Annotated in this window: 53 protein-coding genes and 1 tRNA gene (1 of these 54 running past the window's edge); 28 read left to right on the top strand and 26 right to left on the bottom strand. The window is 68.9% G+C overall.

All coding sequences use genetic code 11. The features are described 5' to 3' along the window. Positions 1-610 precede the first annotated feature (610 nt). Complete coding sequence (locus tag NS331_RS11950) at positions 611-916, bottom strand: hypothetical protein (RefSeq protein ID WP_058642218.1); 306 nt, start codon at positions 914-916, stop codon at positions 611-613. Between the two features lie 176 nt (positions 917-1092). Here NS331_RS11950 and secA point away from each other — a divergent pair, with 176 nt between their 5' ends. The 4 genes from secA (at position 1093) to NS331_RS11970 (ending at position 6585) form a co-directional block, all read left to right on the top strand. Further along, positions 1093-3864 (top strand): preprotein translocase subunit SecA, encoded by a 2772-nt coding sequence (gene secA / locus NS331_RS11955; RefSeq protein WP_058642219.1) that lies wholly within the window; start codon positions 1093-1095, stop codon positions 3862-3864. Between the two features lie 99 nt (positions 3865-3963). Beyond that, entirely contained in the window at positions 3964-5190 is a 1227-nt protein-coding gene (gene argJ, locus NS331_RS11960) for a bifunctional glutamate N-acetyltransferase/amino-acid acetyltransferase ArgJ (RefSeq protein WP_058642220.1), read from the top strand. 34 nt (positions 5191-5224) lie between these two features. After that, positions 5225-6100 (top strand): ATP-binding protein, encoded by an 876-nt coding sequence (locus tag NS331_RS11965; protein WP_058642221.1) that lies wholly within the window; start codon positions 5225-5227, stop codon positions 6098-6100. 5 nt (positions 6101-6105) lie between these two features. Beyond that, the gene (locus NS331_RS11970) at positions 6106-6585 is read left to right on the top strand and encodes an NUDIX domain-containing protein (RefSeq protein ID WP_082702421.1); all 480 of its coding nucleotides are present in this window, start codon (positions 6106-6108) and stop codon (positions 6583-6585) included. A gap of 72 nt (positions 6586-6657) precedes the next feature. Here the strand turns inward: NS331_RS11970 and NS331_RS11975 are convergent, their stop codons facing one another. The 11 genes from NS331_RS11975 to NS331_RS12025 form a co-directional block, all read right to left on the bottom strand. After that, positions 6658-6885, bottom strand: a complete 228-nt coding sequence (locus NS331_RS11975) for a DNA gyrase inhibitor YacG (RefSeq protein WP_058642222.1) — start codon at positions 6883-6885, stop codon at positions 6658-6660. Between the two features lie 10 nt (positions 6886-6895). Next, positions 6896-7651, bottom strand: coding sequence for a cell division protein ZapD (gene zapD, locus NS331_RS11980; protein WP_058642223.1), 756 nt, complete (start codon positions 7649-7651; stop codon positions 6896-6898). 70 nt (positions 7652-7721) lie between these two features. Beyond that, on the bottom strand, positions 7722-8726 hold the full coding sequence (locus tag NS331_RS11985; RefSeq protein ID WP_058642224.1) for an alginate O-acetyltransferase AlgX-related protein: 1005 nt from the start codon (positions 8724-8726) through the stop codon (positions 7722-7724). Further along, a complete protein-coding gene (locus NS331_RS11990; protein ID WP_058642225.1) occupies positions 8723-9757 on the bottom strand; it encodes a hypothetical protein in 1035 nt (344 codons plus the stop codon). The genes NS331_RS11985 and NS331_RS11990 overlap by 4 nt, the downstream gene beginning before the upstream one ends. 10 nt (positions 9758-9767) lie before the next feature. Then, positions 9768-11258 carry an MBOAT family O-acyltransferase gene (locus NS331_RS11995; protein ID WP_058642226.1) on the bottom strand — a complete coding sequence of 497 codons (1491 nt, stop codon included), beginning with the start codon at positions 11256-11258 and terminating at the stop codon, positions 9768-9770. Positions 11259-11369: 111 nt separating this feature from the next. Further along, on the bottom strand, positions 11370-11975 hold the full coding sequence (gene coaE, locus NS331_RS12000; RefSeq protein ID WP_058642227.1) for a dephospho-CoA kinase: 606 nt from the start codon (positions 11973-11975) through the stop codon (positions 11370-11372). Between the two features lie 17 nt (positions 11976-11992). Further along, the gene (locus NS331_RS12005) at positions 11993-12946 is read right to left on the bottom strand and encodes a prepilin peptidase (protein ID WP_058642228.1); all 954 of its coding nucleotides are present in this window, start codon (positions 12944-12946) and stop codon (positions 11993-11995) included. Beyond that, positions 12946-14184: a type II secretion system F family protein gene (locus NS331_RS12010; RefSeq protein WP_058642229.1), complete on the bottom strand. Its 1239-nt coding sequence runs from the start codon at positions 14182-14184 to the stop codon at positions 12946-12948. Before NS331_RS12010 ends, NS331_RS12005 begins: the two co-directional genes overlap by 1 nt. 28 nt (positions 14185-14212) lie before the next feature. Then, positions 14213-15952, bottom strand: a complete 1740-nt coding sequence (pilB, locus tag NS331_RS12015) for a type IV-A pilus assembly ATPase PilB (RefSeq protein ID WP_058642230.1) — start codon at positions 15950-15952, stop codon at positions 14213-14215. Positions 15953-16144: 192 nt separating this feature from the next. Next, positions 16145-16221: transfer RNA gene (locus NS331_RS12020), tRNA-Pro, on the bottom strand. A gap of 24 nt (positions 16222-16245) precedes the next feature. Further along, positions 16246-17175 (bottom strand): polyprenyl synthetase family protein, encoded by a 930-nt coding sequence (locus NS331_RS12025; protein WP_082702422.1) that lies wholly within the window; start codon positions 17173-17175, stop codon positions 16246-16248. A 249-nt stretch (positions 17176-17424) separates the two neighbouring features. Here NS331_RS12025 and rplU point away from each other — a divergent pair, with 249 nt between their 5' ends. The 4 genes from rplU to proB all read left to right on the top strand — a co-directional run bounded on the left by rplU (position 17425) and on the right by proB (position 20365). Continuing rightward, positions 17425-17736 carry a 50S ribosomal protein L21 gene (rplU, locus tag NS331_RS12030; RefSeq protein ID WP_058642232.1) on the top strand — a complete coding sequence of 104 codons (312 nt, stop codon included), beginning with the start codon at positions 17425-17427 and terminating at the stop codon, positions 17734-17736. Between the two features lie 18 nt (positions 17737-17754). Beyond that, the gene (gene rpmA, locus NS331_RS12035) at positions 17755-18012 is read left to right on the top strand and encodes a 50S ribosomal protein L27 (RefSeq protein ID WP_058642233.1); all 258 of its coding nucleotides are present in this window, start codon (positions 17755-17757) and stop codon (positions 18010-18012) included. A 94-nt stretch (positions 18013-18106) separates the two neighbouring features. After that, entirely contained in the window at positions 18107-19174 is a 1068-nt protein-coding gene (gene cgtA, locus NS331_RS12040) for an Obg family GTPase CgtA (protein ID WP_058642234.1), read from the top strand. Between the two features lie 57 nt (positions 19175-19231). Beyond that, positions 19232-20365 (top strand): glutamate 5-kinase, encoded by a 1134-nt coding sequence (gene proB, locus NS331_RS12045; RefSeq protein WP_058642235.1) that lies wholly within the window; start codon positions 19232-19234, stop codon positions 20363-20365. A gap of 84 nt (positions 20366-20449) precedes the next feature. Here proB and NS331_RS12050 read toward each other — a convergent pair whose 3' ends face one another. Both NS331_RS12050 and NS331_RS12055 read right to left on the bottom strand, forming a co-directional pair. Beyond that, positions 20450-21001 (bottom strand): CNP1-like family protein, encoded by a 552-nt coding sequence (locus NS331_RS12050; RefSeq protein WP_082702423.1) that lies wholly within the window; start codon positions 20999-21001, stop codon positions 20450-20452. Further along, on the bottom strand, positions 20943-21632 hold the full coding sequence (locus NS331_RS12055) for an RNA pyrophosphohydrolase (protein ID WP_058642236.1): 690 nt from the start codon (positions 21630-21632) through the stop codon (positions 20943-20945). Before NS331_RS12055 ends, NS331_RS12050 begins: the two co-directional genes overlap by 59 nt. A 141-nt stretch (positions 21633-21773) precedes the next feature. On the opposite strand from NS331_RS12055, the gene NS331_RS12060 reads away from it, so the two are divergent. Both NS331_RS12060 and NS331_RS12065 read left to right on the top strand, forming a co-directional pair. Further along, positions 21774-23516 (top strand): proline--tRNA ligase, encoded by a 1743-nt coding sequence (locus tag NS331_RS12060; protein WP_058642237.1) that lies wholly within the window; start codon positions 21774-21776, stop codon positions 23514-23516. 92 nt (positions 23517-23608) lie between these two features. Next, entirely contained in the window at positions 23609-24271 is a 663-nt protein-coding gene (locus tag NS331_RS12065; RefSeq protein ID WP_058642279.1) for a lytic transglycosylase domain-containing protein, read from the top strand. Positions 24272-24302: 31 nt separating this feature from the next. Here NS331_RS12065 and paeA read toward each other — a convergent pair whose 3' ends face one another. The 6 genes from paeA to hemA form a co-directional block, all read right to left on the bottom strand. Further along, positions 24303-25628 (bottom strand): polyamine export protein PaeA, encoded by a 1326-nt coding sequence (gene paeA / locus NS331_RS12070; RefSeq protein WP_058642238.1) that lies wholly within the window; start codon positions 25626-25628, stop codon positions 24303-24305. Positions 25629-25788: 160 nt separating this feature from the next. Further along, the gene (locus NS331_RS12075) at positions 25789-26787 is read right to left on the bottom strand and encodes an AAA family ATPase (RefSeq protein WP_058642239.1); all 999 of its coding nucleotides are present in this window, start codon (positions 26785-26787) and stop codon (positions 25789-25791) included. A 379-nt stretch (positions 26788-27166) separates the two neighbouring features. Continuing rightward, complete coding sequence (gene grxD / locus NS331_RS12080; RefSeq protein ID WP_058642240.1) at positions 27167-27490, bottom strand: Grx4 family monothiol glutaredoxin; 324 nt, start codon at positions 27488-27490, stop codon at positions 27167-27169. Positions 27491-27530: 40 nt separating this feature from the next. Beyond that, positions 27531-28379, bottom strand: coding sequence for a peptide chain release factor N(5)-glutamine methyltransferase (prmC, locus tag NS331_RS12085; RefSeq protein WP_058642241.1), 849 nt, complete (start codon positions 28377-28379; stop codon positions 27531-27533). 89 nt (positions 28380-28468) lie between these two features. Further along, entirely contained in the window at positions 28469-29554 is a 1086-nt protein-coding gene (gene prfA, locus NS331_RS12090) for a peptide chain release factor 1 (protein ID WP_058642242.1), read from the bottom strand. 98 nt (positions 29555-29652) lie between these two features. Beyond that, a complete protein-coding gene (gene hemA / locus NS331_RS12095) occupies positions 29653-30939 on the bottom strand; it encodes a glutamyl-tRNA reductase (protein WP_058642243.1) in 1287 nt (428 codons plus the stop codon). Positions 30940-31030: 91 nt separating this feature from the next. Here hemA and NS331_RS12100 point away from each other — a divergent pair, with 91 nt between their 5' ends. Then, positions 31031-31306 (top strand): hypothetical protein, encoded by a 276-nt coding sequence (locus NS331_RS12100; protein WP_058642244.1) that lies wholly within the window; start codon positions 31031-31033, stop codon positions 31304-31306. 90 nt (positions 31307-31396) lie between these two features. Beyond that, complete coding sequence (locus NS331_RS26150) at positions 31397-31579, top strand: alkyl sulfatase C-terminal domain-containing protein (RefSeq protein WP_153012830.1); 183 nt, start codon at positions 31397-31399, stop codon at positions 31577-31579. 50 nt (positions 31580-31629) lie between these two features. Here NS331_RS26150 and NS331_RS12105 read toward each other — a convergent pair whose 3' ends face one another. The 6 genes from NS331_RS12105 to ugpB form a co-directional block, all read right to left on the bottom strand. Continuing rightward, positions 31630-34116 (bottom strand): DUF3772 domain-containing protein, encoded by a 2487-nt coding sequence (locus NS331_RS12105; RefSeq protein ID WP_058642280.1) that lies wholly within the window; start codon positions 34114-34116, stop codon positions 31630-31632. Positions 34117-34233: 117 nt separating this feature from the next. Then, a complete protein-coding gene (ugpQ, locus tag NS331_RS12110) occupies positions 34234-34980 on the bottom strand; it encodes a glycerophosphodiester phosphodiesterase (RefSeq protein ID WP_058642245.1) in 747 nt (248 codons plus the stop codon). A 43-nt stretch (positions 34981-35023) separates the two neighbouring features. Then, on the bottom strand, positions 35024-36031 hold the full coding sequence (locus NS331_RS12115) for a sn-glycerol-3-phosphate import ATP-binding protein UgpC (RefSeq protein ID WP_058642246.1): 1008 nt from the start codon (positions 36029-36031) through the stop codon (positions 35024-35026). A gap of 135 nt (positions 36032-36166) precedes the next feature. Beyond that, the gene (gene ugpE, locus NS331_RS12120) at positions 36167-37018 is read right to left on the bottom strand and encodes a sn-glycerol-3-phosphate ABC transporter permease UgpE (RefSeq protein WP_058642247.1); all 852 of its coding nucleotides are present in this window, start codon (positions 37016-37018) and stop codon (positions 36167-36169) included. 1 nt (position 37019) lies between these two features. Continuing rightward, positions 37020-37901: a sn-glycerol-3-phosphate ABC transporter permease UgpA gene (gene ugpA, locus NS331_RS12125; protein ID WP_058642248.1), complete on the bottom strand. Its 882-nt coding sequence runs from the start codon at positions 37899-37901 to the stop codon at positions 37020-37022. Between the two features lie 145 nt (positions 37902-38046). Next, entirely contained in the window at positions 38047-39357 is a 1311-nt protein-coding gene (gene ugpB / locus NS331_RS12130; RefSeq protein ID WP_058642249.1) for a sn-glycerol-3-phosphate ABC transporter substrate-binding protein UgpB, read from the bottom strand. A gap of 207 nt (positions 39358-39564) precedes the next feature. Between ugpB and serA the strand changes: the two genes are divergently transcribed. The 16 genes from serA to nudB form a co-directional block, all read left to right on the top strand. After that, positions 39565-40797: a phosphoglycerate dehydrogenase gene (serA, locus tag NS331_RS12135; protein ID WP_058642281.1), complete on the top strand. Its 1233-nt coding sequence runs from the start codon at positions 39565-39567 to the stop codon at positions 40795-40797. A 143-nt stretch (positions 40798-40940) separates the two neighbouring features. Continuing rightward, positions 40941-41342 carry a DUF488 domain-containing protein gene (locus NS331_RS12140; protein WP_058642250.1) on the top strand — a complete coding sequence of 134 codons (402 nt, stop codon included), beginning with the start codon at positions 40941-40943 and terminating at the stop codon, positions 41340-41342. 40 nt (positions 41343-41382) lie between these two features. Then, entirely contained in the window at positions 41383-41775 is a 393-nt protein-coding gene (locus NS331_RS12145; protein WP_058642282.1) for a VOC family protein, read from the top strand. 198 nt (positions 41776-41973) lie between these two features. Further along, positions 41974-42354 (top strand): fluorescence recovery protein, encoded by a 381-nt coding sequence (gene frp / locus NS331_RS12150; protein ID WP_153012831.1) that lies wholly within the window; start codon positions 41974-41976, stop codon positions 42352-42354. A 73-nt stretch (positions 42355-42427) separates the two neighbouring features. After that, a complete protein-coding gene (locus NS331_RS12155) occupies positions 42428-46306 on the top strand; it encodes a DUF3683 domain-containing protein (protein WP_058642252.1) in 3879 nt (1292 codons plus the stop codon). After that, complete coding sequence (locus NS331_RS12160; protein ID WP_058642253.1) at positions 46303-46737, top strand: HIT family protein; 435 nt, start codon at positions 46303-46305, stop codon at positions 46735-46737. Before NS331_RS12155 ends, NS331_RS12160 begins: the two co-directional genes overlap by 4 nt. 22 nt (positions 46738-46759) lie before the next feature. Continuing rightward, positions 46760-47173 (top strand): gamma-butyrobetaine hydroxylase family protein, encoded by a 414-nt coding sequence (locus tag NS331_RS12165; protein ID WP_058642254.1) that lies wholly within the window; start codon positions 46760-46762, stop codon positions 47171-47173. Between the two features lie 90 nt (positions 47174-47263). Beyond that, complete coding sequence (ubiE, locus tag NS331_RS12170) at positions 47264-47995, top strand: bifunctional demethylmenaquinone methyltransferase/2-methoxy-6-polyprenyl-1,4-benzoquinol methylase UbiE (protein WP_017761574.1); 732 nt, start codon at positions 47264-47266, stop codon at positions 47993-47995. A 126-nt stretch (positions 47996-48121) separates the two neighbouring features. Further along, positions 48122-49135, top strand: a complete 1014-nt coding sequence (locus NS331_RS12175; RefSeq protein WP_058642255.1) for a Tim44 domain-containing protein — start codon at positions 48122-48124, stop codon at positions 49133-49135. A 69-nt stretch (positions 49136-49204) separates the two neighbouring features. Then, positions 49205-49759 (top strand): ubiquinone biosynthesis accessory factor UbiJ, encoded by a 555-nt coding sequence (locus tag NS331_RS12180; protein WP_058642256.1) that lies wholly within the window; start codon positions 49205-49207, stop codon positions 49757-49759. Then, positions 49756-51321 (top strand): ubiquinone biosynthesis regulatory protein kinase UbiB, encoded by a 1566-nt coding sequence (gene ubiB, locus NS331_RS12185; RefSeq protein WP_058642257.1) that lies wholly within the window; start codon positions 49756-49758, stop codon positions 51319-51321. Before NS331_RS12180 ends, ubiB begins: the two co-directional genes overlap by 4 nt. Positions 51322-51383: 62 nt before the next feature. Next, positions 51384-52826 carry a high affinity choline transporter 1 gene (locus tag NS331_RS12190; protein ID WP_058642258.1) on the top strand — a complete coding sequence of 481 codons (1443 nt, stop codon included), beginning with the start codon at positions 51384-51386 and terminating at the stop codon, positions 52824-52826. A 123-nt stretch (positions 52827-52949) separates the two neighbouring features. Next, positions 52950-53279: an FmdB family zinc ribbon protein gene (locus NS331_RS12195; RefSeq protein ID WP_058642259.1), complete on the top strand. Its 330-nt coding sequence runs from the start codon at positions 52950-52952 to the stop codon at positions 53277-53279. Positions 53280-53304: 25 nt separating this feature from the next. Further along, positions 53305-53928: a DUF502 domain-containing protein gene (locus NS331_RS12200; protein ID WP_058642260.1), complete on the top strand. Its 624-nt coding sequence runs from the start codon at positions 53305-53307 to the stop codon at positions 53926-53928. A gap of 46 nt (positions 53929-53974) precedes the next feature. Then, positions 53975-55783, top strand: a complete 1809-nt coding sequence (gene aspS, locus NS331_RS12205; RefSeq protein ID WP_058642261.1) for an aspartate--tRNA ligase — start codon at positions 53975-53977, stop codon at positions 55781-55783. 67 nt (positions 55784-55850) lie between these two features. Beyond that, positions 55851-56306, top strand: the 5' portion of a protein-coding gene (nudB, locus tag NS331_RS12210; RefSeq protein WP_058642262.1) for a dihydroneopterin triphosphate diphosphatase. It continues 21 nt past the right edge of the window; only the first 456 of its 477 coding nucleotides appear in the window; its start codon is at positions 55851-55853; its stop codon lies off the right edge, out of view.

Consider the following 56306-nt stretch of genomic DNA (forward strand, 5'->3'; position numbering starts at 1 on the left):
GGGGCTTTTTGTTTTGGCGCGCAAGGAAATGAAGGTGCACCAGATGCAAATGCAGCATCCGCCGCCAAGATGAGAGCAGGAATTCGCCTCTAGAACGGTAGCCACGAATTGCTTGCACAAGCGACATGCTCCCACCACAGATATGGCACTCGCGACAGCTGCGCCAATGCGACGTTCCTTAAAGCGCTCGTCGCAACGGGCGTGCCGCAGAACAACGCGCGGCGAGCTGCCCCGCAGCAGGCAGTCCATTCATGCCCCCAACAAGGACTGGGCGCCCGGCCTTGCTTCAGCAAGTTGAACATCTGAGCGCCTTGGGCGCGTGGCATTCAAACGCTGGTGCGTCGGCCATCTGCTGTGCCAAGCGGCGCCATGCGCGCGTCGGCACATCTTCGACGCTCCTAACATGCCGCCGTGGCTCGGCATCACGACTCCTAGGCAGCCAGTCGCTTGATAAACGTCCAGCGTCAGCGCAGCCATCTCCCCGCCGACGTTGGGCGTACGGGACGGAGAACCGACCGCAAAGCCGTCCGTTGATCCGATCAGCTATCGCTTGCTGCGCGCACTTCTGTGATCGCCGCTCAAAGATGTCCACGACAGCCCAGGGCCGGACTCAACCGCCCGTGGAAATCTTGATCCGGATGGCCGTCGTTTCCCATCCCTTCGACCGGAGATGCGCCTGCAGCATCGGCACCATCTGCCGCAGCTTGGCCGCCACCGCATTGCCCCGCACCAGCAGGCACCAGCTGCCATCCTCGACGGGACCGGCTTGAAGTGCACCGAACATGGCTGGGGGAACCAGCGGCTGAATGGCCTTCAGCCGCGACTGGCTGTCGCGCACGCGGCCCATCAGCCCCGCCAGCGCAGGTGAATCTTCGCTGGCTTGCAGCACGGTGATGGCGTGGGAACGTCGGGTCATGGACAAGCTCTAAAATGCCCTGTTTGCCGGCTTTCAGCCGGCAAGGCATGTCGGGGAAGGTGCGGTGGGTCTTCTGCTTGGAAGGTCCGCCGGAGCCCCCAACTCAACCACTATCTTAGGCTTTCCGACCCGCCGTTTCTCGAGTCCGCTCGAAGCGCGCGCCGATCCAGCATCCAATGGCCACGAACTTCCTCACCCGCCTATTCGGCAGCCGCAACGACCGCCTCCTGAAGCAGTATCGAAAGAACGCCGAACGCGTCAACGCGCTGGAGCCGCAGTTCGAGAAGCTCGACGACGAGGCGCTGCGCGGCAAGACGCAGGAGTTCCGGGAGCGCCTGGCCAAGGGCGAATCGCTCGACGATCTGCTGCCCGAAGCCTTCGCCACGGTGCGCGAAGCCTCCAAGCGCGTGATGAAGATGCGGCACTTCGACGTGCAGCTCATCGGTGGCATGGCCCTGCACCAGGGCAAGATCGCCGAGATGCGCACCGGCGAGGGCAAGACGCTCACGGCCACGCTGCCGGTGTACCTGAATGCGCTGACGGGCAACGGCGTGCACGTGGTCACGGTGAACGATTACCTGGCCACGCGCGACGCGACCTGGATGGGCCGCCTCTACAACTTCCTCGGCCTGACGGTGGGCATCAACCTGCCCAATATGCCGAAGGAAGAGAAGCAGACGGCGTATGGCGCCGACATCACCTACGGCACCAACAACGAGTACGGTTTCGACTACCTGCGCGACAACATGGTGTACGAGCCGGCCGATCGCGTGCAGCGCAAGCTGAACTTCGCGATCGTCGACGAGGTGGACTCGATCCTGATCGACGAGGCCCGCACGCCGCTGATCATCAGCGGCCAGGCCGAGGACCACACGCAGATGTACCTGGCGATCAACCAGGTCGCACCGCTGCTGACCCGCCAGGAAGGCGAGGAAGATCCGCGCACCGGCGAGGGCATCACCAAGCCGGGCGACTTCACGGTGGACGAGAAGGCGCACCAGATCTTCCTGACCGAAGACGGCCACGAGAAGGCCGAGCAGCTGCTGAGCCAGGCCGGCCTGCTGCCGGACGGCGCGTCGCTTTACGACCCGGCCAACATCACGCTGATGCACCACCTGAACGCCGCGTTGCGGGCGCGGCACCTGTACCACCGCGACCAGCACTATGTGGTGCAGGACGGCGAGGTGGTCATCGTCGACGAATTCACCGGCCGCCTGATGAGCGGCCGCCGCTGGAGCGATGGCCTGCACCAGGCCGTGGAAGCCAAGGAAGGTGTGGAGATTCAGGCCGAGAACCAGACGCTGGCCTCGATCACCTTCCAGAACTACTTCCGCCTGTATGGCAAGCTCGCCGGCATGACGGGCACGGCCGACACCGAGGCCTACGAGTTCCAGGAGATCTATGGGCTCGAGACGGTCATCATCCCGCCCAACCGGCCGAGCAAGCGCGACGACCAGCTCGACCGCGTCTACAAGACCACGCGCGAGAAGTACGAGGCGGCCATTGCCGACATCCGCGAATGCCACGAGCGCGGCCAGCCGGTGCTGGTGGGCACCTCGTCGATCGAGAACTCGGAAATCATCTCCGGGCTGCTGACCCAGGCGGGCCTGGAGCACCAGGTGCTCAACGCCAAGCAGCACGCGCGGGAGGCGGACATCATCGCCCAGGCCGGCCGGCCCAAGATGATCACCATCGCCACCAACATGGCGGGCCGCGGCACCGACATCGTGCTGGGCGGCAACGTGGAGAAGCTGATCGAGGCCGTGGAGGCCGACGAGTCGCTGGATGCCGCGGCCAAACAGGCGCGCATCGACGAGCTGCGCGAAGGCTGGAAGAAGGAGCACGAGTTCGTGCGCACGCTGGGCGGTCTGCGCATCATCGCGACCGAGCGCCACGAGTCCCGCCGCATCGACAACCAGCTGCGTGGCCGTTCGGGCCGTCAGGGCGACCCCGGCTCCTCGCGCTTCTACCTGAGCCTGGACGACCAGCTGATGCGCATCTTCGCGGGCGACCGCGTGCGCGCAATCATGGACCGCCTGAAGATGCCCGATGGCGAGGCCATCGAGGCCGGCATCGTCACTCGCAGCATCGAGAGCGCGCAGCGCAAGGTCGAGGCGCGCAACTTCGACGTGCGCAAGCAATTGCTCGAATACGACGACGTCTCCAACGACCAGCGCAAGGTCATCTACCAGCAGCGCAACGAGATCCTGGACGCGGGCGACCTGTCGGCCCAGATCGACGCGCTGCGCGAAGGCTGCTTCACCGACCTGGTGCGCCAGTACGTGCCGGCGGAGTCGGTGGAAGAGCAGTGGGACCTGCCCGGCCTGCAGCGCGTGCTGGCCGCGGACTGGGGCCTGGAACTGCCGCTGGTGCAGGAGGTCGAGGCCGCCGAAGCCATGACCGACGAGGACATCGTCGAGCGCGTGGTCAAGGCCGCCAACGAGGCCTACGAGGCCAAGGTGGCCCTGGTCGGCCGCGAGCAGTTCACGCAGTTCGAGCGCATGGTGCTGCTGCAGGCCATGGACAGCAACTGGCGCGAGCACCTTTCCTCGCTCGACTACCTGCGCCAGGGCATCCACCTGCGCGGCTATGCGCAGAAGCAGCCCAAGCAGGAATACAAGCGCGAGGCCTTCGAGCTGTTCGGCCAGCTGCTGGACACCGTCAAGAACGAAGTCACCCGCCAGCTGATGCTGGTGCGCATCCAGTCGGCCGAGCAGATCGAGCAGGCGGCCGACGACATGGAAAGCCGTGCCGAGGCCATCTCCAACATCACCTACACCGCGCCGACCGAGACGGGCGAGCCGGAGGTGCGCAGCACCGCCGCGGCCAGCCAGACCGCGGCCGCCGCCGTGGCTGCCGCAGTGGCCGCCGGTCGCGTGGGCCGCAACGATCCCTGCCCCTGCGGCAGCGGCAAGAAGTACAAGCAGTGCCACGGCAAGCTGAGCTGATCGCCAACTGAGCCCTCGCCTGGATCGCCCGGCCCGCCGTCATCGGCGTGGCATGGGGCGGTCCGCACAATTCGCGTCCGATCCCTTCAGGAACCTTCCATGCCCGTGAACCTGACCGCCCCCGATCCTGCCCAACTGCATCCGGTGCCCGGCGTGCGCATCGGCGTCACCGAAGCCGGCGTGCGCAAGGCCAACCGCAAGGACCTGACCGTGTTCCTGCTCGACGAGGGCAGCGCCGTCGGCGGCGTGTTCACGCAGAACCGCTTCTGCGCCGCTCCCGTGCAGGTCTGCCGCGAGCACCTGGCCGCGGGTTTCGGCGTGCGCGCGCTGGTGATCAACACCGGCAACGCCAACGCGGGCACGGGCGACGACGGCCTGGTGCGCGCCCGCTCCACCTGCATCGCCCTGGCCCGCCTGCTGAACGTGGCGCCAGAGCAGATCCTGCCCTTCTCCACCGGCGTGATCATGGAGACGCTGCCCAACGACCGCATCGCCGCCGGCCTGCCCGCTGCGCTCGACGACGCGTCCGAGGCGCACTGGGGCCGCGCCGCCGAAGGCATCATGACCACCGACACCGTGCCCAAGGCCTTCAGCCGCCAGGTGACGCTGGGCGGTGCAACGGTGACCGTCACCGGCATCAGCAAAGGCGCCGGCATGATCCGGCCCAACATGGCGACCATGCTCGGCTTCCTGGCGACCGATGCGCGCATCGCGCCGGCCCTGCTGCAGCCGCTGGCCCGCACGCTGGCCGAGGGCTCCTTCAACCGCGTCACCATCGACGGCGACACCTCCACCAACGACTCCTTCGTCGTCATCGCCACCGGCAAGACCGGCCCGGCCATCGATACGCTGGACAGCGCGGACGGCCAGGCTCTGCTGGCCGCCATGCAGGCGGTGGCGCGCGACCTGGCGCAGGCCATCGTGCGCGACGGCGAGGGGGCGACCAAGTTCATCACCGTGCAGGTGGAAGGCGGCCGCAACGCCGCCGAATGCCGGCAGGCGGCCTATGCCGTGGCCCACTCGCCGCTGGTCAAGACGGCCTTCTTCGCCAGCGACCCCAATCTCGGCCGCATCCTCGCGGCCGTGGGCTATGCCGGCATCGCCGACCTGGATCAGACCCTGATCGAACTGCACCTGGACGACGTGCACGTCGTCACCCGTGGCGGCCGCCATCCCGACTACCGCGAGGAAGACGGCCAGCGCGTGATGAAGAAGAGCGAGATCGTGGTGCGCATCGGCCTGGGCCGCGGCGAGGCCAGCGACACCGTCTGGACCTGCGACCTGAGCCACGACTACGTCTCCATCAACGCGGACTACCGCTCCTGACCCCGTGCGGGCGCCTGCCCGCCGCACCGCCGCCATGAACGAGCAATTCGAGCGCCTGATCGAACGGGCCGAGCAACTGATCGACCGCATCGAGTCCGTGCTTCCCCAGCCGCTGGGCGCGCCGTCCGACTGGAATGCCGCCATCGCCTGGCGCTACCGGCGGCGCAGTTCCGGCCACGGCCGGCTGGAGCCGGTGCGCCACGTGGCGGCGATGGCGCTGGGCGATCTCAAGGAGATCGATGGCCAGAAGGAGAAGATCGCGCGCAACACGCGCCAGTTCGTCGAAGGCCGGCCGGCCAACAACGTGCTGCTGACCGGCGCGCGCGGGACCGGCAAGTCCTCGCTGGTGCGCGCCTGCCTGCACGAGTTCGCGCCGCAGGGCCTGCGGCTGATCGAGGTCGACAAGTCCGACCTCACCGACCTGCCCGACATCGTGGAGGTGGTCTCGGGCCGGCCCGAGAAGTTCATCGTCTTCAGCGACGACCTGAGCTTCGACGAGGGCGAGCCGGGCTACAAGGCGCTCAAGTCCATCCTCGACGGCTCGGTGGCTGCGGCCACGCCCAACGTGCTGATCTACGCGACCAGCAACCGGCGCCACCTGCTGCCCGAGTACATGAAGGAGAACCTCAGCTACACGCACACGGAGGATGGCGAGGTGCATCCCGGCGAGGTGGTGGAGGAGAAGATCTCGCTGTCCGAGCGCTTCGGCCTGTGGGTGAGCTTCTATCCCTTTTCGCAGGCCGAGTACCTGGCGATCGTGGCGCAGTGGCTGTCCTCCTTCGGCCTGGATGCCGCCACCGTCGAGGCGGCGCGGCCCCAGGCGCTGGTGTGGGCGCTGGAGCGCGGCTCGCGCAGCGGGCGTGTGGCCTACCAGTTCGCCCGCGATTTCGCCGGCAGGATGGCGGCATGAGCCGCATGAGCGGCACGTCGGCCATGCCTTCGGCAGAGACGGACGCGAGCGCCACGCCGGCGCCGCGCAAGCACACCGAGGTCGCCGTCGGCGTGCTCATCGGGCCGGATGGCGCCCTGCTGCTGTCGACGCGGCCCGAAGGCAAGCCCTATGCGGGCTACTGGGAGTTTCCGGGCGGCAAGATCGAGGCCGGCGAAACGGTCGAGCAGGCGCTGCGCCGCGAACTGCAGGAAGAGCTCGGCATCACCATCGCTGGTGCCGCGGTCTGGCGCGTGACCGAGCACGACTACCCGCATGCGCTGGTGCGGCTGCACTGGTGCAAGGTGTTCGAGTGGTCCGGCGACTTCGAGATGCGCGAAGGCCAGGCCATGTGCTGGCAGCAGTTGCCGCTCACCGTGACGCCGGTGCTGCCGGGCGCCATGCCCGTGCTGCAGTGGCTGGCGGAAGAGCGCGGCCTCTCGGGCCCGGTGCTCGCCGGCGGCTGAGCCCGATTCACGGCGCCGCGCGGCGGCGCGTTCTGGCTGAAGCTGCGCGCCTTGACCAGGCGCCGGCGCCGCTCAGCTCTGCAGCCGCGGGTCGCCGAAAGGCTCGTCGTCCGGCGGCGCGTCGGTGGGCATGCGGAACTGCTCGCTGGCCCAGGCCCCCAGGTCGATGCCCTTGCAGCGGGCGCTGCAGAAGGGGCGGAAGCGGTTTTCGGGCGCGTAGACGCTGTCCTGCCCGCAGGCGGGACAGGGCACCAGGCGGACACCGGATTTCGCGGACTTCTTCTTGTCGACAGAGTTCATCGCCACCCCCTCAGGCGCACAGCGTCAGCTCGAAGGGCGCGTCCTCGGTGCTGGGCTGCAGGTGGCCCTGGTCGTCCTGGCGCATCAGGCGCACCGACACCATCAGGCGGTTGCCGCTGATCTCCGGCACCACCGCCAGCGCCGGGTCGATGCGCAGCCGCAGCAGCTGGAAGCTGCGGCTTTGCGGCAGCGTCTGCTGGAACTGGCCGCCGGTGGCGATCACGCGGTAGGGCATGTCGGCATCGCGCAGCAGCTTGAGCAGCAGGAAGACGGCCTCGGCCAGCGGCGACAGGCTGCTCGCCCAGCGCTGCAGGTCGGCCCGGCGCTCCGTCGGCGGGCGGTTCTGCCAGGCGTGGTAGGCCGGCAGGTCGAACTCGCAGGTGCCGGCGGGAATGCCCGCGCGGCTGCGGATGCCCATCAGCCACTCGTTCTCCGTCAGCGCCTGGCCGGCCTTGCCGGTGGCATTGTTGAGCGACTGGAAGGCACGGTCGAGCTGCTGCACGAAGGCATCGAGCAGCGACTCCTGGATGGCGGGATTGCCGCGGTAGCCGTTGAACACGGCCTTCTGCTTCTCGAGGTCGCGCAGGGCCTCGGACTTGAGGTCGGCGCGGCCGGCCACGTCCATGATGTCGAACATGGTCAGCAGCGCGAAATGGTGGTGCAGCGCCGAGTCCGAGGGCACCAGTTCGCCCAGGCGGCGAAACAGGTGCTCGAGCCGAAGATAGGTCCGGATGCGCTCGTTGAAGGGATATTCGTAGAGGATCACGTCTCTGGGGGGCTCCTTCGCGACATCATAGTTGCCGCGATGTCACGTGGCGCGCAGGGTGCGCAATGTTTCAAGGTGCCGACGGCGTGCCCAGGCGGGCCTGCACCGCCTTGAGCATGATGTCGCCGAGGGCGTACTGCCCGTGCATGGAGAAGTGGGTGTCGTTGGGGAAGTACAGGTCCACCACCTGGTGCCGCGCGGCCTGGGCGTAGCCGAAGAGGTCAGGCCCCAGGCCGCTGTCGCGCAGGCCCTTCACGAAGGCGGCCGAGTAGTCCGGATCGAGGTACACGGTGGTCTTGTTGGGAATGACCATCCACAGGATCGGCACCGTCTGCGAGCGGGTGAAGCGGGCCATCAGGTCCAGCGTCTGCGTCGTGAGCGGGCCGTTGTTCAGGTCGTCCTTGAAGAACAGTGCCCGGTCGCACATGCGGTGCGAGAACTGCTTGCATCCCTCGGGAACGAAGCGTACCTGGGTCTCGTCGCCGAACTGCAGGTCGGTGTGGGCAGCGCGCACCTCGCGCATGTTCTGCCAGGTGATGAGGCCGGTGGTGAGCTTGGCGGTCCAGTTCAGGCCCAGGTCCGGCACGCCGGCGAGCGGGCGGATGAAGGGCGTGGGCTTGATCTCGGGCGGCTTGCCCATGGTCTTGCACTCGGCGCCCTTGCGCACCCGCTCGTCCAGGAGGCGCTCCACGCTCTCGGCGATCACCAGCTTGCCGCGGAAACCGGCGTTGTGCAGCCACTGCGAGAAATCGCCGCACAGGTAACCGACCTGGCCCCAGTACAGCGTGGCGACCTTGTAGCCGGCCCGCACCAGCGTGGACTGCCAGTACAGCGTCATCGAGAAGCTGTCGCCGACGACGAAGATGTCGGCGTCCTTCAGCGGCGAGGACACCAGCGCTTCGGCCGGCGGGGCGGCGGGCGCCGGCTGGCGCCAGCCGAACTCGTCGTCCGACAGGCGGCCGATGCGCGTGAGGTCGCCGTAGGGCACGGCCGTGAACAGCGTCACCACCAGCATGGCGCTGACGATCAGGAAACCGACGAGGAAGGTGCGAAGCCAGATCGCGGCGTTGTTCATGGACGCTCTCGGGAAGAAGGGACGGCCAGCGCGGCCTGGACGGCCTCGCGCATGCGGCCGCCGAAGTAGACCTGGCCCTGCATCGACCAGTGGGTGTCGTTGGGCCAGTAGAGGTCGATGATGTTCAGGCGCTGTGCCTGGGCCATGGCGAACAGGTCGGGGCCTATGCCCAGCGCATCGGCGCGGTCGGCGAAGGCCCGCGCGTTGCGGGTGTCGAGGTAGACGGTTGTCTTGTTGGGCACCACCATCCACATCACCTGCACCGGGGCGGCGCGGCGGGCGAAGGCGGCCATGAAGTCGGCGTCGGCCGGCTGCAGTTCGCGGTTGGTGCGGTCGGCCGTGAGGAACAGGCTCTTGTCACAGACCGGGCTGCTGAACTGGCGGCAGCCCTCGGCCACCGGGCTGGAGAAGATGTAGTCGCCGAAGCGCTCGTGCTCCACGTCCACCACGCCGTCGGTGCGCACGATCTGCCGCGTGTTGCGCCAGGTGACCAGGCCGGTCATCAGCGGCGACGTCCAGTTGAGGCGGCGCGGCGGCGGCGGCTGAGAGGGGCTCCCGGTGGGCACGGGCAGCGACTTGAGCGGGCGGCGCGCCATCGTCGCGCAGGCCTGGGCCTGCTCCAGGCGCTCCGGCAGCAGCCGCTCGATGCTCTCCAGGATGACCAGGCGGCCGTGAAAGCCGATCGACTGCAGCCACGCCGGGAAGTCGGTGCACAGCGGGCCCGTGCGGTCCCAGTGCGTGGTCGCGACCTTGTAGCCGGCCGCCACCAGCGGCGACTGCCAGGCGTAGTACATCGAGAAGCTGTCGCCGATGACCAGGATGTCCGCCTCGGCCGGTTCCCAGCCGCGCACCGCCGTCATCGGGATGGGCGGCGGCACCGAGCGCCAGCCGAAGGCCGTCTCGGACACGCGGCCAATGCGCGTCAGCCCGCCCTCCGCCGGCTGGGTGAACAGGGTGACCAGGAACAGCGCGACGATGACGGCAAAGCCCGCCGTGAAAACGCCGAGCCAGATCCGCGCGGGTTTGTGCATCGCCACCCGCTCAGAACTGGAAGTACAGGAAGGGGCTGTAGGTGCCCAGGCGCGAGATCGACAGGCCCAGCAGCACCACCGTCACCAGCGCCGTGCAGACGGTCACGCAGGCCGACAGGCGCGGACGCCCCGCCAACGCCGGCACCATCGGCACCCAGCGCTGCAGGCTGATCGTCGGCGGTAGTGCGAGGCAGATGAACAGCCCCAGGAACATGGTCTGGAAGAACTCCGGCTTGCGGTAGGGAATGGTGAATTCCGAGAACGCGGACATCGACACGCCGTTGAGCCCCAGCATGCCCTTGTAGATGTGCATGGCGGTGGTCATGCTGTCGGCGCGGAAGACCACCCAGGCGACCATCACGCACAGGAATGTGACCAGCCAGCGCAGCGGCAGCGTCCACTTGCTGGGCGGGCGGTGGCGGCGCACCTTCGCCACCCACAGGTGGTTCAGCGTGAGGTAGGCGCCGTGCAGGGCGCCCCACAGCACGAAGGTCCAGGCCGCGCCGTGCCACAGGCCGCCTAGCAGCATCGTGAGGAAGAGGTTGAGGTAGCGCCGCGCCTCGCCCTTGCGGTTGCCGCCCAGCGGGATGTAGAGGTAGTCGCGCAGGAAGGTCGACAGCGAGATGTGCCAGCGGCGCCAGAACTCGATGATGCTGGTCGACTTGTACGGCGAGGCGAAGTTCAGCGGCAGGTTCACGCCCATGCACAGCGCGATGCCCACCGCCATGTCGGAGTAGCCCGAGAAGTCGAAGTAGATCTGCAGCGTGTACGCCAGCACGCCGAACCAGGCGCTGCCCAGCGTGGGGATGGTGCCGCCCTGCACGCCGTGGAACACCATGTCGGCGTACTCGCCCATGCGGTCCGCGATCAGCAGCTTCTTGGCCAGGCCGAAGCTGAAGATCGCCAGGCCGAGCGCGAGCTTGTTGGTGTCCACGCGGTAGGTCGCCGGGTTGGCGAACTGCGGCATCATCTGCGCGTGGTGCAGCACCGGGCCGGCAATCAGGTGCGGGAAGTAGGTGACGAACAGCACGTAGTGCACGAAGCTGCGCTCGTGCACCTTGCCCTGCCATGCGTCCACCAGGAAGGCGATCTGCGTGAAGGTGTAGAAGGAAATGCCGATGGGCAATGCCACGTGCAGCAGCGGCAGCGGCGCGATGCCGGCCTCGGCCAGGCCCTCGTTGACGTTGCCGAGGAAGAAGTCGGCGTACTTGAACACCCCCAGCAGCGCCAGGTTGACCGTCAGCGCGAGGATCAGCATGCGCTTGCGGCCCCGGTCGGTGCGCCCGTCCTGCGGCGTGAGCTGCAGGCCGAACCAGTAGTTCATGCAGATCGAGCCCAGCAGCAGCGGCAGCGCCTCGAGGCTCCACCAGCCGTAGAAGAACAGCGAGGCGAGTGCCAGAAAACCCGCGGCCGCCCGCGCGCTGCGCCATCCGATCAGGAAGAAGCCCGCGAGCACCAGCGGGAAGAAGACGAAGATGAACGCGTAGGAATTGAAAAGCATCGGGGGTGGGGCTTCTTGTGCGCCATCGAGGCGGGGCCATCTGTCCTGCGCGCGTCTCTGCGTTGTGATGCCCACCCCGAGGTGGGCGGGTCGCGAAGGAGCAACGCGGGATTATCGCAAGCCGAGGCTGACCCAGCGCTGCCACAACGACTGGACGCTCAGAGCCAGGTCGTCCAGCCCGAGTTCCTCGTTGTGGATCACGGCGTCCGCCACGGCGCGCCGCTCGGCCCGCGTCGCCTGTTGCGTGATGACGGCGCGCACCGTGTCCGCCGGCCAGCCCGAGCGGGCGACGACGCGGCGCAATTGCGTGTCTTCGCTGGTGTCGATCACCAGCACGCGGTCGACCCGTTCGCGCCAGCGGCGCGATTCGACCAGCAGCGGCACGTCGAACACCAGGGCCGGCACGTCCCCGTGGGCGGCCGCCTGGCGCTCGCATTCCTCGCCGATCAGGGGATGCAGCAGGGCCTGCAGCCTTGCCTTGGCCGTGGGGTCGCCGAAGGCCAGAGCGCGCATGCGCTCGCGGTCCAGGCTGCCATCCGCCGCCACCGCCTCGGTGCCGAAGGCCTCGGCGATGGCCGGCATGGCGCGGCCGCCGGGCGCCGTCAGCTGGCGGGCGATGGCGTCGGTGTCCACCAGGCCGGCGCCCAGCGCCTGCAGCTGGGCCGCCACGGTGCTCTTGCCGCTGCCGATGCCGCCGGTGAGGCCGATGCGCAGCATGCGGGTGGCGCGTCCGCTCAAAGGCCGAGCGGGAAGGCGAAGGGCAGCCACGCCCGCACCGCGGCCGGGCCTGCCACCAGGCACAGCAGCCCGGCGCCCGCCAGGAAGGGGCCGAAGGAGATCGGCACGTGCCGGTTGGCCAGCCGGCCGCCCAGCACCAGCGCCACGCCCAGCACCGCGCCCACCAGCGACGACACCAGGATCAGTGCCAGCAGGTAGGAGGCGCCCAGCCACGCGCCCAGCGCGGCCAGCAGCTTGAAGTCGCCGTAGCCCATGCCTTCGCGGCCCGTCGCCGCCCGATAGAGCTGGTAGACCACCCACAGGCTCAGGTAACCGAACACCGCGCCCAGAATGGCCGAGGCCGGCGCCACGCCCGTCAGGCCGAAGGCGGCGCCGCCCAGGCCCAGCCACAGCAGCAGGTAGTTGAGCGAATCCGGCAGCAGCTGGGTGTCGAGGTCGATCACGAACTGGCACACGAGCAGCGCGCAGAAGGCGGCCCACAGCACGCCGGTGAGGCTCAGGCCGAAGCGCCAGCCGCACAGGGCGAACAGGGCGCCGGTGGCCAGCTCGACCAGCGGGTAGCGGATGCCGATGGGCGCCCGGCAGGCGCTGCAGCGGCCGCGCAGCACCAGCCAGCTCAGCACCGGGATGTTCTCGTACCAGCGGATGCCGTGGCCGCAGTGGCCGCAGCGCGAGCGCGGGCGGGCGAGGTCGTAGGCCGGCAGGGCGTCCACCTGCGCCAGCGCGGCTTCGGCCTCCTGCTCCAGCCGGCCGGGCGGCGCGCTGCCGGGACCGAAGACCAGCGACCACAGGCTGGGCAGGCCCGGCTGCGGCGCCAGGTTGGCGGTGGCGTCCACCAGCCAGCCCCGGTACATCATGCGCGGCAGGCGGTGGATCACCACGTTCAGGAAGCTGCCGATGAGCAGGCCGACCAGGCCGGCCAAACCGGCGTCCAGCGCCGCAGACCCCATCAGACCACCTGGCCCAGCTTGAAGATCGGCAGGTACATCGACACCACGATGCCGCCGATGACCACGCCCAGCACCACGATGATGATCGGCTCCATCAGGCTCGACAGGCCGGCCACCATGGCGTCGACCTCCTGCTCGTAGAAGTCGGCGGCCTTGCCCAGCATGTGGTCGATGGAGCCGGACTCCTCGCCGATGGCCGTCATCTGCAGCACCATGGGCGGGAACAGGTTGGCGCCCGTCATGGCCGTGGTCAGGCTGGTGCCGGTGGACACTTCCTGCTGGATGCGGGTGGTGGCCTTGGCATAGACCGAGTTGCCCGAGGCGCCGCCCACCGAGTCGAGGGCTTCCACCAGCGGCACGCCGGCGGCGAACATGGTGGACAGCGTGCGCGTCCAGCGCGCCACGCAGGACTTGTCGATCAGCGCACCGAAGATCGGCAGGCGCAGCAGCAGCCGGTCCACCGCCTGCTGGAATTTCTCGTTGCGCTTCCAGGCCTGCAGCGTGAAGTAGCCGCCGCCGATCAGCACGCCGAAGATCAGCCACCAGTAGCTGACGAAGAATTCGCTCATGCCGATCACGAACAGCGTCGGCGCCGGCAGGTCCGCCCCGAAGGAGGTGAACACCTGCTTGAAGGACGGAATCACGAACAGCATGATGATCGTGACCACCACGAAGGCCACCACGATCACCGCCGTCGGGTACATCAGCGCCGACTTGATCTTGGACTTGATCGCCTCGGTCTTCTCCATGTAGAGCGCCAGCCGGTCCAGCAGCTCTTCCAGGATGCCCGCCGCCTCGCCCGCCTCGATCAGGTTGCAGTAGAGGGTGTTGAAGTACTTGGGGTGCTTGCGGAAGGCCGAGGACAGCGAGGTGCCGGTCTCCACGTCGGTGCGGATGTCGTTGAGCAGCCGCGCCATGTTGGGGTTGCTGTTGCCGCGCCCGACGATGTCGAAGGCCTGCAGCAGCGGCACGCCGGCCTTCATCATGGTCGCCATCTGGCGGGTGAACACCGCCACGTCGCGCGGCTTGATGGACTTGCCCGAACGCAGCTTGCGCTTCTTGATCTTGGTGGTCAGCACCCCCTGGCGCCGCAGGCTGGCCTGCACCTGGTTCTCGCCCAGGGCGCGCATTTCGCCGCGCACGGTCTTGCCGTTGCGGTCACGGCCCTCCCATTCGTAGAGGAATTCCTTCTGCGTGGCAGGGCGGGCGGGGGTTCGTTTCTGGGCGGCTGTGGCCATGGCAACTCCGGTGGGCGCGCGCCCGAGTCTATTCGTTGGTGACGCCCAGAACCTCTTCGAGCGACGTGACGCCCTGCTGCACCTTCTGCAGGCCCGATTTGCGCAACGAACGCACGCCCTCGCGCTCGGCCTGGGCGGCAATCTCGAGCGCACTGCCGTCGCGCAGGATGATCTTCTGGATTTCTTCCGAGATCGGCATCACCTGGTAGATGCCGACGCGGCCCTTGTAGCCGCTGCTGCAGGCGCTGCAGCCGACGGGGCGGTACGGCGTCCAGCTGCCGTCCAGTGCCTCGCGCCGGAAGCCTGCATCCAGCAGCGCCTGCTGCGGAATGTCGGCCGGCTGCTTGCACTGGGGACACAGCCGCCTCGCCAGCCGCTGGGCAGTGATCAGGATCACGCTGGAGGCGATGTTGAACGGCGCGATGCCCATGTTGCGCATGCGCGTCAGCGTGGTCGGCGCATCGTTGGTGTGCAGGGTCGACAGGACCAGGTGCCCCGTCTGCGCCGCCTTGATGGCGATGTCGGCGGTTTCCAGGTCGCGGATCTCGCCCACCATGATGATGTCCGGGTCCTGGCGCAGGAAGGCGCGCAGGGCGGAGGCGAAGGTCAGTCCGGCCTTGTCGTTGACGTTGACCTGATTCACGCCCGGCAGATTGATTTCGGACGGGTCCTCGGCCGTGGCGATGTTCACGCCGGGCTTGTTCAGCAGGTTCAGGCAGGTGTAGAGCGACACCGTCTTGCCCGAGCCGGTCGGCCCCGTGACCAGGATCATGCCGTAGGGCCGGCCGATGGCCGCCAGCAGCCGCTCCTTCTCGTCGGCGTCGTAGCCCAGGGCGTCGATGCCGAGGCGGGCGCTGCCCGGGTCCAGGATCCGGATCACGATCTTCTCGCCGAACAGCGTGGGCAGCGTGCTGACGCGGAAGTCGATCACGCGGTCGCCACTGACCTTGAGCTTCATGCGGCCATCCTGCGGCACGCGCTTCTCGGAGATGTCCATGCGCGAGATCACCTTGATCCGCGAGGCCAGCTTGTCCTTGATGGCCACCGGCGGGCTGGCGATCTCGCGCAGTTCGCCGTCGACGCGGAAGCGCACCCGGTAGTTGTGCTCGTAGGGCTCGAAATGGATGTCCGACGCGCGCATCGCGAAGGCGTCCAGCAGCATCTTGTGCAGGAAGCGCACCACCGGCGCGTCCTCCACGTCGGCCGCGGCGGAGGTGTCGGGCGCATCGACGGGCTCGGCCGCCAGGTCGTCGAACTCGATGTCGGGGCCGACGATGCTGTCGACGGCATCGTCCGCGGCGGCCTGGTGGGCCTCGACCAGGCGCAGCAGCTTGTCGTATTCGGCCACCACCCAGTCCACGCCGAGCTGGGAGGCGAACTTGATCTTCTCGGCGGCCTGCTGGTCGGAGGGGTCGGCCGTCGCCACCACCAGCCGGTTGCCGCGCTTGGCCAGCACCACGATGCGGTAGGACTCGCACAGGCGCGGATCGAGCAGGCCCTTGGGCAGGCGCTGCGGATCCACCGCGTCCAGGTCCAGCAGCGGCGTCGAGAAGGTGGCGGACAGTGCATGCGCCAGCTCGCGCGGCAGCACCTGGCCGGTGCCGGTCAGCTCGGCGATGAAGCTGGTGCGTCCGCTTTGCGAGCGCTGGTAGATCTGCTGCGCCGCGCGCGCTTCCAGCAAGCCGGCCGACACCAGCGCCCGCGCCACGCCGGGCAGCGCGACGGCGGCTGCGGCGGTGTCACGGAGGAGAGGGTCGGCGGCGGCCATGCGGCGAAGGCGGGGGCAAGGGACTACACACGATCATGAACGACCGTGACGGGAATGTACATTGGTTGCAAATAACACATCATGCAACATTCCTTCGCCATGCGCGGGCTGCTTCGAGCGTCGCGCGGAGCCAACGAAAAAAGCCCCACGGCGTGGGGCTCTTCGGCGGTCGCCACCAGGGCGACAAAAAATTGGTCGGGGTGAGAGGATTCGAACCTCCGGCCTCTACGTCCCGAACGTAGCGCTCTACCAGGCTAAGCTACACCCCGTTTTTTCAGGCTTCCTGGAGCACCTCAGGTGCGGCGCTCAAGAAGCTGAGCCGCTAACTGTAGCATACCTTTCGCATAAATATTCGAAGGCAGCGTTTCGAGTGCGGCGATCGCGCGCTGCGCCTCGCGGGCCGCGGCATCGCGCGTGGCTTCCAAGGCGCCCGTTTCGCGCACCACCTGCACCACGCGCGCCAGCTGGGACACGTCGCCGGTCTCCAGCGCATTGCGCACGATGGCGGCCTGCTCGGCGTTGCCGTGCTTCATCGCCAGGATGAGCGGCAGCGTGGCCTTGCCCTCGCGCAGGTCGTCGCCCACGTTCTTGCCCGTCTCGGCTGCGTCGCCGGCGTAATCCAGCACATCGTCCACCACCTGGAAGGCGGTGCCCAGGGCCTGGCCGTAGGTGGCGCAGGCTTCTTCCAGCGCGGGCGGCGCCTTGGCCAGAATGGCGGCCAGGCGGGTGCTGGCCTCGAACAGCTTGGCCGTCTTGGAGCGGATCACCTGCAGGTAGGCCTGCTCGTCCAGCGAGGCGTCGCCCATGTTCATGAGCTGCAGCACCTCGCCCTCGGCGATCACATTGGTGGCCTCGGCCAGCACCTCCATCACCCGCATCTCGCCGGCGTCCAGCATCATCTGGAAGGCGCGCGAATAGAGGAAGTCGCCCACCAGCACGCTGGCGGCATTGCCGAAGGATTCGTTGGCCGTCGGGCGGCCGCGGCGCAGCGTGGACTCGTCCACCACGTCGTCGTGCAGCAGCGTCGCGGTGTGGATGAATTCGACCACCGCCGCCAGGTTGAAGCGCTGGTCGCCCTCGCAGCCCAGCGCGCGGCTCATGAGCAGCAGCAGCACCGGCCGCAGGCGCTTGCCGCCGGCCGCGATGATGTAGCGCGACACCTGGCTGACCAGCGGCACGCCGGTGGACAGGCGCGCGTCGATGACCCGGTCGACCTCCGCCATGTCGCTGGCGACGAGTTCGAGCGCGGCGAAGTTCTGGGAGGGTGGGCTGGCGGGGAGGGAAGACAAGACGGCGAGCGCAATGCGCGAAGGTCGATCGGTCGAGCTCAGTCGGTCGAGCGGCGGGAATTATAGGGAGCGCGCGAGAGCGATATTGGGCCGCACACCGCGAAAGATGCGTGTCGGCCAAAGCCGTGCTATCATGGAGAGCTTCGCGGATTCGCCGCGGAGAATCTTTCCAAGAGGTTATCCATGTACGCGGTCATAAAAACCGGTGGCAAGCAGTATCGCGTTGCTCCCGGCGAAAAAATTAAGGTAGAACAGATTGCTGCGGACGTTGGCCAGGAAATCGTGATCGACCAGGTGCTCGCCGTCAGCGACGGCAGCGCGATCAAGGTCGGCACGCCCCTGGTGTCCGGCGCCACGGTGACGGCCACGGTGCTGTCCCATGGCAAGCATGACAAGGTGCGCATCTTCAAGATGCGTCGCCGTAAGCATTATCAAAAGCGCCAAGGCCATCGCCAGCAGTTCACCGAACTGCAGATCGGCGCGATTGCCGGCTAAGCCCAGGAGCAGGACACCATGGCACAGAAAAAAGGCGGCGGCTCTACGCGAAACGGGCGCGATTCCAAGCCCAAGATGCTCGGCGTGAAGGCCTATGGCGGCCAAGTGATCAGCGCCGGTTCGATCATCGTGCGTCAGCGCGGCACGCGCCTGCACGCCGGTGACAACGTGGGCGTGGGCAAGGACCACACCCTGTTCGCGCTGGTCGATGGCCGCGTGTCGTTCGGCATGCGTGGCGCGCTGAACAAGCACGTCGTGCACATCACCCCGGTCTGAGCGACTCCCGCTCCTTCCGCGTGAAGCCCCGCTTTGCCGGGGCTTCATCGTTTGTGTCTCCCTCCGGAGACTTCATCATTTGTAAACTGCCCTCATGAAGTTCGTCGACGAAGCCTTCATCGACATCGCCGCTGGCGATGGCGGCAACGGCTGCGTGTCGTTCCGCCATGAGAAGTACAAGGAATTCGGCGGCCCCGACGGCGGCGACGGCGGCCGCGGCGGCCACGTCTTCGCGGTGGCCGATCCCAACCTCAACACGCTGGTCGACTATCGGTTCTCGCGCCGGCACGAAGCCCGGCGCGGCCAGCATGGCATGGGCTCCGACATGTTCGGCGCCGCCGGCGACGACGTCACGCTGCGCATGCCCGTGGGCACCATCATCAGCGACGCCGAGACGGGCGAGGTGGTGTGCGAACTGCTGGTGCCCGGCGAGCCGGTGACCATCGCCAAGGGCGGCGACGGCGGCTTCGGCAACCTGCGCTTCAAGTCGTCGATCAACCGCGCGCCGCGGCAGAAGACGCCCGGCTGGCCCGGCGAGCGCAAGAGCCTCAAGCTCGAGCTCAAGGTGCTGGCCGACGTGGGCCTGCTGGGCATGCCCAACGCCGGCAAGTCGACGCTGATCAGCGCCGTCTCCAACGCCCGGCCGCGCATCGCCGACTATCCCTTCACCACGCTGCATCCCAACCTGGGCGTGGTGCGCCTGGGGCCGGAGCAGAGCTTCGTCATCGCCGATCTGCCGGGGCTGATCGAAGGCGCCTCCGAAGGGGCCGGCCTCGGCCACCTTTTCCTGCGCCACCTGCAGCGCACCCGGCTGCTGCTGCACGTGGTCGACGTGGCGCCCTTCGACGAGGGTGTGGACCCGGTCGCCCAGGCCAAGGCCATCGTGGGCGAGCTCAAGAAGTACGACCAGGGCCTCTACGACAAGCCGCGCTGGCTGGTGCTCAACAAGCTGGACATGATCCCGGTCGAGGAGCGCGCCGCCCGCGTCAAGGACTTCGTCAAGCGCCTGCGCTTCAAGGGCCCGGTGTTCGAAATCTCCGCGCTCACGCGCGAGGGCTGCGAGCCGCTGATGCAGGCCATCTACCAGCACGTGAAGGCGCAACAGAAGGCCGAGCAGCCGCCGGAGTACGTCGATCCCCGCTTCGCCTCGCCGCAGGACTGACCGCCGCTTCCCGTCCGCCTTTGTCCGTGGCGCCCGGCGCCGAACGATCCCCGCTCCATGACCCGCAACTTCTCGTCCCCCGTCCTGCGCGATGCGCGCCGCCTCGTGGTCAAGGTGGGCTCCAGCCTCGTCACCGACGAAGGCCGGGGGCTGGACGAGCAGGCCATCGGCGAATGGTGCCGGCAGCTGGCCGCGCTGGTGCGCGATGGGCGGGAACTGGTGATGGTGTCCAGCGGCGCCATCGCCGAAGGCATGAAGCGCCTGGGTTGGGCGGTGCGGCCCAAGGAAGTGCACGAACTGCAGGCCGCCGCCGCCGTCGGCCAGATGGGCCTGGCCCACATGTACGAGAACAAGCTGCGCGAGAACGGCCTGCGCAGCGCCCAGGTGCTGCTCACCCATGCCGACCTGGCGGACCGCGAGCGCTACCTCAACGCCCGTTCCACCCTGCTGACGCTGCTGGGCCTGGGCGTGCTGCCGGTCATCAACGAGAACGACACCGTCGTCAACGACGAGATCAAGTTCGGCGACAACGACACGCTGGGCGCCCTGGTCGCCAACCTGGTGGATGCGGATGCGCTGGTCATCCTGACCGACCAGAAGGGCCTCTACACCGCCGACCCGCGCAAGAACCCGGACGCGACCTTCGTGCACGAGGCCCGGGCGGGCGATCCGGCGCTGGAACTCATGGCCGGCGGTGCCGGCTCCAGCATCGGCCGTGGCGGCATGCTGACCAAGATCCTGGCGGCCAAGCGGGCGGCGGGCTCGGGCGCTTCCACCGTCATCGCCTGGGGCCGCGAGCCCGATGCGCTGATGCGGCTGTCGCAGGGCGAGGCCATCGGCACGCTGCTGGTCGCCGACACCGCCAAGCACCAGGCCCGCAAGCGCTGGATGGCCGACCATCTGCAGTTGCGCGGCGCGGTGGTGGTGGATGCCGGCGCGGCGCACAAGGTCCGCGCCGAGGGCAAGAGCCTGCTGCCCATCGGCATGACGGCCGTCGAGGGCGGTTTCTCGCGCGGCGACGTGATCGCGGTGCGTGATGCCGATGGCGTGGAACTGGCGCGCGGCCTGGCCAACTATGCGGCGGCCGAGGCCCGGCTGCTGTGCCGGCGCGCCTCCTCCGAGATCGAAGGGCTGCTGGGCTATTCTGCGGAGCCCGAGATGATCCACCGGGACAACATGGTCCTGATGTGAGCGGGCGGCTGCGCGCCGGCGGCCAGCGACGCCACCGGGCCGGCACATCGCCGCGCAGCGCCGGAGCAGGCGCGCGCGGCGTCTTCAGTACAGCAGGATTTCCGGGCGCTTGAGTTCGCGCACCATGTCCGACACGCTGGCGCGGGGCGCCCGGCCGCGGCACAGGGCCTGCTGCGCGAGTTCGGCGGTGTAGACCGAGTTGCGGTCGCCGATGCGCTTCCACTCGGGGTTGTCCACCGGCCGCCAGCCGCTGCCGGACGAGCGCGCATAGGTCTTGTACTCGGCGGTCGCGCAGCGCACGCCCTCGTAGAAGGCATTGACCGCGTTGCCGCCTTCGCGCCATGCCACCACCACGTAGCGCACCACGCCGTCGGGCGTGATGACGATGGTCTTGGGATCGACGCCGAACTTGAGCGTCATGTACGCCGGCATGTCGATCTCCAGCGCGCGCTTGAGGTCGTAGGCCGGCGGCGGCGGGGCTTCGGATTCCTTCCAGTCGGGGTTGTCGACCAGCTGCGCCTGCGCCGTGCCCAGCAGCAGGGCGCCGGTCAGACCCAGCGCCGCGCGGCGCGCCGCCTCAGCGAGGCGTGCCCAGCGACTGCGGGTTGGAGGGCGATGTGTCGGGCTGCGGGGCATGGTCGTTGGCGGTGTTGGGGTCGGGGTCGAAGCAGGCCCCCGGCGGCAATTCGAAGGTGGGGGTGGCGGCCACGGTCAGCGGCGCATGGGCCGGCCGGTCGCGGTGCTCGCCCTCGCGGCCGCGCATGCTGCCCCGCAGGAAGCGGTTGCGCATGTCGGGCCGTGGCAGGAAGCGGGCCAGTTCGGTCAGCGCCATCTCGTAGACGCCGCGCTTGAACTCGACCACCACGTCCAGCGGGACCCAGTAGTCGTGCCAGCGCCAGGCGTCGAATTCGGGATGGTCGGTGGCACGCAGGTTCAGGTCCCAGTCGTGCCCCACGAGCTGCAGCAGATACCAGATCTGCTTCTGGCCCTTGTAATGGCCGCGGGCGTCGCGGCGGATGTAGCGGTCGGGCACCTCGTAGCGCAACCAGTCGCGGGTACGGGCCACGATGCGCACGTGGTCGGGCAGCAGGCCGACCTCTTCGTGGAGCTCGCGGTACATGGCCTGCTCGGGTGTCTCGCCCCGATCAATCCCGCCTTGAGGAAACTGCCAGGAGTGGGTGCGGATGCGCTTGCCCCAGAACACCTGGTTTTTCTGGTTGAGCAGGATGATGCCGACGTTGGGCCTGAAGCCGTCCCGGTCAAGCATAATCAAACCCCAATTTTTGAACTGGTTCGATTATGCATAGATCGATGCTGGCCGGGGCTTGACGCCGGCCCGCCCAGTTCCCGGCCCCGCGCCGCGTGCGGCACGCCGCCTTACTTCCTCCAGCTTCTTGCCCTGCAGTCGATGAAAGCATCCCGTTTCCTGGTGTCCACACTCAAGGAGGCCCCGGCCGACGCCGAAGTGGCCAGCCACCGGCTCATGACCCGTGCCGGCATGATCAAGAAGCTCGGCGCCGGCATCTACACGTACATGCCCATGGGCCTGCGCGTGATCCGCAAGGTGGAAGCGATCGTGCGCGAGGAGATGAACCGCGCCGGCGCCATCGAGATGACCATGCCCGTGGTGCAGCCGGCCGAGCTTTGGCAGGAGACGGGCCGCTTCGACAAGATGGGGCCCGAGCTGCTGCGCATCAAGGACCGCCACGACCGCGACTTCGTCATCCAGCCCACCAGCGAAGAGGTGGTGACCGACATCGCCCGGCAGGAGATCCGCAGCTACAAGCAACTGCCCCGGAACTTCTACCAGATCCAGACCAAGTTCCGCGACGAGCGCCGCCCGCGCTTCGGCCTGATGCGCGGGCGCGAGTTCATCATGAAGGACGCCTACAGCTTCGACCGCAGCCCCGAGGCCGCGAAGGCGAGCTACCAGGTGATGGCCCAGGCCTACCGCCGCATCTTCGACCGCTTCGGCCTGCGCTACCGGGCCGTGGCGGCGGACAGCGGCGCCATCGGCGGCGACCTGAGCGAGGAATTCCAGGTCATCGCCGCCACGGGCGAGGACGCCATCGTCTACTGCCCCGACAGCGACTACGCCGCCAACATGGAAAAGGCCGAGGCGCTGGCGCCCGCCGGTCCGCGCGGCGCGGCCGGCAAGCCGCTGACGAAGACGGCCACGCCGGGCAAGTCCACCTGCCAGGACGTGGCCGAACTGCTGGGCGTGCCGCTCGCGACCACCGTGAAGTCGCTGGTGCTGGCCACCGACCTGCTCGACGACAAGGGCGCGGTCAAGGGCACGCAGGTCTGGCTGCTGCTGCTGCGCGGCGACCACGACATGAACGAGGTCAAGGTCGGCAAGCTGCCCGGCCTGGCCGGCTTCCGCTTCGCGACCGTGGGCGAGATCGAGGCCCACTTCGGCTGCAAGCCCGGCTACCTGGGCCCGCTGAACCTGAGGCAGCCGGTCAAGGTCGTCGCCGACCGCGAGGTGGCACTGATGGCCGACTGGATCTGTGGCGCCAACGAGCCCGACTTCCACATCACCGGCGTCAACTGGGGCCGCGACCTGCCCGAGCCCGACCTGGTGGCCGACCTGCGCAACGTGGTGGCCGGCGATCCGTCGCCGGACGGCAAGGGCGTGCTGGCCATCGAACGCGGCATCGAGGTGGGCCATGTGTTCTACCTGGGTACCAAGTACAGCCAGGCCATGAACGCCACCTTCCTGGAAGAGGACGGCAAGCCCCGCACGCTGGAGATGGGCTGCTACGGCATCGGCATCACCCGCCTGCCGGCCGCCGCCATCGAGCAGAACCACGACGAGCGCGGCATCATCTGGCCCGATGCGCTGGCGCCATTCACCGTGGTGCTGTGCCCCATCGGCATGGACCGCAGCGCCGAGGTCAAGGCCGCCGCCGAGGCGCTGTACGACCAGTTGCTGGCCGATGGCGTGGACGTGCTGCTGGACGACCGCAACGAGCGCCCCGGCGCCATGTTCGCCGACTGGGAACTGATCGGCGTGCCGCACCGGCTGGTCATCTCCGACCGCGGCTTGAAGGAGGGCCAGTTCGAGTACCAGCACCGCCGCGACACGGCGGCGACCAAGGTGCCGGTGGCCGAGGCGGCGGCCTTCCTGAAGGGCCGCCTGGCGGTGTGACGCGGCGCCCGGCCTTCGCCGACGCGCAGGCCGGCGGGCTGGACGGCACCGCTGCGGCCGCCGTTTCGGCCGGTGCTGCGGCGCCCTCCGCCCTGCAGACCGGCCGCCGCAGCTTCCTGGGGCGCGCCGCGGGCCTGGCATCCTGGGCCAGCCTCGCCGCACCGCTGTGGCTGCCCGCCACCGCCCATGCCGGCGCCCAGATCGAGGAGCCGCTGGCCGACGCGGTGCGCACCGCGCTCAGCTCGGCCATCCTCAACAACGCGCCGCCGGTGCCGGAGTTCGACGACTTCGCCAGCCGCCTGCAGTACCTGCGCTGGCTGGGCGCCATGGGCGACCGGCTGCGCCGCCGGGTGCCCGACTGGCAGACGCGCAAGGAGCTGCTGCAGACCATCTGGTACGAAAGCCGCCGCGCCGGGCTGGATGTCAGCCTGGTGCTGGGGCTGATCCAGGTGGAAAGCAACTTCCGCAAGCACGCCGTCTCGAGCGCCGGAGCGCGCGGCTACATGCAGGTGATGCCCTTCTGGGTGCGGGTGATCGGCAATGGCGATCCATCCGTGCTGTTCCACATGCAGACCAACCTGCGCTTCGGCTGCGTGATCCTGCGCCACTACCTGGACCGCGAGCGCGGCGACGTCTTCATGGCGCTCGGCCGCTACAACGGCAGCCGCGGGCGGGCGCCGTACCCGGACGCGGTGTTCGCCAACCAGCGCCACTGGATCTTCGATCCCGGGCGGCCGCTCACCGCCACGGGCTGAGCGGGCGGCGCAGCCATCGCGCCGACGCGGGTCAGGCTGCCGCCTTGGCCTCCGGCTGCGCCGCCGCCGGCCCGCCGCGCGTGACCATCACCTGGTCGATGCGGTGGCTGTCCACGTCCATCACCTCGAAGGTGAAGCCGGCCCAGCTCACGCTGTCGGTGCGGCGCGGCACGCGGCGCAGCATCACCATGAGGAAGCCGGCCAGGGTCTCGTACTCGTCCTCGTGCGGCATCTCGTCGATGCCCAGGGCGCGCTGCACGTCCTGGATGGGCGTGACGCCGTCGATCAGCCAGGAATGCTCGTCGCGCTGCACGATCTGCTGCTCGTCGGTGGAGGCTGGCACCAGATCGCCCATCACGGTGCTCATCACGTCGTTGAGCGTGATGACGCCCACCACCAGGCTGTATTCGTTGACCACGATGGCGAAGTCCTCGTGCGCAGAGCGGAACTGCTCCAGCACCTCGGTCAGCGTCAGCCGGTCGGGAATCACCAGCGCCTTGTGGATCGGCAGCCCCTGGTCGAAGGACAGGGGCTGGCCGCCCAGCACGCGCTGGAACATGTCCTTGGCGTCGACGTAGCCCAACACGTGGTCGATGTCGCCCTCGCACACCGGGTAGGCGGAATAGGGCTCGGCCACGATGCGCGCGCGCAGCACCGACTCCGGATCGTCCCGGTGCAGCCAGGCGATGCGTTCGCGCGGCGTCATCACGCTGTTGACCATGCGAACGTCCAGCTCGAAGACGTTGGCGATGACCTGGTGCTCCTGTGCCGCCAGCACGCCGGCGCGGGTGCCGGCCTCGGACATCGCGAGGATGTCGGCCAGGGTGATCTTGTCCTCGCGCACCATGGGCAGGCCGAGCAGCCGGAACAGGCCGTCGGTCATGCGGGTGAACAGCCAGGTGAGGGGGCCCAGCAGCGTGATCAGCCAGCGCATGGGCCGGGCGATGCGCATCGCCATGCGCTCCGGATCGCTCATGCCGAGCCGCTTGGGGAACAGGTCGGCGAAGACCAGGAAGGCCGCGATGATGGTGATGAAGGAGGCCGTGAAGGCCGCGCGCTGGGCGTTCTCGGCGTCGAGCGCCAGCTCGAACAGGCGCGCGAAGTAGGGCGTCAGCGCGCCTTCGCCCACCACGCCGCCCAGGATGGCGATGGCGTTCAGCCCGATCTGCACGACGGTGAAATAGTGGCCCGGCTGCTCCTGCAGCGCGATCACCTCCTGGGCGCGCGCGTCCCCATCGTCGGCCAGCTGGCGCAGGCGCAGCCGGCGGGCGGCGGCGAGCGAGATTTCGGCGACGGAGAAGAAGGCGCTGACGGCAATCAGCAACGCGATCAGGAGCAGGCTTTGGGTCAGGGTCATCGGCAGGCAGGAAGTGGCGCCGGCCTGAGGATAGCGTCCCGCCGCGATGCCGCCTCGCCGAGAAGGTTGGCGTGCTGCAGCACGCTGCGTGGCGCTGCGCAGGGACGCCGGACCCCGTCCGGCATCTGCCGCGCAGTCCGCTGCCGGTTTCGGAGGATGGCTACTGCACGAAACCCATGCGCTGGCGCTGGCCGGCCGCGCTGCGCGGCAGGTCGTCCACCTGCATCTGTTCGCGCCGGGCTAGGCGGGCATTGCCGAAGCCGGTCATCAGCGCGCGGCGCATTTCGCGCGGGGCGAGGCTGGCCAGCACGTCGAGCACGTCGTCGGCCGGTTCGGCGGCCAGGTGTCGGCCCCAGTCGTGCTCGGCGCGGATCGACAGGTAGAGGTTGCGCGCGATGCGCCGCGCCTGCTCGGCGGAAGGCGCCTCGATCTCGAACACGTTCATCCGGTTGAGGATGGGCTCGGGCACGCTGCGCTCGTCGTTGGCGGTGGTGATCCAGATGACCTGGCTGGCGTCGATGGCCACTTCGGCGAATTCGTCGACGAAATGGTGGGCGGTGTCGTGCTCCAGCAGGCCGTAGAGCGCGCCCAGCGGGTCGTACTGCGCGTCGGCGCTGGCCTTGTCGATCTCGTCCACCACGATGACCGGGTTGGCGTACTGCCCGTCCACCAGCGCCTCGAACACCTTGCCGGGCTTGGCGCCCTTCCATTGCGAGGAGGCGCCGGAGAGCAGCCAGCCGGCGGTCATCGAACTCATCGGCACCAGCTGCATGCCGGTGCCGAGCAGCTCGGCCAGCTTGCGGGCGAAATGGGTCTTGCCGATGCCGGGCGGGCCCAGCAGCAGCATGGGCGTCACCTCCAGGCCGTCGCGGCTGTCCTGGGCCAGCGCGACGTGGCGGCGCACGTCGTCGAGCGCGTCGGTGAAGTTAGGCAACTGCTCGTACAGGGCGGCCATGTCGGGCACACCGCTGGGCTTGACCTGGAAGCGCTCGGGGCCGCGCTCGAGCATGCGGGTGTAGGTGCTGCGCAGGGTTTCGTGATCGCGCTCCGGCAGCTTGGCGAGCCGGCGCTCCACCTCGTGCGTCTCGTAGACGCTGCGCAGTTGCGCCACAGGCAGCTGAAAGCCTGCGCTGGTGGGGACGAGACTGCGGGAATCCATCGGGAACACCTCCGTATCGAACAACAACACCTGGTGCGATACAGCATAAGACGTGCCGGCGCGGCGTGCACGCGAGCCGCAGGCGCCGACAGGCGATGTGGCTTGGCGACTACAGCGGGGCAGGCGGCGTCCGAACGGTGTGGCGCGTGCCATGAAAAACGGCCCGCGCGCGGCGGGCCGATTTGGCGGTGAGGCACGGTGCCAGTCCGTCGATCCGTTCGCCCCCGAGGGTCTGCCGAAGGCGTCGTGCCCCGGCTTCGACAGGCTCAGCCCGAACGGTGACGGGTCGACGACGGTGAGGGGGCGAGAACGGTGCTGGGCCAACGAATCGGCATCAGGCGCCGGACCTCCCCTTTCAGGGCGGCGGGCGGACCGGCCGTCAGGCGGCCTGGGTCAGCATCTGCTGCAGTTCGCCGGACTCGTACATCTCCATCATGATGTCCGAGCCGCCCACGAACTCGCCCTTGACGTAGAGCTGCGGGATCGTGGGCCAGTTGCTGTATTCCTTGATGCCCTGGCGGATCTCGGCGTCGTCCAGGACGTTGACGGTCTTGAGCGACTTGGGCTCGACGCCGCAGGCCTTCAGGATCTGGACGGCGCGGCCGGAGAAGCCGCACATGGGAAAGCTCGCGTTGCCCTTCATGAAGAGCACGACATCACTCGACTTCACGATGCCGTCGATGCGTTGCTGAACGTCGCTCATGGGGTTTCCTGTGGATGTGTGGGATGGGAAGAGGGGTGGATTATTTCACCGGGGCCCAGGTTCCGCCGGTGCAGCGGGCAATGCCGGACAGGTCATGGCGGCGCTGGATGTCGGCGAAACCCGCGCCGGCGAGCAACTGGCGCACGGCGGCGGCCTGGTCGTGGCCGTGTTCCAGCAGCAGTTGGCCGCCGGCGGCCAGGTGCGCGGGAGCGTCGCGCACGATCTGCCGCAGGTCGTCCAGGCCGTCGGCGCCGGCCACCAGGGCCGACCGCGGCTCGTGGCGCAGGGCGGGCAGGTGCGGATCGCCGTCGGCGATGTAGGGCGGGTTGCTGACGATGAGGTCGTAGGCCGCCCGAGGCGCGCCGTCGAGCCAGGAAGCCTGGCGGAAGGCGACGGCAAGGCCGAGCCGCTGCGCATTCGCCGTGGCCACGGCGAGCGCGTCGGTGCTGGCATCGACCGCCTCGACCCGCGCGTCGGGCCGGGCGCGCTGCAGCGCCAGGGCGATGGCGCCGCTGCCGGTGCCCAGGTCGAGCACGCGCGGGGCGCTGCGGCCCTGAAGGCAGTCCAGCGCCCAGTCGACCAGTGTTTCCGTGTCCGGACGCGGCACCAGCACGCGGGCGTCCACCTGCAGGTCGAGGCCGTGGAATTCCTTTTCCCCGAGCAGGTAGGCGGCGGGTTCGCCGGCCAGGCGCCGGCGGAAGAGGGCGGCGATGCGCGGCCAGTCGCCGGCGGCGAGCGCGTCGCCGTCGTGCGTCAGCAGCCAGGCCCGGTCGTGCGGCGCGCGGCCGAGGGCGTACAGCAGCAGCAGTTGGGCATCGAGCCGGTCCAGACCGGCCCGCAGTCCGGCCTGCAGGGCGGCGGCGACGTGCGGGGGCGCCGGCTCGGCCATCGGTTCGGCCGCCGAAGCTGGTGTTGGGACCGGGGAACGACCGTCGACGACGGCGCGGCCAGCCTCCATCGCAGCGGCAGGGCGCACGCTCATGCCTGGCTCGCCTCCAACTCCGCCAGCTGCTCGGCCTCACGCGCGGCTTGCAGCGCGTCCAGCACCTCGCCCAGGTCGCCATCCATCACCGCGCCGAGCTTGTAGAGCGTGAGGTTGATGCGGTGGTCGGTGAGCCGGCCCTGCGGGAAGTTGTAGGTGCGGATGCGGTCGCTGCGGTCGCCGCTGCCGATCAGGCCCTTGCGCAGCGCGGCTTCCTTGGCGGCACGCTCGCTGCGCTCCTTTTCCTGCAGCCGGGCCTGCAGCACCTGCAGCGCCTTGGCCTTGTTGCTGTGCTGGCTGCGGCCGTCCTGGCATTCGGCGACCAGGCCGGTGGGCAGGTGCACCACGCGCACGGCCGAGTCGGTCTTGTTGATGTGCTGGCCGCCGGCGCCGCTGGCGCGGAAGGTGTCGATGCGCAGGTCGGCCGGGTTGAGGGTGATGGCCTGGGCCTCATCGGGTTCCGGCATCACGGCGACGGTGCAGGCGCTGGTGTGGATGCGGCCCTGCGTCTCGGTGGCGGGCACGCGCTGCACGCGGTGGCCGCCCGATTCGAAGCGCAGCCGGCCGTAGGCGCCGTCGGCCTCCACGCGCAGCACCACTTCCTTGTAGCCGCCGATCTCGCTGTCGCTGGCGCTCATGACCTCCAGCTTCCAGCCCTGGCTGGCGGCAAAGCGGGTGTACATGCGCGCCAAGTCGCCGGCGAACAGGGCCGACTCGTCGCCGCCGGTGCCGGCGCGGATTTCGAGGAAGGCGTTGCGGGCGTCGTCCGGGTCCTTGGGCAGCAGCAGGCGCTGGAGTTCGTCGGCCAGCTGCTGCAGCTCGTTCTCGGCGGCGGCGATTTCCTCGCGGGCCATCTCGGCCATGTCGGGGTCGTCCAGCATGTCGCGGGCGCCGGCCAGGTCGGCCTCGCGCTGGCGGTAGCGCGCCCAGCGGCCGGCGATGGCGGTGACTTCGGCATGCTCGCGCGAGAGGACGCGGTACTGCGCCATGTCGGCCATGATGTCCTCGCGCGAGAGCAGGAAGTCCAGCTCGTCCAGGCGCTGGGCGAAGCGTTCGAGTTGGTGGCGGAGGAAGTCTTTCACGGGCGAGGCGGAATCTGGGAAGCGGGCCGAAGGCGGCGCAAGGCAGGGCGCTGCAGGCAGTTGCGGCCGGTGGCGGAGGCCGCGGCGAGCGAGCGTCGCTAGTTGTCGCGGCGCGTATCGCCGTTGCGCAGGAAGAGCCGGCTCACCGTCTGCGCCGTCTGCGCGCGGCTCGTGGCGTCGCCGGCATGCAGTTCGGCCATGGCGCCGTGCAGCATCTTCTGCGTGAGGCCGCGCGACAGGGCGTCCAGCACCGCCTCGACGTCGTCGCCACGGGCGAGCTGGCGGCGTGCGCGGGCCAGTTCGGCCGCGCGCCAGGCATCGGCCTGGGCCTGCAGCTGCTGGATCAGCGGCACGCTGCTGCGCTGGTCCATCCAGTGCAGGAAGTTCTGCACCCCGGCGTCGATGATCGACTCGGCCTGGGCGACGGCGGCCTGGCGGCTGGCCTCGCCCTGACGGACGACGTGGGCCAGGTCGTCCACGGTGTAGAGGTAGACGTCTTCCAGGTCCTTGACCTCGGGCTCGATGTCGCGCGGCACGGCCAGGTCGACCATGAACATGGGCCGGTGCTTGCGTGCCTTGAGCGCCCGCTCGACCGCGCCCAGGCCGATCAGCGGCAGGGTGCTGGCGGTGCAGCTGACCACGATGTCGAATTCGGCCAGACGGCCGGGCAGGTCGGCCAGGCGCATGGCCTCGCCGCCCAGGCGGCCGGCGAGCTTCTCGCCGCGCTCGAGGGTGCGGTTGGCGATGACCATCTTCGCGGGCTGGCGCGCGGCGAAATGCGTGGCGGCCAGGTCGATCATTTCCCCGGCACCGACGAAGAGCACGCGCGTCTCGCGCAGGTCCTCGAAGAGCTGGCCGGCCAGGCGGACGGCGGCGGCGGCCATGCTGATGGAATGCGCGCCGATCTCGGTGGAGGTGCGCACTTCCTTGGCGACGGCGAAGGAGCGCTGGAACAGCTGGTTGAGCGTGGTGCCCAGGGCGCCGGCCGACTCGGCGGCGCGGATGGCATCCTTCATCTGACCCAGGATCTGAGCCTCGCCCAGCACCATGGAGTCGAGGCCGCTGGCCACGCGGAAGGCATGGCGCGCGGCTTGGCCGTCGGTGAGGGTGTAGGTGTGCGAGCGCAGCAGCGCCGGCGACACGCCGCCGCTGCCGGCCAGCCAGTCGACCGTGTGCTCGAGCGCGGGCCGGTCGGCGGCGCAGTAGATCTCGGTGCGGTTGCAGGTGGAGAGGATGGCCGCCTCCACCGGCGGGTGGCCACCGATGCCCACGGCGCTGCGCAGGCTCTGCAGGGTGGGCGCGATCTGGTCGACGGCGAAGGCGAACCGGCCGCGCAGGTCGAGCGGCGCGGTCGTGTGGTTCAAGCCGAGGGCCCAGACTGCCATAACCGCGCATTATAAAATTCGCGCCCCTCTTCGGCGTCTTGCACTGCAACAAACCCGCCTATCGCAGTCATTGCCGGACGCACCGCGGCGCATGTCTCCCCTCCAGTTGCTCGATCACCTGCTCAATTTCGTGGCGCCGGCCGTGGCGGTGGCGGTGCTGCTGGCGCTGGCCCTGCGTGGGCTGCATCGGGCCCGATCGCTGCGCGTGCCGCTGTGGAAGCAGATCGCGATCACGACGGGTGCGGGCGTCGCGACGCTGCTCGGCGGCCTGGTGCTGACAGGCCACGACGGGCGCATGGCGAGCTATGCGGCGCTGGTGCTGGTCGCCGGCACCGTGCAGTGGGCGCTGCTGCGTGGCGGGCGCTGATCGAAGCCGGGCTGAAGCGCACGGCCAGCCGCCGCTGGTCCGAGGTGACGGTCAGCGACATCGCCCAGGCCATCGGCTGCTCCGTCGGCACTGGCGCGCCAGCGCCGCGCCCTCGACGCCTTGCTGTCGCGCCAGCAGACCCTGCAGCCACTGACGACGGCCGGCGAGGCGCAGCTGCGTGGCGATGCCGGCCTGCTGCCGCGCTTCTTCGGCCTGCTCGACAACGTCAGCGGCGGCTTCCCGGTGGTCGACGCGGCCCGCTGGCCCGACTGATGGCGCACGCACGCGGGCCCCGCACCGGCCCGCTGGCGGCCAGGCGCCCGTCAGGCCAGCGGCGCGGGCGCCGGCGGCACCGCCGCCACCACGGGCGCGACCAGCGGCAGGCCGGCGTTCTTGAAGTCCTCCAGCATGGTGAAGAGCAGGTCGCTCTTCACCCCGCCGGCCACGCGCGGGCTGTTGACGTAGGCGATGGCCTGGAAGATCAGCATGCCGTTCTCGATGCCCTCCAGCGACACCGACGGCGCCGGCGTGGGCAGGATGGACGGATGCGCGCCGCAGGCCGCCAGCATCAGGTCCCGCACCTGCCGCGCGTCGCTGGCCAGCGGCATCGGCAGGCGGATCAGCACGCGGCCCTCGGCATTGGCCAGCGTCATGTTGCGCACGGTCTTGGTGATGAACTCCGAGTTGGGCACGATCACCGTGGAGCGGTCGGCCAGCTGGATCTCGGTGGCGCGCACGTTGATGCGCCGCACGTCGCCCTCGGTGGTGCCCAGCACCACCCAGTCGCCCACCTTCACCGGCCGCTCGGCCAGCAGGATCAGGCCCGAGATGAAGTTCTGCACGATGGCCTGCAGGCCGAAGCCGATGCCCACCGACAGCGCGCTGGCGATCCAGGCGATGCGGTTGATGCCGATGCCCAGCGCCGACAGCGCCATCGCCACCACCAGCACGCCGCCCGCATAGCCCAGCAGCGTGGTCAGCGAGCTGCGCATGCCGGGCTCCAGGCCCGAAGCGGGGAAGTAGCGCGTGTCCAGCCAGACGCGCAGCACCCGCAGCGCCACGAAGCCCGCCACCAGCACGGCCAGCGCGCTGAACAGGGCGGCGGGCACGAACTGGAACTCGCCCACCCGCAGCCCGCTGCCGAACTGGCCGGAGCGCTGCACCACTTCTTCCGGCCCCGTGCCCAGCGGCGCCATCAGCGTGATGACGAGGTAGAAGAACAGCGCCAGCCGCAGCACGGCCGACAGCAGCACCGCCGCCTGGTCCAGCCGCGTGGCTGTCAGGCCGAAGCTGGCCGCCAGCCGCTGGCCCGTCGGGCTGCCCGACGCCAGCAGCGCCATGCACAGGTCGTCGATGAACTTGAACAGCACGTAGAAGGCGCAGACCACGATGCCGGTCCAGATCAGCTGGCTGGCGACCAGGCTGGCGAGCGCGACATAGCCGCTGGCCAGCAGGGCCGTGACGGCCAGCAGCACCAGCGAGACCAGTCCGCGCAGCAGCCCGACCCACACCGGACGGACGGTGAAGCGGGCCGCCGCGCCGTCGCCGGCCGTAGTCGCCGTCGGCGCCGGGGGCGCGTCCGGGGCGGCGGCGGATGCCGTGCCGCGCCCACCCGTGGCCGCGGGCCGCAGGCGGAACAGCAGCAGCGCCACCAGCACCGTCAGCGCCGCGGCCGTGGCCGCCTGCGTGGCCTGCAGCGCGGCATAGCTCGCCTCCACCAGCGAATTGACCTGCGCCGGAATCCACACCAGCGCGCCCACGATGGCCACCAGCAGCGGAAAGGGCCGCAGCCGCAGCGCCATGGCGTCGGCGATGGGCGGCAGCCGCCAGGAACGCCGGGCATTGGCGAGCAGCGCGCGCCCCAGGCTGAGCACGAAGGTCATGAACAGCGCGACGCCGATCAGCTCCCGCACCAGTTCGCGCGCGGCCTCGCCGAGCAGCTGCCGGTCTTCCAGCAGGCCGCGCAAGCCGTGCAGCGCCAGCGCCACCAGCAGCATGTTGACGCCGACCACGGCGATCACCAGCAGCGAGCGCCGCAACCGTCCGCCGGGCAGGATGCGCTGGGCCAGCAGCACCAGCCCGCGTTCGGCCAGCATGTTGCCGACGGTGATCGTGAGCAGCACCAGCGCCAGGGCGCCGAGCACCGCATTCCGGTGGGGCGGTGAGAGGCTGGCCGAGACCGCGCTGCGCAATTCGATGGCCAGCGGCTGCAGCCGTTCGCGGTCGTCGGGCCAGGCGGTGGCGATGGCGCGCCAGAAGGCGGGCGACAGCGGCGAGGCGGTGCGTTCGGTCAGGCGGGCTTCGAAGTCCTGGCGGCGCTTGTTCAGCAGTTCGGTCGCGCGCTGCTGGGCATCCACCACCACCAGCCGTGCCAGCCGGATGTCGGCATCGACGCCGTTGCGCTCGCGGGTGAGGGTGGTGCGCTGCCGGGTGATGTCGGGGTCTTCGGTGGTACCGGCGGCCGGCGCCGGACCCAGTTCGCCCAGGCGGGCGTTCAGGTCGTTGAGCTGGCCCGTGCGCAGGTCGATCAGCTTCTGCGCGGCGGTGCCGATGGCGTCCACCTGGCGCACCAGCAGGCGGGCCTCGTCGCTCGTCTCGGCCGACTTGGGCAGGGCGGTGAGCTGGGCCCGCAGCGTGGTGATGTCGGCGGGCATGTCGGCCGCCGCTGCGGCCGCGGCCGTGGCGCCGGCGGCGGGCTGGGCCTGGGCCCGGGCGGCGGGTGCGGCGGCCAGGGCCGCCAGCACGGCCAGGGCGGCGAACAGGGCCAGGCCGCGGGCGAGGAACGAGGGGGAATGCGAAGTCCGGCGCATCCGGCGGATCATAGGCAGGCCGCCCGTGGCGCCCTGTCGGTGCGCGCTGTCAGGCCGCGCTCGGCGGGCGGCCGACCGGGGCGGTGGCCGGCGTGGCCTGGGCCGGCCTGGCGCTGTTCAGGCCGCCGGTGAAAAAAGGTCCACGCGGTCCGTGATGATGCCGTCGGTGCCCAGGTCGATGAGCCGCTGCGCCGCCCAGTCGTCGTTCACCGTGTAGCTCAGTTGCCGGAAGCCGGCGGCGCGGGCATCGGCCACGGTCTGCGCGTCCCACAGGGCATGGTTGCAGACGATGGCCACGCAGCCGAGCTGGCGGGCGAGGTCGAGCCAGTCGCTGCGCGGCGTGTCCAGCAGCAGGGCGCGCGGCAGCGCCGGCACGGCGTCGCGCGCGGCGGCCAGGGCGTCGGGCCGGAAGGAGCTGAGCAGCGGCGGCACGGCCGTGCCGGCCCACAGGCGGGCCGCCTCGCGTGCGACGGCGGCGCCCGTCTCGGCATCGGTGCCGGGCGTGGGCTTGATCTCGATGTTGAGCAGGTAATCGTTGGCCAGGCAGAAGCGCGCCAGCGCCGCCAGCGTGGGCAGCGGCTCGCCGGCATAACGCCGCGAATGCCAGCCGCCCGCGTCCAGCTGCGACAGCGTGGTCCACGGCTGGTCGCCGCCGATGCCGGGCATGCCGGTGGTGCGCGCCAGCGTGGCGTCGTGCATCAGGAAGACCACGCCGTCCTGGCTGAGCTTGGCGTCGCATTCGAACATGCGGTAGCCGTGCTCCGCGCCCAGGCGGAAGGCCGCCAGCGTGTTCTCCGGCGCGAGCTTGCCGGCGCCGCGGTGGGCGATCCAGCGGGGATAGGGCCAGGGGGGCAGGTCGTTCATGGCGAGCCAAGCATTGCGATCGAAAGGCCGCGGCGCGGGGGTGTCAATCCAATCTTTTTCCGGAGCCGGCATCGAACCAGTGCAGCCGCTCTTCGCTGGCGCCCAGGCTCAGCGTGTCGCCCACCTTGGGCGCCGGCTTGTCGGCATCGGTGCGCATCACGATCTGCTCGTCGCCGATGCGGCCGTAGACCAGGCGCTCGGCACCCAGCAGCTCGACCTGCTCGACGTTCACGCTCCAGCCCGAATCGTGCGGCGAAATGTGCTCCGGCCGGATGCCCAGGATCTTGCCCGCCGGCACGCCGGGCGCGTTCTTCAGCAGGTTCATGGGCGGCGAGCCGATGAAGCTGGCGACGAAGGTGGTGGCCGGCCGGTGGTAGACCTCTTCGGGCGTGGCGAACTGGTCCATCACGCCGCCGTTCATCACGATGATGCGCTGGGCCAGCGTCATGGCCTCGACCTGGTCGTGCGTGACGAAGAGCGAGGTGATGCCCAACTCGCGGTGCAGCTTCTGGATCTCCAGGCGGGTCTGGGCGCGCAGCTTGGCGTCCAGGTTCGAGAGCGGCTCGTCGAACAGGAAGACCTGCGGCTGGCGCACGATGGCGCGGCCCATGGCCACGCGCTGGCGCTGGCCGCCCGACAGCTCCCGCGGCTTGCGCTCCAGCAGGTGGCCCAGTTCGAGGATCTTGGCGGCCTTGTCGACCCGGGTCTTGATCTCGTCCTTCGGCACGCCCTGGATGCGCAAGCCATAGGCCATGTTGTCGAAGTTGGTCATGTGCGGATAGAGCGCGTAGTTCTGGAACACCATCGCGATGTCCCGCTTCGCAGGCTCTACGTCATTGACCACCCGCCCGCCGATGGCGATCTCGCCGGCGGAGATCTCCTCCAGCCCTGCCACCATGCGCAGCAGCGTGGACTTGCCGCAGCCCGACGGGCCCACGATGACGACGAACTCGCCATCCCGGATATCGGCCGAGACGCCATGGATGACCTGATTGGCCTTGGCACCCTTGCCGTAGCGCTTGATGACGTTGCGAAGGGAAATACCGGACATAGGCAAGAAGAGAAGGTTGAGTGCGCTCGGGGTGGCTGTTGGTGCGGGAGACACCGCGGAACCGGCTTTGCCGGGCCGCCGGTGTCGCCCCTTGAGGGGGATTCGGCTACACGAAGTGAGCAAGAAACGGGGTGGTCATTTTTCTGTATCGACAAGTCCCTTGACGAACCACTTCTGCATCAGGATCACCACCACCGCCGGCGGCAGCAGCGCCAGGATGGCCGTCGCCATGATGATGTTCCAGTCGTTGGCCGCATCGCCGCTGGCGATCATGCGCTTGATGCCGATCACCACCGGGTACATGTCCTCGGTGGTCGTGGCCAGCAGCGGCCAGAGGTACTGGTTCCAGCCGTAGATGAACTGGATGACGAACAGCGCCGCAATGGAGGTCTGCGACAGCGGCACCAGGATGTCCTTGAAGAAGCGCATCGGCCCCGCGCCGTCGATGCGCGCCGCCTCCACAAGTTCGTCCGGCACCGACAGGAAGAACTGCCGGAACAGGAAGGTGGCCGTCGCCGAGGCGATCAGCGGCACCGTCAGGCCCGCGTACGTGTTGAGCATGTTGAGGTCCGACAGGACCTTGTAGGTGGGCAGGATGCGCACCTCCACCGGCAGCATCAGCGTCACGAAGATCATCCAGAAGACGAGCTTCTTGAACGGGAAGCGGAAGTACACGATGGCGAAGGCCGACAGCAGCGAGATGGCGATCTTGCCGATGGCGATCACCAGCGCCGTGACCAGGCTCACCCACATCATGCGGCCGACGGCCGCCTTGGAGCCCTGCGTCTCGGCCGTGCCGGTCAGGGCGGCGGTGTAGTTCTCCACCAGGTGCTTGCCGGGCGTGAGCGGCATGGGCACCTGCACGATCTCATCGCGCGTGTGCGTCGAGGCCACGAAGGCCAGGTAGATCGGGAAGGCGATGATCAAAATGCCCAGCAGGAGCACCACGTGCGAAAGGACCGTCAGGCCCGGGCGGCGTTCGACCATGTCAGTACTGGACTTTCTTTTCGACGTAGCGGAACTGGACGACGGTCAATGCGACCACGATCAGCATCAGCACCACCGACTGCGCGGCCGAGCCGCCCAGGTCGAGCGCGCGGAAGCCGTCGTGCCAGACCTTGTAGACCAGGATCGCCGTGTCGCGGCCCGGCCCGCCCTCGGTGGTGGCATGCACCAGCGCGAAGGTGTCGAAGAAGGCATACACCACGTTGATCACCAGCAGGAAGAAGGTGGTGGGCGACAGCAGCGGGAACTGGATGGTCCAGAAGCGCCGCAGCGGCCCGGCGCCGTCGATGGAGGCGGCCTCGATCAGCGCCTTGGGGATCGACTGCAGGCCGGCCAGGAAGAACAGGAAGTTGTAGGAGATCTGCTTCCACACCGCGGCCACCACGATCAGCGCCAGCGCCTGGTTGGAATTGAGCAAATGGTTCCAGTCGTAGCCCATCTTGCGCAGGCCGTAGGCCACCACACCGATGGAGGGCGAGAACATGAACACCCACAGCACGCCCGCCACGGCCGGTGCCACGGCATAGGGAATGATGAGGAAGGTCTTGTACGCCAGCGCGCCGCGCAGGATGCGGTCGGCAAAGATGGCCAGCACCAGCGACAGCGCGATGCCGCAGCCGGCCACCAGCACCGAGAAGACGGCCGTGACCTTGAAGGACTCGAGATAGGCCGGGTCCTGGAACAGGTGCTGGAAGTTCTCCAGCCCCACGAACACCGTGGAGGTGCCGAAGGCGTCCTCGCTCTGCAAGGACTGCAGCACCGCCTGGCTGGCGGGCCAGAAGAAGAACACCAGGATCACCGCCATCTGCGGCGCGATGAGCACCCAGGGCAGCCAGGAGGATCGGAAGAGGACGCGTTTTTCCATGGGGCCTCGAGAAACAGGAACGCCCGCAGCGCGAAGCAGTGCGGGCGGCCGGGAGTCTACGTTGCGTCAACATTCGCGACACCTTCGTACCCCCGTCCGGCAGGGATGCGAAGGGTCGCGCATGCGACAGCGAAAGGCGCGCGGGTCAGCTGCGCGTGGCCTTCTGGAAGCGCTCCAGCTGCTCGTTGCCGCGCTGCACGGCGGCGTCCAGGGCTTCCTTGGCGCTCTTCTTGCCCGACCAGATCTGCTCGGTCTCTTCGTCGATGATGGTGCGGATCTGCACGAAGTTGCCCAGGCGGATGCCGCGCGACTTGTCGGTGGTCTTGCGGATCATCTGCGTCACGGCCACGTCGGTGCCCGGCTTCTCCTTGTAGAAGCCCGACTTCTCCGTCAGCTCGTAGGCGGCCAGGGTGATGGGCAGGTAGCCGGTGCGCTTGTGGCTGGCCGACTGCACGTCCGCGCGGGACAGGAACTTGAAGAAGTCCGCCACGCCCTTGTACTCGGCCGGCTTGCGGCCCGCCATGACCCACAGGCTGGCGCCGCCGATCACGGTGTTCTGCGGCGCGCCTTCCACGTCGGGGTAGTAGGGCAGGGTGGAAATGCCGTAGGCGAACTTGGCGTCCTTGGCCACGCGGGCGTACAGGCCGGACGAGGCGGTCATCATGGCGCACTCGCCGGCCGGGAAGGCGGCGTCCGGCACGTTGCCGCGGCCCTTGTAGACGAACAGGCCCTGCTTGGCCATGTTGGCCAGGTTCTCGAAGTGGCGCACGTGCAGCGGCGCGTTGAAGGCCAGGCGCGCATCGGTGCCGCCGAAGCCGTTGTTGCGCGTCGCGAACAGGGTGTTGTGCCAGGTCGAGAAGCTCTCCAGCTGCGTCCAGCTGATCCAGCTGGTGGTGAAGGGGCACTGGTGGCCGCTGGCCTTGAGCTTGGCGGCGGCGGCGACGACCTCGGGCCAGGTCTTGGGCGCCTTCTCGGGGTCCAGGCCGGCTGCCTTGAAAGCGTCCTTGTTGTAGTAGAAGATCGTCGTCGAGCTGTTGAAGGGCAGGCTCAGCATCTGGCCGTTGGGGGCCGTGTAGTAGCCGGCCACGGCGGGGATGTAGGCCTTGGGGTCGAAGCTGACGCCGCTTTCCTTCATCACCTCGGCCACCGGCTTGATGGCGGCCTTGGAGGCCATCATCGTGGCCGTGCCCACTTCGAACACCTGCAGGATGTGCGGCGCGTTGCCCGAGCGGAAGGCGGCGATGGCCGCCGTCATCGACTCGTCGTAGGTGCCCTTGAAGGTGGGCACCACCTTGTAGTCCTTTTGACTCTCGTTGTACTGCTTGGCGAGGTCGTTGACCCACTCACCCAGCGGGCCGCTCATGGCGTGCCACCACTGGATCTCGGTCTGTGCATGCGCCGGGACGGCGGCCATGACGGCCACGGTGGCGGCTGCAGCAAGTTGCGTGAATCGCATGAAGACTCCTGTGTCTGCGAACGATGACAAAGATGAAAAGACTATGGCTGTCATGTGACAGCATGACGGCGGGTTGTCGCATGGCGTGCGGTCCCGGCTCAAGCGGGGAAACCCTTTTCACGGCCAGGGCCGCAGGGCTGCCGACTGCGGCAGCGCAGCACGCTTGAACCATACTCGAGCGTTTTGACAACCGTGTTGATGCCGGGCATGACCAAGACCACCTCGCTGGACAAGGGCAAGATCAAGTTCCTGTTGCTGGAGGGCATCCATCCCTCGGCGGTCGAACTGCTGCAGGCCTCCGGCTACACCCAGGTGGAGGTGCTGCCCGGCGCGCTGGAGGGTGAGGAACTCAAGGCCCGCCTGGCCGACGTGCACTTCCTGGGCATCCGTTCGCGCACACAGCTCACGGCCGAGGTGTTCGCTGCCGCACCCAAGCTGGTGGCCGTGGGTGCCTTCTGCATCGGCACCAACCAGATCGACCTGGATGCGGCGCGCGAGCATGGCGTGGCCGCGTTCAACGCGCCGTATTCCAACACCCGTTCGGTGGCCGAACTGGTGCTGGCCGAGGCCATCCTGCTGCTGCGCGGCGTGCCCGAGAAGAACGCCGCCGCCCACCGTGGCGGCTGGCTCAAGACGGCCGAGAACGCCTTCGAGATCCGCGGCAAGACGCTGGGCATCGTGGGCTACGGCTCCATCGGCGCCCAGCTGTCGGTGCTGGCCGAGGCGCTGGGCATGCACGTGGTCTTCCACGACGTGGTGGCCAAGCTGCCGCTGGGCAATGCGCGCCAGGCTCGCAGCCTGAACGAGCTGCTGGGCCAGGCCGACATCGTGAGCCTGCACGTGCCCGAGCTGCCGTCCACGCAATGGATGATGGGCGAGGCCGAGATCGCGGCCATGAAGCCCGGCGCCATCCTCATCAATGCCTCGCGCGGCACGGTGGTGGTCATCGAGGCGCTGGCCGCCGCCCTGCGCGAGCGCCGGCTGCTGGGCGCCGCCATCGACGTCTTTCCCAAGGAACCCAAGAGCAACAAGGACGAATTCCTGTCGCCGCTGCGCGGGCTGGACAACGTGATCCTCACGCCGCACATCGGCGGCTCGACCATGGAGGCGCAGGCCAACATCGGCGTCGAGGTGGCCGAGAAGCTGGTGCGCTACAGCGACAACGGCACCACCACGCGCTCGGTCAACTTCCCCGAGGTGGCGCTGCCGGCCCACCCGGGCAAGCACCGGCTGCTGCACATCCACCGCAACGTGCCGGGCGTGCTGTCGGCCGTGAACCAGGTGTTTGCCGACCACCGCATCAACATCGCGGCCCAGTACCTGCAGACCAACGACAAGGTCGGCTACGTGGTGACCGACGTGGATGCCGCCTCCTCCGACGTGGCGCACGAGGCGCTGGCCAAGGTGCCGGGGACGATCAAGAGCCGGGTGCTGTTCTAGTCACGGCTTCGCGGCTTGCGCTGGCGTGAGCTCCCGGGCCTCTCGGGACCCGTTTGCCACGGTGCCAAAGCCGCGGCTGATGTCCAGCCTGTCTGCCGCGGGTGGCCGTACGATGGCGCCCCTTGTCATTGCCGGGAGCGTCCATGCCGCTTCGAGTCGTTCAGTTGGGATCGCCGCGTGCCGCCGACGAAGGCACGCGCATCGGGACCGTCCGCCGCCCGCCTCGCGGTGTGCCCAAGGCGGCCTTTGCGTCGGGCAACTGGTACGACGTCTGGTTCCCCGTCCTGGCGCCCTCGGCCGACACGATGAAGCAGGGGCGCGAAGCCGAGACGCCGCAGCAATGGTCCGCCTTCGTCCGTAAATTCAAGGCGGAGCTGAACACGCCGGAGGCCCAGCAGTCGCTCGACCTGCTGGCCGTCCTGTCGCGCGACGCCAACCTGTCCGTGGGCTGCTATTGCGAGCATGAGGGCCGGTGCCATCGCTCGGTCCTGCGCGAACTGCTCGCCGCCCGCGGTGCGGTGTTCGCGGACGACGACAGGGCTTGAAAATCCGTTGCCCGCAACCGTCGCTTCCTTCTCCAGTCTCATGCCACGCATCGATCACGTCGCCCTTTGGGTGAACGACCTGGACGCCATGTGCGCCTTCTATTCGGAGGCCTTCGGCGGACAGCCTGGGCCGCTGTACCAGAACCTCACGAAGGGATTCGCGTCCCGCTTCGTGGTCTTCGAAGACGGCGCGCGCATCGAGTTCATGACCACGACCACCCTCGCGCCCATCGCATCCGCACCTGGCAGCCAGCGCATGGGGCTTACCCATCTGGCGATCGCCGTGGGCAGCGAGGCCCGGGTCGACGCGCTGACCCGGGAGCTACAGCGTCGTGGCTCGCCGTTGCTCGATGGCCCGCGGCGTACGGGAGACGGCTACTACGAAAGCGTCGTGCTCGATCCGGAGGGCAATCGGATCGAGATCACCGTCTAGCTGCGCGGCCGGCGCTGCCAACCTTCAGTGGCCCCGCGAGGGCGCCGGGGTAGAGCGGCGACCGCAATGCCCCCTGGTTCAACCGCACGACGCGCCTGCCATGGCTTCCCTCTCCAATGAACGCCCCGACGGTGCGTGATGCGCCGCGTGGAGCACACGAAGTTGAGCGCGCGGTGCAAACCCGATTATGGTGATCACATGTTGCACGGCAGTTCTTGGTCCCCCACGGAAAAGAAGATCGCGCGGAGCGTCTTCGACGCGGCGCTGCAATCCGAACTCGCCGAGCTGATCGCGCAGGTCCGGGAAACGGCGGCGACCCTGTCCACGCCCGATGAGCTGTGGGACTTGCAGGAACTGCTCTCTCGCAGGCGGCGGGAGATCAGCGACAAGTACGACTACGGCTATCCTCGGCTGGAGCTGCTGTTCGTGTGGCTGCTCAGGGAGCGGCGCATCGCGCTTGCGCAATTGCAGGGGCTGAAGCCGGAACGCCTGGCGCGCATCGAGTCCTTGCTTGCGCAGGCCCTGTGCGACGAGGAGCGCGGCGCAGGGGCCGGTCAGGATGACCCGGCTCCCCGGTAGCTCCGGCCTCGCCGACTAAAATCCGCCCCCCGGTTCAAGGGCGCGAGGCGCCCTGCCGTGGCGCCTTCCCCCGATGAATGCCCCGACCGCGCTCGATGCGCTGCTGTCGCAGGCCGCCGAGCCGGCGCGTCTGCGCGAGATTCCGTACAACTACACCAGCTTCTCCGATCGCGAGATCGTGATCCGCCTGCTCGGCAGCCGGGCCTGGGAGCTGCTGCAGAGCCTGCGCGACGAGCGCCGCACGGGCCGCTCCGCGCGCATGCTGTACGAGGTGCTGGGCGACATCTGGGTGGTGCAGCGCAATCCCTACCTGGTCGACGACCTGCTGGACAATCCGCGCCGCCGCGGCCAGCTGGTCGAGGCCCTGCGCCACCGCCTGGCCGAGGTGCAGCGCCGCCGCACGCCGCAGGACGATGCCCAGCGCGATGCCCTGGTCGGCGAGCTCCTGACGCTGGTGCGCCAGGCCATCGACGGCTTCTCGGCCCACTTCGACGAACTCGCCGCCCTGCGCCAGAAGGCCCAGCGCGTGCTGCGCCGGTGCACCGCGCGCGACAACATCAAGTTCGACGGCCTCTCGCGCGTGGCCCACGTGACCGACGCCACCGACTGGCGGGTCGAATATCCCTTCGTCGTGCTGGTGCCCGACACCGAGGCCGAGATGGCCGCGCTGGTGGCCGCCTGCATCGAACTCGGCCTGACCATCATCCCGCGCGGCGGCGGCACCGGCTACACCGGCGGCGCCATTCCGCTGACCTGGAAGAGCGTGGTGATCAACACCGAGAAGCTCGAGGCCATGACCGAGGTCGAGATGCGGAGCCTGCCCGGCGTGGACGGGCCGGTGCCCACCATCTGGACCGAGGCCGGCGTGGTCACGCAGCGCGTGGCCGATGCGGCCGAGCGGGCGGGCTTCGTCTTCGCGGTCGACCCGACCTCGGCCGAGGCCTCCTGCGTGGGTGGCAACGTGGCCATGAACGCCGGCGGCAAGAAGGCCGTGCTGTGGGGCACGGCGCTGGACAACCTGGCCTCCTGGCGCATGGTGACGCCGCAGGCCGAGTGGCTGGAAGTCACCCGGCTGGACCACAACCTGGGCAAGATCCACGACGCCGAGCGCGCCGTCTTCGAGCTGCAATACTTCGCCGCCGATGGCCGCACGCCGCTGCGCACCGAGCGGCTGGAGATCCCCGGCCGCACCTTCCGCAAGGAAGGCCTGGGCAAGGACGTCACCGACAAGTTCCTGGCCGGCCTGCCCGGCATCCAGAAGGAGGGCTGCGACGGCCTGATCACCAGCTGCCGCTGGGTGGTGCACCGCATGCCGGCGCACACCCGCACCGTCTGCCTGGAGTTCTTCGGCAATGCCAAGGACGCCGTGCCCTCGATCGTCGAGATCAAGGACTTCATGTTCGCGGAGCAGAAGCGCAGTGGCGTCCTGCTGGCCGGCCTGGAGCATCTGGACGACCGCTACCTCAAGGCCGTGGGCTACGCCACCAAGAGCAAGAAGCACGGCGGCGGCCTGCCCAAGATGGTGCTCTTCGGCGACATCAGCGGCGACGATGCCGACGCCGTGGCCCGCGTCACCAGCGAGGTGGTGCGCATCGCCAACTCGCGCTCGGGCGAAGGCTTCATCGCCATCAGCCCCGAGGCGCGCAAGAAGTTCTGGCTGGACCGCAAGCGCACCGCCGCCATCAGCCGCCACACCAACGCCTTCAAGATCAACGAGGACGTGGTGATCCCGTTGCCGCGGATGGCCGAGTACACCGACGGCATCGAGCGCATCAACATCGAGCTGTCGCTGCGCAACAAGATCCGGCTCACGCACGAGCTGGAGGCCTTCCTAGCGCGCGGCAATCTGCCGCTGGGCAAGAGCGACGATGCGCACGAGATTCCGGCGGCCGAACTGCTGGAAGGCCGCGTGCAGCAGGCCGTGGCGCTGGTGCGCGAGGTGCGCGGCCGCTGGCAGAGTTGGCTGGGCGACGCCGACGCGTTGTTCCCGCAGCTGCAGGACCATACGCTGCGCGCCAGCTGGAAGACCGAGATCCGCGCACCGCTGGCCAAGATCTTCGGCGGCAGCGAATTTGCGCCCATCCTGGCCGAGTGCGAGGCCGTCCACAAGCGCGTGCTCAAGGGCCGCGTGTGGGTGGCGCTGCACATGCATGCCGGCGACGGCAACGTGCACACCAACATCCCCGTCAACAGCGACGACTACGAGATGCTGCAGACGGCCCACGAGGCCGTGGAGCGCATCATGAAGCTCGCCCGCAGCCTGGACGGCGTGATCTCGGGCGAGCACGGCATCGGCATCACCAAGCTGGAGTTCCTGTCGGACGAGGAGCTGGCGCCCTTCGCGCGGTACAAGCAGCAGGTCGATCCGGAAGGCCGTTTCAACAAGGGCAAGCTGCTGCGCGGCGATGCGGCGCCGGCCGATGCCCGCCATGCGGACCTCACCAACGCCTACACGCCCAGCTTCGGGCTGATGGGGCACGAGTCGATCATCATGCAGCAGTCCGACATCGGCGCCATCGCCGATTCGGTCAAGGACTGCCTGCGCTGCGGCAAGTGCAAGCCGGTGTGCGCCACCCATGTGCCGCGCGCGAACCTGCTCTACAGCCCGCGCAACAAGATCCTCGCCACGTCGCTGCTGGTGGAAGCCTTCCTGTACGAGGAGCAGACCCGCCGTGGCGTGTCGATCCAGCACTGGCAGGAGTTCGAGGACGTGGCCGACCACTGCACCGTGTGCCACAAGTGCCTGACGCCCTGCCCGGTGAAGATCGACTTCGGCGACGTGTCGATGAACATGCGCAACCTGCTGCGCAAGATGGGCCAGAAGAGCTTCCGCCCCGGCAACGCGGCGGCCATGTTCTTCCTCAACGCGACCAATCCGTCGACCATCAAGGCCATGCGCACCGGCATGGTGGAAGTCGGCTTCAAGGCCCAGCGCCTGGCCAACGACCTGCTGCGCCCCGCCGCCAAGAAGCAGACCGCGCACCCGCCCGCCAGCCTGGGCGCGGCGCCGGTCAAGGAACAGGTCATCCACTTCGTCAACAAGAAGATGCCGGGCGGCCTGCCCAAGAAGACGGCGCGCGCCCTGCTGGACATCGAGGACGCCGACTACGTCCCCATCATCCGCAACCCGCAGGCCACGACGCCGGAGACCGAGGCGGTCTTCTACTTCCCGGGCTGCGGCTCGGAGCGGCTGTTCTCCCAGGTGGGCCTGGCGACGCAGGCCATGCTGTGGCACGCGGGCGTGCAGACGGTGCTGCCGCCGGGCTACCTGTGCTGCGGCTATCCGCAACGCGGCTCGGGCCAGTTCGACAAGGCCGAGCAGATGATCACGGACAACCGGGTGCTGTTCCACCGCGTGGCCAACACGCTCAACTACCTGGACATCAAGACCGTCGTGGTGAGCTGCGGCACCTGCTACGACCAGCTGCAGGGCTACCAGTTCGACAAGATATTCCCCGGCTGCCGCATCATCGACATCCACGAGTACCTGCTGGAGAAGGGCATCAAGCTGGAGGCCAACGCCGCCGCCTACCTCTACCACGACCCCTGCCACACGCCCATGAAGCTGCAGGACCCCATGAAGACGGTCAAGTCGCTGGTGGGCGATCAGGTGCTCAAGAGCGACCGCTGCTGCGGCGAGTCGGGCACGCTGGGCGTGACGCGGCCCGACATTTCCACGCAGATCCGCTTCCGCAAGGAAGAGGAGCTGAAGAAGGGCGAGGCCGCGCTGCGCGCCACCCATGCGCTGCCGGCGCAGGGCGACGTGAAGATCCTCACCAGCTGCCCCAGCTGCCTGCAGGGCCTGTCGCGCTACGGCAATGACCTGAACAACGGCCTGCTCGAAGCCGACTACATCGTGGTCGAGATGGCGCGCCGCATCCTGGGTGAGAACTGGATGCCCGAGTACGTCTCGGCCGCCAATGCCGGCGGCATCGAGCGGGTGCTGGTGTGAGCACGGCCGCAGGCTGCCCGCTGTGCGACGCGCCTGGCGGCCGTGTGGTCGCCCAGGGCGCGCAGTGGCGCGTGATCCATGCGCAGGAGGCGGGCTTTCCGGCCTTCTACCGCGTGGTCTGGGCGGCGCACGTGGCCGAGTTCTCCGACCTGTCCGACGACAACCGTGCCGAATGCATGCGCGTGGTGGTGGCCGTGGAACGTGCGCTGCGCGATGCGCTGGCGCCCGCCAAGATGAACGTGGCCACGCTCGGCAACATGGTGCCGCACCTGCACTGGCACGTGATCGCGCGCTTCGACTGGGACAGCCACTTTCCCTCGCCCGTGTGGGCCGAGGCGCGCCGCCCGCGCGACATGGCGCGCGAGCAGGACGTGCAGGCCCGCCTGCCCGCGGCGGAGGCGGCCATGACGGCCGCGCTCGCGCGCCGTTGATCTTGAGCAAGGAATCCTCCGCATGGCAGGCTTGACGCCCGGCGCACCGACGCCCGAATCCATCACGCTGCACACGCAATCGCGCGTGCTGGAAGTGGGCTTTTCCGATGGTGCGGTGTTCCGCATTCCCTACGAGCTGCTGCGCATCTGCTCGCCTTCGGCCGAAGTGCGGGGCCATGGCCCCGGCCAGGAGATCCTGCAAACCGGCAAGCGCGAGGTCGAGATCGTCGACCTGCAGCAGGTGGGCCACTATGCCGTGCAGCCGCTCTTCAGCGACGGACACGAGAGCGGCATCTACTCGTGGGACCTGCTCTACGACATCGGCGCGCGCCAGGCCGAGCACTGGGCCGAGTACGAGCGCCGCCTGGCCGAGGCCGGCGCCGACCGCGATGCGCCCATGCCCAGGTCGGGCCCGTCCACCTGCAGTCCTTCCTGAGCGTTCGGCGCTTCGCGCTTTGCGCGAATGTCCGGCGCCTGTCAAGGGTCGTCGGCCGGAAGGCCGGGCGATCCGCCTAACATCGGACCCATGAGTTCCACCCACTTCGGTTTCGAGACCGTCGACGAAAGCGACAAGGCGCGCCGCGTGCGCGGCGTGTTCGATTCCGTGGCCCCGCGCTACGACCTGATGAACGACCTCATGTCCATGGGTCTGCACCGGGCATGGAAGGCGTACACGGTGATGGTCGCGAACGTGCGCGAAGGCTCGAAGGTGCTGGACATCGCCGGCGGCACCGGCGACCTCGCGCTGGCCTTTGCCAAGAAGGTCGGCCGCAGCGGCCAGGTGGTGCACACCGACATCAACGAGGCCATGCTGCGCACCGGCCGCGAGCGTCTGCTCGACGCCGGCGTGGTGCTGCCCACCACGGTCTGCGATGCGGAGAAGCTGCCCTTTCCGGACAACCATTTCGACGTCGTGACCGTGGCCTTCGGCCTGCGCAACATGACGCACAAGGACGCGGCGCTCAAGGAAATGAACCGCGTGCTGCGTCCGCGCGGCAAGCTGCTGGTGCTGGAGTTCTCGCAGGTGGCCCAGCCGCTGCGCAAGGCCTATGACTGGTATTCCTTCAACGTGCTGCCGCGCCTGGGCAAGGCCGTGGCGGGCGACGACGCCAGCTACCGCTACCTGGCCGAATCCATCCGGATGCATCCGGACCAGGAGTCGCTCAAGACCCTCATGAAAGAGGGCGGTTTCGGACATGTGGACTATCACAACATGACGGGGGGCGTGGTCGCCCTGCATGTTGGAATCAAATGCTGAGGGAAGCCCCACCGGCACGGTGACGGGCGACAGGCACAAGGGGAGTAGCGCGCTCGCTATTCACACAACAAGACAAGAACGAGTTGATCTGAAACCGATGTTTCGCATCCGTAAGGAGACAGGACGATGAAACGAAATCTGTGGGCCGTGCTGCTGGTCTGCGCGTCGATGGCCGTGGTGAGCCTCGACGCCGATGCCAAGCGGCTCGGCGGGGGCAAGTCGATGGGGCGGCAGTCCAACAACGTGACGCAGCGCGAGGCTGCGCCGCCGGCCGCGCCGGGCGCCCCGACCCAGAACGCGACCAATGCGGCGCCCGCGGCCAAGCCCGGCACGCCGGCCGCCGCGGCGGCCCCCAAGCGGCCCTGGGCCGGCATCCTCGGCGGCATCGCTGCCGGCCTGGGTCTGGCGTGGCTCGCCAACTCGCTGGGCCTCGGCGCTGCCTTCGGCAACTTCCTGCTGATCGCGTTGCTGGTGCTCGCGGCCGTGGTGATCTGGCGCGTGCTGAGCAACCGCTCGCGCGGTGGCGCCGGCCAGCTGGCCATGCAGGGCGCCGGTGCGGGTGGAACGCCCGACATGCCGCGCAGCTACAGCCCCAGCAACGTGGGCAACGATGCGTCGGCGCGGCCGTGGGAACGGCAGCAGGCCGCCTTCGATGGCTCGGCGGCGGGCAGCACGGGCGGCGCTTCGTCGTCCACGCTGGCGGGCGCTGCGGGTGTGAGCATCGGCTCGGCGCTGCAGGGCGCCCAGGGCTGGGGTGTGCCGGCCGGCTTCGACACGGAAGGCTTCCTGGCCGCGGCCAAGCGCAATTTCGTGACGCTGCAGCATGCCTGGGACCGCGCGGACATTCCGGCGCTGCGTTCGATGATGACCGACAGCATGGTCGAGGAAATCCGCACCCAGCTGGAGGAGCGTGAGCGCAGCTCCGGCGGCCGTCCCAACAAGACGGAAGTGGTGATGCTCGACGCCAAGCTGCTGGGCATCGAGGAGAGCGCCGACATGTACCTGGCGAGCGTGGAGTTCTCCGGCATGATCCGCGAGGACGATTCTGCCGGCCCCAGCCCCTTCCGGGAGGTCTGGAACATGAGCAAGCCGGCGCAGGGCGGCGGCTGGCTCGTGGCCGGGGTGCAGGCGCTCCAATAAGGCGCATCGGCCCGTCGGACGGGCGCGGGTTTCTGCCGTCGCAGCGGCCCGCCACCAGATAATGGGGACATGGTCACACCATCGTCCCCATTTGCTTTTGTGGAATCGCTGTTCGCACGCATCGGCGAGCGCCTGCAGCCGCCCGCCTGGGCCGTCCACGAGGTCCAGCACCGCGCCGTGCTCTTCCTGAACCACGTGCTGCAGCAGGAGCCCGAGGCGCAGGACCGCCTGGCGCGTCAGAAGGGGCGGGTGGTGCTCTTCCGCTGGCGCACGATGCACATGCGCCTTGTCGCCACGCCGGCAGGGCTGCTCGATCTGGCGCCCGATGCGGCCCTGCCCGACCTGACGCTGACCATCGCCGAAACCTCCCCCTTCGCGCTCGCCGGTGCGCAACTGCGCGGCGACAAGCCCAAGGTCGAGATCGAGGGCGACGTTCAGCTCGCCGCCGAGGTCAACTGGCTGGTCGACCATGTGCGCTGGGACGTCGAGGACGACCTGGCCCGGCTGATCGGCGACGCGCCGGCCCATGCCGTGGGCAGCGCCGCCCGCAAGGTGGCGGGCGCGCTGCGCCAGTTCGTGGACCGCGCTGCGCGGCCGCGCGCGTCCGGCGGCAGCGCCGAATGAGGCGCATCGCCCGCGGCTTCTTCATCGTCTGGGTCGCACTGCGCTACGGCCTGGACGAACTCGTCCTCACCAGCTTCCACAACCCGCTGCTGCGCCGGCTGGCGCGCATCCTGACGCTGGGCCGCCGCCTGGAGGCGCCGCGCGGCCAGCGGCTGCGCGAGGCGCTGGAAAGCCTGGGCCCGATCTTCGTCAAGTTCGGCCAGGTGCTGTCCACGCGCCGCGACCTGCTGCCGCCCGACATCGCCGACGAACTGGCCTGGCTGCAGGACCGCGTGCCGCCCTTCGACTCGGCCATCGCGGTGGCCACCATCGAGCGCGCCTTCCGGCGGCCGATCGGCCAGATCTTCGAGCAGTTCGACACCACGCCGGTGGCGAGCGCCTCCATCGCGCAGGTGCATTTCGCCACCCTGCGCCTGGCCGACGGCAGCCTGCGCGAAGTCGCGGTCAAGGTGCTGCGCCCGGGCATGCGCACCGTCATCGACAAGGACCTGGAGCTCATGGCCATGATGGCTGGCTGGGTCGAGGGCCTGTCCGCCGACGGCAAGCGGCTCAAGCCGCGGCAGGTGGTGGCCGAGTTCGACAAGTACCTGCACGACGAGCTCGACCTGGTGCGCGAGGCGGCCAATGCCGCGCAACTGCGCCGCAACATGGCCAAGCTCGACATGCTGCTGATCCCCGAGATGTTCTGGGACTGGTGCCATCCCGAAGTGATGGTGATGGAGCGCATGAAGGGCGTGCCCATCGCCCAGCTCGACCGCATCCGCTCGGCGGGGGTGGACATCAAGAAGCTGGCGCGCGACGGCGTGACCATCTTCTTCACGCAGGTCTTCCGCGACGGCTTCTTCCACGGCGACATGCACCCGGGCAACATCCAGGTGAGCCTGGCGCCGGAGACCTTCGGCCGCTACATCGCGCTGGACTTCGGCATCGTCGGCACGCTCACCGAGTCTGACAAGGAATACCTGGCGCAGAACTTCGCGGCCTTCTTCCGCCGTGACTACAAGCGCGTGGCCGAGCTGCACCTGGAAAGCGGCTGGGTGCCGCCCGGCACGCGCATCGACGAGCTGGAGGCCGCGATCCGCACCGTGTGCGAGCCCTACTTCGACCGGCCGCTGCGGCAGATCTCGCTGGGCATGGTGCTGATGCGCCTGTTCCAGACCTCGCGCCGCTTCCACGTCGAGATCCAGCCGCAGCTGGTGCTGCTGCAGAAGACGCTGCTCAACATCGAAGGCCTGGGCCGCCAGCTCGACCCCGAGCTGGACCTGTGGGCCACCGCCAAGCCCTTCCTGGAGAAGTGGATGGCCGACCAGATCGGCCCGCGCAAGCTGTGGGAGCAGCTGCGCGCCGAAGGCCCGCGCTACGCCAAGCTGCTGCCGCAGCTGCCGCGCCTGCTGCACGACTACCTGGCGCAGCGTCCGGGCGACGACCGCCGCGAGCTGCAGGAGCTGCTGGCGGCCCACAAGCGCACCCACCGGCTGCTGCAGGCCGTGATCTGGGGTGGCACGGGTTTTGTATTGGGCGTGCTGGTCATGCAGGTGCTGCCGCGGCTGCACTGGCTCTGAGCGACTTCCCCCCCTTCGTCTTTCCGGTTCCAACAACAAGCCTTCCTCGAGGAGAACCTGCCGTGCTGCTGTCACTGGTCATCGTCTACCTGCTGGTCACCATCGGCATCGGCCTGTATGCGGCCCGGCGGGTGAAGAACACGACCGACTTCGCGATCGCCGGCCGGCACCTGCCGCTCTTCATGATCGTGACCACCACCTTCGCCACCTGGTTCGGGTCGGAGACGGTGCTGGGCATCCCGGCCAAGTTCATCGAGGGTGGCCTGGGCGGCGTGGTGGAGGACCCCTTCGGCGCCGGCACCTGCCTGATCCTGGTCGGCCTGTTCTTCGCCGGCAAGCTCTACCGCATGACGCTGCTGACCATCAGCGACTACTACCGCGAGCGCTACGGCCGCTTCATCGAGGTGGTGTGCTCGCTGATCATCATGCTGAGCTATCTGGGCTGGGTGTCGGCGCAGGTCACCGCGCTGGGCCTGGTGTTCAACCTGCTGTCCGGCGGCGCGGTGAGCGTGCCCTGGGGCATGGTGATCGGCGTCCTCTCCATCCTGGCGTACACGCTCTTCGGCGGCATGTGGTCGGTGGCGGTCACCGACTTCGTGCAGATGATCATCCTGGTCGCGGGGCTGTCGATCATCGCCGTCTTCGCGGGCAACATGGCCGGCGGCGCCGACAAGGTGATCGACCTCGCGGCCAGCAAGGAGCTCTTCAAGTTCTGGCCGGAGCCGACGTGGCACGACATCGTCTTCTTCATTGCGGCGGCCATCACGATGATGCTGGGCTCCATTCCGCAGCAGGACGTGTTCCAGCGCGTGATGTCGGCCAACAACGTGAAGGCCGCCACGCGCGGCCCGGTCATCGGGGGCGTGGCCTACATCCTCTTCGCGGCCGTGCCCATGTTCCTGGTGGCCAGCGCGCTGATCATCATGCCTGAACAGACCACCGCGCTGCTCAAGGAAGATCCGCAGAAGGTGCTGCCCACGCTGGTGATGGAGAAGATGCCCTTCATCATGCAGGTGTTCTTCTTCGGCGCGCTGCTGTCGGCCATCAAGTCCACGGCCTCGGCGACGCTGCTGGCGCCCAGCGTGACCTTCACCGAGAACATCTGGCGCCAGTTCCGCCCCCAGGGCACGGACCGGGAAAACCTGCGCACCATGCGCATCACCGTGCTGGTGTTCAGCGCGGCCGTGCTGGCCTATGCCATCCGCATGCAGGGCACCTCGATCTACGAACTGGTGTCCGGCGCCTACCAGGTGCCGCTGGTGGGCGCCTTCGTGCCGCTGGTCTTCGGCCTGTACTGGAACCGGGCCACCACGCAGGGCGCGGTGGCGGCGGTGCTGCTGGGCATCGGCGTCTGGCTGGCGGGCCTGGCGCTGCCGTGGGGCCAGGTGTTCCCGGCCCAGCTGGCGGGCGTGCTGGCCTCGGCGGCGGGCATGGTCGTGGGCTCGCTGCTGCCGCAGTGGGTGGCCAACCGGCGCATGCCGCACCGGATGCTGGCCGGCGAGTAAGGCCGCGCAGGTGCCGCCCGGCCGGCCGATGGCTGGGGAAAGCCCGGGGCCGGCGCCTATAATCGCGGGCTTTGCGCGGCGGCCGCCGGTCGCCCGTTTCACGTCTTTCCAGCCCCTTTTCCCATGCCCATCTACGCCTACAAATGCAGCGCCTGCGGCTTCGCCAAGGATGTGCTGCAGAAGATGTCGGATGCGCCGCTCACCGTCTGCCCCTCCTGCGGTGCGGCTTCGTTCAGCAAGCAATTGACCGCCGCCGGCTTCCAGCTCAAGGGCTCGGGCTGGTACGTGACCGATTTCCGCGAAGGCGGCGCCAACACCGGCAAGTCCGGCGGCAACGCGCCGGCACCGGCCCCCGCGAGCGGCGATGCCGCGGCCCCCGCGCCGGCGGCCGCCCCGGCCGCAGCCTCGCCGGCGCCCGCACCGGCCCCGGCGCCCGCCGCCAAGGCCGACTGACCCTCGCCTCGCACGTCGTCGCACCATGCTCGCCCTGCGCAAATGGCTCCTGTCCGGCCTGCTGGTCATCGTGCCCCTGGCCGTGACCCTGGGCGTGCTCAACTGGATCGTCGGCACGCTGGACCAGACGCTCTGGCTGCTGCCCGAGCAGTGGCAGGTCTGGCTGTCCGACCACCGCATCCGTGGGCTGGGCGTGCTGCTCACGCTGGCCATCCTGCTGGTGGTCGGCGCCGTGGCCAGCAACTTCATCGGCAAGCGGCTGCTGGGCTGGGGCGATGCGCTGGTGCGCCGCATTCCGGTGGTGCGCTCCATCTACTCCAGCGTCAAGCAGGTTTCGGACACGCTGTTCTCCGAAAGCGGCAACGCCTTCCGCACCGCGGTGCTGGTGCAGTGGCCGCGCGAGGGCATGTGGACCATCGCCTTCGTCACCGGCGCGCCCGGCGGCGACGTGGTCAACCACCTGCACGGCGACTACCTGGGCGTGTACGTGCCCACCACGCCCAACCCCACGGGCGGCTACTTCGTCATGCTCCGGCGCAGCGACTGCATCGAGCTGAAGATGAGCGTCGACGAGGCGCTGAAGTACATCGTCTCGATGGGCGTGGTGGTGCCGGGCGGCCCTGCCGCACTGCCCACCAGGCAATCCTGACATCACACACAAGAAGGCGTCCCGCGCGGGACGCAGGAAGCAAAGCATGGCCATGCGTTCTCACTACTGCGGTCTCGTGACCGAGGCCCTGATGGGCGAAACCGTCACCCTGTGCGGCTGGGTCAACCGTCGCCGTGACCATGGCGGCGTGATCTTCGTCGACCTGCGCGACCGCGAAGGCTACGTGCAGGTGGTGTGCGACCCCGACCGCGCCACCACCTTCGCCGCGGCCGAAGGCCTGCGCAACGAGTTCTGCGTGCAGGTCAAGGGCCTTGTCCGCGCCCGGCCCGAAGGCACCACCAACGACGGCCTCAAGAGCGGCAAGATCGAGGTGCTGGCCCACGAGCTGAAGGTGCTCAACCCGTCCGTCACGCCGCCCTTCCTGCTGGACGACGACAACCTGTCGGAAACCACGCGCCTGACGCACCGCGTGCTCGACCTGCGTCGCCCAGCGATGCAGAAGAACATGATGACGCGCTACAAGGTGACGATGGAGGCGCGCAAGTTCCTCGACGCCAACGGCTTCATCGACATCGAGACGCCGATGCTCGGCAAGTCCACGCCCGAAGGCGCGCGCGACTACCTGGTGCCCAGCCGCGTGCACGACGGCGCCTTCTATGCACTGCCGCAGTCGCCCCAGCTCTACAAGCAGATGCTGATGGTGTCGGGCTACGACCGCTACTACCAGATCGTCAAGTGCTTCCGCGACGAGGACCTGCGCGCCGATCGCCAGCCCGAGTTCACGCAGATCGACATCGAGACCTCCTTCCTCACCGAGGACGAGATCCGCGACATGTTCGAAGGCATGATCCGCAACGTCTTTCGCAACGTGGCCGACATCGACCTGGGTGTGTTCCCGGTCATGAGCTACGGCGACGCGATGTTCAAGTACGGCTCCGACAAGCCCGACCTGCGCGTCAAGCTCGAGTTCACCGAGCTGACCGAGGTGATGAAGCGGGTGGAGTTCAAGGTCTTCTCCGGCGCCGCCAACATGGTGGGCGGCCGCGTGGTGGCCCTGCGCGTGCCAGGCGGCGGCGCGGCCGAGGGCGGCCTGTCGCGCGGCGACATCGACGGCTACACCGAGTTCGTCAAGATCTACGGCGCCAAGGGCCTGGCCTACATCAAGGTCAACGACTGGTCGCTGGGCCGCGAGGGCCTGCAGAGCCCCATCGTGAAGAACCTGGACGACAACGCCCTGGGCGAGATCATCGCCCGCACCGGCGCGCGCAACGGCGACCTGATCTTCTTCGGCGCCGACAAGGAGAAGGTGGTCAACGACGCCATCGGCGCGCTGCGCGTGAAGATCGGCCACAGCCCCTTCGGCCGCAAGAACGGCCTGTTCGAGGACCGCTGGGCGCCGCTGTGGGTGGTGGACTTCCCGATGTTCGAGTTCGACGAGGACAACCAGCGCTGGAGCGCGGTGCACCATCCGTTCACCAGCCCCAAGGACGGCCACGAGGACCTGATGGACACGGCGCCCGAGAAGTGCCTGGCCAAGGCCTACGACATGGTGCTCAACGGCATCGAGATGGGTGGCGGCTCGGTGCGTATCCACCGCGAGGAAGTGCAGAGCAAGGTGTTCCGCGCCCTCAAGATCTCGGCCGAGGATGCGCAGCTCAAGTTCGGCTACCTGCTGGACGCGCTGCAGTACGGCGCGCCCCCGCACGGCGGCATCGCCATCGGCCTGGACCGCTTGGTCATGCTCATGACCGGCGCCGAGTCGATCCGCGACGTGATCGCCTTCCCCAAGACGCAACGCGCGCAGGACCTGCTCACGCAGGCGCCCAGCGCCGTCGACGAGAAGCAGCTGCGCGAGCTGCACATCCGCCTGCGCAACCCGCAGCCGGCCGCCTGAGTCCCGGCCCGGCTGCCGTGGCCCGTCGAAGGGGACCGCGGCAGGCGGGCACACCGGTCGGCACACCATGGCCACGGACGAACCGCCGCCGGCCTTCAAGATCCCGCAGTCGGTGCTGGTGGTGATCCACACGCCGGCGCTGGAGGTGCTGCTCATCCGCCGCGCCGGCATCGCGCCTGCCTTCTGGCAGTCGGTCACCGGCAGCAAGGACTGGCCCGAGGAAAGCTGGGCCGCCACGGCCGTGCGCGAGGTGGCCGAGGAAACCGGCATCCATTGCGGCCCCGGCACGCCGCTGTCGCTGCAGGACTGGGGCCTGGAAAACGTCTACGACATCTACCCGCGCTGGCTGCACCGCTATGCGCCGGGCGTGACCCGCAACACCGAGCACCTGTTCGGCCTGTGCCTGCCCGCACCCATCACGCCCGTGCTCGCGCCGCGCGAGCACGACGCCTGGCAGTGGCTGCCCTGGCGCGAAGCGGCCGACGCCTGCTTTTCCCCTTCGAACGCGGAAGCCATCCTGCTG

The organism is Pseudacidovorax intermedius (assembly GCF_001476815.1).
Classification (GTDB): Bacteria; Pseudomonadota; Gammaproteobacteria; order Burkholderiales; family Burkholderiaceae_C; genus Xenophilus; species Xenophilus intermedius_A.

Bases quoted from the DNA above. Each gene is read 5' to 3' on its own strand.
- NS331_RS11950 (WP_058642218.1), bottom strand. From the start codon at position 916: ATGACCCGACGTTCCCACGCCATCACCGTGCTGCAAGCCAGCGAAGAT.
- secA (WP_058642219.1), top strand. From the start codon at position 1,093: ATGGCCACGAACTTCCTCACCCGCCTATTCGGCAGCCGCAACGACCGC.
- argJ (WP_058642220.1), top strand. From the start codon at position 3,964: ATGCCCGTGAACCTGACCGCCCCCGATCCTGCCCAACTGCATCCGGTG.
- NS331_RS11965 (WP_058642221.1), top strand. From the start codon at position 5,225: ATGAACGAGCAATTCGAGCGCCTGATCGAACGGGCCGAGCAACTGATC.
- NS331_RS11970 (WP_082702421.1), top strand. From the start codon at position 6,106: ATGAGCGGCACGTCGGCCATGCCTTCGGCAGAGACGGACGCGAGCGCC.
- NS331_RS11975 (WP_058642222.1), bottom strand. From the start codon at position 6,885: ATGAACTCTGTCGACAAGAAGAAGTCCGCGAAATCCGGTGTCCGCCTG.
- NS331_RS11985 (WP_058642224.1), bottom strand. From the start codon at position 8,726: ATGAACAACGCCGCGATCTGGCTTCGCACCTTCCTCGTCGGTTTCCTG.
- NS331_RS11990 (WP_058642225.1), bottom strand. From the start codon at position 9,757: ATGCACAAACCCGCGCGGATCTGGCTCGGCGTTTTCACGGCGGGCTTT.
- NS331_RS11995 (WP_058642226.1), bottom strand. From the start codon at position 11,258: ATGCTTTTCAATTCCTACGCGTTCATCTTCGTCTTCTTCCCGCTGGTG.
- coaE (WP_058642227.1), bottom strand. From the start codon at position 11,975: ATGCTGCGCATCGGCCTCACCGGCGGCATCGGCAGCGGCAAGAGCACC.
- NS331_RS12005 (WP_058642228.1), bottom strand. From the start codon at position 12,946: ATGGGGTCTGCGGCGCTGGACGCCGGTTTGGCCGGCCTGGTCGGCCTG.
- NS331_RS12010 (WP_058642229.1), bottom strand. From the start codon at position 14,184: ATGGCCACAGCCGCCCAGAAACGAACCCCCGCCCGCCCTGCCACGCAG.
- pilB (WP_058642230.1), bottom strand. From the start codon at position 15,952: ATGGCCGCCGCCGACCCTCTCCTCCGTGACACCGCCGCAGCCGCCGTC.
- NS331_RS12025 (WP_082702422.1), bottom strand. From the start codon at position 17,175: ATGGCGGAGGTCGACCGGGTCATCGACGCGCGCCTGTCCACCGGCGTG.
- rplU (WP_058642232.1), top strand. From the start codon at position 17,425: ATGTACGCGGTCATAAAAACCGGTGGCAAGCAGTATCGCGTTGCTCCC.
- rpmA (WP_058642233.1), top strand. From the start codon at position 17,755: ATGGCACAGAAAAAAGGCGGCGGCTCTACGCGAAACGGGCGCGATTCC.
- cgtA (WP_058642234.1), top strand. From the start codon at position 18,107: ATGAAGTTCGTCGACGAAGCCTTCATCGACATCGCCGCTGGCGATGGC.
- proB (WP_058642235.1), top strand. From the start codon at position 19,232: ATGACCCGCAACTTCTCGTCCCCCGTCCTGCGCGATGCGCGCCGCCTC.
- NS331_RS12050 (WP_082702423.1), bottom strand. From the start codon at position 21,001: ATGCCCCGCAGCCCGACACATCGCCCTCCAACCCGCAGTCGCTGGGCA.
- NS331_RS12055 (WP_058642236.1), bottom strand. From the start codon at position 21,632: ATGCTTGACCGGGACGGCTTCAGGCCCAACGTCGGCATCATCCTGCTC.
- NS331_RS12060 (WP_058642237.1), top strand. From the start codon at position 21,774: ATGAAAGCATCCCGTTTCCTGGTGTCCACACTCAAGGAGGCCCCGGCC.
- paeA (WP_058642238.1), bottom strand. From the start codon at position 25,628: ATGACCCTGACCCAAAGCCTGCTCCTGATCGCGTTGCTGATTGCCGTC.
- NS331_RS12075 (WP_058642239.1), bottom strand. From the start codon at position 26,787: ATGGATTCCCGCAGTCTCGTCCCCACCAGCGCAGGCTTTCAGCTGCCT.
- grxD (WP_058642240.1), bottom strand. From the start codon at position 27,490: ATGAGCGACGTTCAGCAACGCATCGACGGCATCGTGAAGTCGAGTGAT.
- prmC (WP_058642241.1), bottom strand. From the start codon at position 28,379: ATGGCCGAGCCGGCGCCCCCGCACGTCGCCGCCGCCCTGCAGGCCGGA.
- hemA (WP_058642243.1), bottom strand. From the start codon at position 30,939: ATGGCAGTCTGGGCCCTCGGCTTGAACCACACGACCGCGCCGCTCGAC.
- NS331_RS12100 (WP_058642244.1), top strand. From the start codon at position 31,031: ATGTCTCCCCTCCAGTTGCTCGATCACCTGCTCAATTTCGTGGCGCCG.
- NS331_RS12105 (WP_058642280.1), bottom strand. From the start codon at position 34,116: ATGCGCCGGACTTCGCATTCCCCCTCGTTCCTCGCCCGCGGCCTGGCC.
- ugpQ (WP_058642245.1), bottom strand. From the start codon at position 34,980: ATGAACGACCTGCCCCCCTGGCCCTATCCCCGCTGGATCGCCCACCGC.
- NS331_RS12115 (WP_058642246.1), bottom strand. From the start codon at position 36,031: ATGTCCGGTATTTCCCTTCGCAACGTCATCAAGCGCTACGGCAAGGGT.
- ugpE (WP_058642247.1), bottom strand. From the start codon at position 37,018: ATGGTCGAACGCCGCCCGGGCCTGACGGTCCTTTCGCACGTGGTGCTC.
- ugpA (WP_058642248.1), bottom strand. From the start codon at position 37,901: ATGGAAAAACGCGTCCTCTTCCGATCCTCCTGGCTGCCCTGGGTGCTC.
- ugpB (WP_058642249.1), bottom strand. From the start codon at position 39,357: ATGCGATTCACGCAACTTGCTGCAGCCGCCACCGTGGCCGTCATGGCC.
- serA (WP_058642281.1), top strand. From the start codon at position 39,565: ATGACCAAGACCACCTCGCTGGACAAGGGCAAGATCAAGTTCCTGTTG.
- NS331_RS12140 (WP_058642250.1), top strand. From the start codon at position 40,941: ATGCCGCTTCGAGTCGTTCAGTTGGGATCGCCGCGTGCCGCCGACGAA.
- NS331_RS12145 (WP_058642282.1), top strand. From the start codon at position 41,383: ATGCCACGCATCGATCACGTCGCCCTTTGGGTGAACGACCTGGACGCC.
- frp (WP_153012831.1), top strand. From the start codon at position 41,974: ATGTTGCACGGCAGTTCTTGGTCCCCCACGGAAAAGAAGATCGCGCGG.
- NS331_RS12155 (WP_058642252.1), top strand. From the start codon at position 42,428: ATGAATGCCCCGACCGCGCTCGATGCGCTGCTGTCGCAGGCCGCCGAG.
- NS331_RS12165 (WP_058642254.1), top strand. From the start codon at position 46,760: ATGGCAGGCTTGACGCCCGGCGCACCGACGCCCGAATCCATCACGCTG.
- ubiE (WP_017761574.1), top strand. From the start codon at position 47,264: ATGAGTTCCACCCACTTCGGTTTCGAGACCGTCGACGAAAGCGACAAG.
- NS331_RS12175 (WP_058642255.1), top strand. From the start codon at position 48,122: ATGAAACGAAATCTGTGGGCCGTGCTGCTGGTCTGCGCGTCGATGGCC.
- NS331_RS12180 (WP_058642256.1), top strand. From the start codon at position 49,205: ATGGTCACACCATCGTCCCCATTTGCTTTTGTGGAATCGCTGTTCGCA.
- ubiB (WP_058642257.1), top strand. From the start codon at position 49,756: ATGAGGCGCATCGCCCGCGGCTTCTTCATCGTCTGGGTCGCACTGCGC.
- NS331_RS12195 (WP_058642259.1), top strand. From the start codon at position 52,950: ATGCCCATCTACGCCTACAAATGCAGCGCCTGCGGCTTCGCCAAGGAT.
- NS331_RS12200 (WP_058642260.1), top strand. From the start codon at position 53,305: ATGCTCGCCCTGCGCAAATGGCTCCTGTCCGGCCTGCTGGTCATCGTG.
- aspS (WP_058642261.1), top strand. From the start codon at position 53,975: ATGGCCATGCGTTCTCACTACTGCGGTCTCGTGACCGAGGCCCTGATG.